The organism is Achromobacter sp. SD115 (assembly GCF_017355315.1).
GTDB lineage: Bacteria > Pseudomonadota > Gammaproteobacteria > Burkholderiales > Burkholderiaceae_B > Achromobacter > Achromobacter xylosoxidans_B.
The window spans coordinates 112,921-170,591 of sequence record NZ_JADIJM010000014.1 but is presented as its reverse complement, the minus strand read 5'-3'; the positions used below and the strand labels follow the sequence as shown (position 1 = coordinate 170,591).

Sequence of the window (57,671 nt, the reverse complement as noted above, 5' to 3'; positions counted from 1 at the left end):
TGCGTTTCCAGATAGGCCGCAGCCGTGCGCAGGAACAGACAGTCCCGCAGCGCGGCCACGAACGAGGGCTCGCCATGCAAGTAGACGCGCAGGCGGTCCACCGCCAAGTTTGAAAAGTTCTGGGGCTCGGCCAGGCAGGCCAGTGTCAGCGACAGCCGGCCCGTCACCCCTGCCGGCAGGCTGGCCGCCGACGGCGCGTTGGCCGTGGCGGCGAACACCGCCTGGCGGATGCTCACCGGCGCCAGGGTCACGTCGTACGCCGTGCGGAAACGGCACGCCACGCCACGCACGGGATGCGATTTCAGTTCCGTGCCGCGCGCCATGCGCACGGGCGCGGTCAGCTGCGAGCCCATGCCGCCCATATCGAACTGCGCCACCGAGCACGACGGGAACGGGCGCAGGTAGTGCGGATACATCACCTCGAACAGCGCTTCCGTGAACTCCGGATAGTCGTCGTCCAGCTTCTTGTTGATGCGCGCGCCCAGCAGGGCGAACGATTCGATCATCCGCTCGACGTGCGGATCCTCGCAGGTCTCGCCGGACAGCCCGAGCCGCGCGGCGATCTTGGGATAGCGCTGCGCAAAATCGCGCGACGAACCGCGCAGAAAACCCAGTTCGCGTTCGTAGTAAGGCAGCAGTTCTTCCATCTTTCCCTTCTTCGCCGGCGGCATGCCGCCAGCGCCCGCGTGCATGGTTTGTTATCAGGCGGCGGCGGCCGCGGCCTTGGCCCGGCCCTTGCTCACCGAGTACTGCAAGGTCGACGGCTGCAGCGTCGCGTCGAACGTCACTGGCTCGTGGGCAGGCCCCACGTCCAGCATCGCGGTAATCGCGAAATACAGCACCGAGGTCGCGCGGCTGTCCACCTGCAGCAACACCCGCACATGCGTCAGGCGCGGCTCATGGCGGGCGATCGCCTGCTCCAGCGACCGGCAGATGAACTCGCGGTCATAGTGGCTGGCCAGGCTCAGGCCGGAAAAATCCGACAGGCCATAGGTCAGGATGGACCGCTGGCAGTTCGGATAGCGCTTGAGCGAGTCTTCGGTGAAGACCATGCGCGTATTGAGCAGGGCCTCGATGTCGCGCGCGACCGTTTCCTTGATTTCTTCCACCGACAGGCGTCGCAGCGCATGCGGTGTCTGCCCGTCCCCGTCGAACAGCTTGTCGAACAGGCTGGGTTCGAATCCCTTCATCGCGGCCTCATTGAGCAAAGGCGCCGGACCGGCCGGGGCCTTTGCCGTTCATGCGGTCAGGTTCAGACCGAGTACGTCTTGTCGTTCTTGGTGAGGCTCCATGCGCCCTGGGCATTGCCGCCCTGGTTGCCGCCCACCTTCTGCTGCGTGTACTTCCACTGCACCGCGGCGTACTTCAGCGAGAACGATTCGTGCGGCAGGCCTTCGCTGACGACTTCCGGCGCCACGCGCGAGATGATCACGTACTTGAGCTTGATTTCCAGGTACTTGACGCGGTTGCCTTCGCCGTCGGCGCGCAGGAAATCGATGGTCACTTCGTCGAAGGTGGTGCCGCCGGACGCGTGCTGATACAGCAGCGGGCTGACCACGTCCAGGTCCTTGGTGAAGACCATCTCGCCGTGCTCGGTACGCTCGGCGGTATGGCCACCGGAGGTGGAGGCGGTAGCCGAACGCGGCTGGATGATCTCATGGCGCCACGATCCGACTTCGATCCAGTCCGGATGGTCCTTGTCCTGCGACTCGCCCTTGAGTGCGGGATTGCCGAATTTGACGTAGATGTCCTTCATTAATAGCCTCTCCAGTTAAAAACGTCGAATCTGACGGTGATCACGATTTCTGGGCCTGGGCGGGAAGTTCCGCAACCAGGCGCAGCGAAATCGAAAGCTCGTCGAGCTGAAAGTGAGGCCGCAAAAACGCCACGGCCCGGAACACGCCGGGACGTCCCGGCACTTCGGCAACCTGCACCGATGCCTCCCGCAAGGGGAACTGCGCCTTCTGTTCCTGGCTCGCGTTGTCGTCCAGCAGCACATACTGCGAGACCCAGCGATTCAGGAAGCTCTCGACAGATTGCGCGGAGGCAAAGCTGCCGATCTTGTCTCGCATCATGGCTTTCAGGTAGTGCGCCACGCGCGATACCGAAAAGATGTATTGCAGTTGCGCCGACAGCACCGCGTTGGCGTTGGCGCTGTCGGTGTTGTATTTCTTGGCCTTCTGCACCGACTGCGCGCCGAAGAACGCGGCGTAGTCCGAGTTCTTGCAGTGCACCAGCGGGATCAGGCCGAGGTCGCTCAGTTCCTTTTCGCGCCGGTCGGTAATGGCGATTTCCGTCGGGCACTTCAGGGCGATCTCGCCGTCGTCGGTCTTGAAGGTGTGGGTGGGCAGGTTCTCGACCAGGCCGCCGCCCTCCACGCCGCGGATCGCCGCGCACCAGCCGAAGTCGGCGAAGGCGGCGGTCAGGCGCGCGCCGAAGGCCCAGGCGGCGTTGCACCACAAGTACTTGGCGTGATCGGTGCCGTCCACTTCCTCGACGAAGTTGAAGCCTTCCACCGAGGTGCCTTCCTTCGGGTCATACGGCAGGCGGCCCAGGAAGCGCGGCATGGTCAGGCCCACGTAACGCGAGTCTTCCGAGTCGCGGAAGCTGCGCCACTTGGTGTATTCCACGGTGTCGAACACCTTGGCCAGGTCGCGCGGGCGGCCCAGGTCGGCAAAGCTGTCCAGGCCCAGCAGCTCGGGCGAGGCCGAGGCGATGAAGGGCGCATGCGAGGCGGCCGCCACGTGCGACATCTGCTCGATGAAGTACATGTCCTCGGGCTGGCGCGTGACTTCGAAGTTGCCCAGCAGCGCGCCGAACGGCGAGCCGCCGAAGGTGCCGAACTCTTCTTCGTAGACCTTCTTGAACATCAGGCTCTGGTCGAAGTCGATGGCGGTCTGGAAGTCGCGCACCAGGTCGCGCTTGGTGACGTTGAGCACCTTGATCTTCAGCATCGGCCCGGTGTTGCTCTCCTGGCACAGGTAATGCAGGCCGCGCCAGGTGCTTTCCAGCTTCTGGAATTCGGCGCCATGCATCACTTCGCTCAGTTGCGCCGAGATCAGGCGGTCCAGTTCGGCCACGCGGGCGTCCAGCATCGCGGACAGGTTGTCCGATACGACCACGGTGCCCTTCATGACTTCGCGGGCCAATTCGCCGATCAGGTCCTTGGCGCGGTCGTGCTCGGCCGTGGACTTGGCCACGCGGCTCTGCTCGACGATCTGGTCCAGCAGGCCCGAGTCGGCCTCGGCGGCGGGCGCGGATACGTTCTGCGCGGCGGCGGAATTACTCATTGCTGCCTCCCTTGCCGTTCTTGCCGGCTTCGCTGGTCAGTTGCTGCAGTTTTTCCGTGCTGCTGAGCACTTCGCCCAGCAGGTCTTCCAGCTTGTCGTTGCCCGCCAGCTTATTGCGCAGGTCGGCCAGCTTGGTGCGGATGTCCAGCAGTTCCTTGAGTGGCTCGATCTGCTGCACCACGGCCTCGGGGCGGAAGTCCTCGACCGAGCGGAACTTGAGGTCCACGCCGAAGGTGCCGCCTTCGTCGGTCAGGCGGTTCTTCACGCGGTAGGCGGCGCGCGGCTCCAGGCCGCGCATCACGTCGTCGAAGTTGTCGACGTCGATGTTGACGAACTTGCGGTCCTTCAGGCGCGGCAGCTCGGCTTCGGACTGCGCGCTGAAATCGCCGACCACGCCCACGACGAAAGGCAGTTCCTTCTGCTCGATCGCGTCGCCCTTCTCGACGTCATAGGTCAGCTGCACGCGCGGCGGACGTACTTTCTGGAGTCTTTTCTGAACGCTTTCTTTCTTAGCCATGGGGGCTCCAAGCGAAGTGCATAGTGAAGAGGCCGTGGGCCCGATCAGGGTTTGAGGAGATTGCCGAAAGGATCCGGCGCGCGGCCGGCCGGGGCCGCGCCGTTGCCCGCCGGCGCCGTGGACGGAGTTGCGGCGGGGTTCGCCGCAGGCTTCGCGACGGGGTTTGCAGCGGGGTTTGCAGCCGATGTTGCGGGCGTTGCGGCCGGCGTCGTCGCCGCCGCATTGGCGGCGGGCTTGGCCTGCTGCCCGGCGGCTGCGCCCTGCGCATCGTTGCGCCGCGGCTGGCGCGGACGCGGGGGCTTGTAGCCTTCGGGGAACAACACGTCCTGGCCCAGGGTTTCACGCATGGCGGCGGCCAGCGCCACCGCATCGGTGCGGGCATTGCCGGCGAGCAGCGCATTGGCGCGCAGATCGGCCAGCGACTGCATCGCCACGCGCAGGCCGCCCACCGCGCGCACGGTCTTGGCCGTGAAGTCCTCGGGGTCGCGGTTCAGCGCTTCATCGGCCGCGACGATGGCCTCGCCGTACTTCTGTTCGTCGAAGCGGATCTTCGCGATGTACGACCACGGCTCTCCGCGCGCGGGATTGAGCAGGGCGATTTCCTGGAACTCGGCAACCGCCTGATCATTGCCCTTGCCCGCCAGGGTCTGCGTGGCGTGCGTCATCGACTGCTTGTACTCGGCGTCGGTCTGCGGCTTGGGGGACGTGGCGCAGCCCGCGAGGAAGGCCAGCATTCCGCTGATGAGGAGAACCCGGGATATGTGCATTTTTTTGGTATGTAGGAGGGTGTAACCAAGGCCGCGTATTTCAACAACCTTTTGTTAGCGCCACACTACAGTGCATTACGTCATGTAACTTGCCACGAAACTTCGCTCATCGCGCCGCGATCTGTATGTTGTCGCAGCCTTCCGGTATAAAGAGCCATGTCAAAACATCTCTATTTTTCTCGGTGCGTGGCAGCAGCGGCCGTCATCGCGGCAAGCCCCGTAATCAGCGGTTGCGCGGCGGTTTCAGCGATCGGAGCGGTGGCGGGAATGACCGGCGGCATGATGGATATGGCGGGTCTGAAAAAAGACCCGAATGCGCCCGTCGATGTGAAATTGGCGATACACGCCGGAGAAAATTTGAATGCGAGTAGCGGCCAGCCCATGGCTGTGGTTACGAAAATATACTATTTGAAGAATGCCGAGGCATTTCAACGCGCACCGCTCACGCAATTGGTTGATACTGACGCCGAAAAGGCGACATTGGGCGACAGCATCATCGCCTCGCGCGAAGTCACCCTGACGCCGGGACAGCGTTACGAGCACCTGGAAAAAGTGCCGAAAAACGCTGCCTACATCGCTGTAGCGGGCTTGTTCTACGCGCCCGCGCCGCAGCGCTGGAAATACGTATTCGAAGTTAAGACCGCCGAGGACAGCGGCATCGTCATGGGCGCCCATGCCTGCGCGATGACCGTGGTCACTGGACAGATCGTGTTGCCGCCGGGCATGCCCGGCTTCGACCCGGCCCGCCTCGGCTCGGTGCAATGCCCGAGCTGAACGCGAGCCGACCGCGCCCATGGCCGCGTCTAGCCGCCGTCAGGGACGCCCTCTCTATATAAGAAGCAAGAGCCAGAAAACGTGAGCCATTCAGCGAAGATATTGTGGGGAGAGGGGCTGTTCCTGCGGCCCCAGCATTTTCAACGCCAAGACGCGTACCACGAGGCCCGCCTCGCGGAAATGAGCCGCGCGCTGCATCCCTATGCGTGGGGCTTGCGCGCGGCGCGCTTCGACGCGGCGGCGCTCGCCAACGGCATGCTGCGCGCCACCGAGCTCTCCGCAATCTTTCCCGACGGCGAGATCTACAGCGCGCCCCACAACGACGACCTGCCGCCCGCGGTCGCGCTGGACGGCCTGGACGGCGCCAGCACGGCGGTGTTCTATCTGGCGCTGCATCCGATGAAGGACGTAGGCGGCAACTATCGCGACACGCGCCAGGAACAGGGTTTCGATGCGCGCTACGCGCATCAGGACAGCCCGGCGCCGGATCTCTACACCAACGCCAGCACGGCCGAGCTCGCCTTCCTGCGCAAGAATGTGCGCCTGCTGTCGGAACACGAGCCGCGCGACGCGCTGCTGACCATCCCCGTGGCGCGCGTGCGCCGCACCGCCAGCGCCGGCTATGAACTGGACACCAGCTTCATCGCCCCCAGCGTCAGTGTGCAGGCATGCAGCGCGTTGTTCGAGCAATTGCGCCGTCTGCTCGACGCACTGCAAGCCAAGGTCAACGCGCTGTATGGCTTTCACCGCGAGCCGAACAAGAACATCATCGAATTCCGCTCGGGCGACGTGGCCTCGTTCTGGCTGCTGCACACCTGCAACGAAGCCTACTCGGCGCTATCGCACCTGTTCCACAATCCGCAATTGCATCCTGAACGCCTGTTCCAGGAAATGCTGCGCTTGGCGGGCGCGCTCATGACCTTCTCCAAGGTGCACACGCTGGCGGACCTGCCGGCCTACCAGCACGATGCGCCGGGCGCGGCCTTCGCGCAACTGGACGAGATCCTGCGCGACCTGCTCGACACCGTCATCTCCACCCGCTACTTCTCCATCGTGCTGGAAGAGCTGCGCCCCTCGTTCCACGTGGGCCGGCTGGACTCCGGCAAGCTCGACGAGACCACCGCCCTCTACCTGTCGGTGTCCGCCGCCACGCCGGCCAGCGAACTGGCCGAGACCGTGCCGCTGCGCTTCAAGGTGGGCGCGCCCGACGACGTGGAAAAGCTGGTGCTTTCCGCCATGCCCGGCGTGCAGCTCGTCTACACGCCGCAGGTGCCGCCCGCCGTGCCCGTCAAGCCGGGCGCGTGCTACTTCACCCTGCAGACGCGCGGCTCGCTGTACGACCGCATGCTGCAGGCGCGCAGCATCGCCATCTATGCCCCCTCGGGCATACCCGACCTGAAACTGGACCTCATCGCCGTCACCCGCTAGAGCCTGCCCATGACCGCCGACGCGCCTTCCCTGATGCCCGGAGCCTCGCTCCCTCCCCGAGCCGCCGATTTTTACGGTTCGCGCCCCGCGAAGTCCTTGCTGGACCTGCTGTACGACGGCTTCCTGATGCTGTTCCTGCTGAAAAGCGGCCAGGAACCCGTCGACGCGGCTTCGTTCTCGGCGCGCGTGCAGCAGTTCCTGGCGGACTTCGAACGCAGCGCCAAGAAGATGGATATCCCCGCCGAGGACGTCTACGCTACCAAGTACGCGTTCTGCGCCGCGGTGGACGAGACCGTGCTGAACTCCGGCTTTTCCATCCGCGACGCCTGGATGCTGCAGCCGCTGCAGCTGACCCTGTTCGGCGAACAGCTCGCTGGCGAAAACTTCTTTGCCCGCCTGGAAGACCTGCGCGCGCAGGGCGCGCCGCGCCTGCAATCGCTGGAAGTGTTCTATATGTGCCTGCTGCTGGGCTTCCAGGGCAAGTACATGATCGAAGGCCAGGAGAAGCTGGGCTATCTCACCGCCCGGCTGGGCGACGAGATCACGCTGCTGCGCGGCAAGCGCTCGGGCTTCGCCCCGCATTGGCCCCTGCCCGACAAGATCGCCCATACGCTCAAGCGCGACGTGCCGCTGTGGAGCATCGGCGCGCTGTTCGCGCTGCTGGGCCTGCTGGCCTATCTGGGCATGAGCCACTTCCTGAACCGCGACATGCAGACCGCCATGGCTCCGTACCATGACATCGTCAAGATCGGGCCGCGCGCCGCGCACCTGACCATCTCGCTCCCCTGACCCGCTACCCTGACAGCCGCAGGCCGACCGCTCCACACCATGACCGACCGTTCCCAAGCGCCCGCCGGATTCAGCAGCCTGGATGTTGCCGCCCTTTCCCAGAACGCCCGCATGCTGCAAGTGCGCACGCCGCTGGACGCGGCGCTCGCCGTAGAGCGCATGAGCCTGCGCGAAGGCGTCTCCGAACTGTTTGCCCTGACGCTGGACTGCCTGGCGTCCTCGGCCGAACTGGACGTACAGGCCCTGCTGGGCCGCGAGATCAGCGTCAGCGTGCTGCTGGCAGATGGCGGCAGGCGCCAATGGCATGCGGTGGTCGAAGGCGTGGACGCGCTGGGCGCCGACGGCGGCCTGGCGCGCTACCGGCTGCACGCCGCGCCCTGGCTGGCGGCCCTGGGCCTGCGCCGCGACAGCTTCCTGTTCCAGGACAAGTCGGTCACCGACATCCTCACCGAGATCTTCGCCGACTATCCGCAGGCGGCCTACTCGTTCGACATCGCCGAGCCGCCCGCGCCGCGCCCGCTGCGCACGCAGTACCGCGAAACCGATCTGGCTTTCGTGCTGCGCCTGCTGGCCGAAGCCGGTTTGAGCTTCCGCTTCGACCATCAGCAGGGTGAGCAGCAGGACGACGCCTCGGGCGGCGCGCGGCACCGGCTGGTGGTGTTCGACACGCGCGCGGCGCGGCCGGCCTGCCCCGACGCCACGCTGCGCTTTCACCGCAGCGACGCCACTGAAACCGAGGACAGCATCACGCGTTTCGGCGGGGCCCGCGCGGTGCAGTCCAACGCCGTCACCCGCCTGGCCTGGGACGACCGCAAGCTGCTTGCGCACGCGGCGCATGCGCAGTCCGACGTCCCGGCCGGCGCGGTGCCTCGCCTTGAAGACTACGACTACGATGGTCACGGCCGCTACGCCGACAGCGACAGCGCGGAACTCGCCGCCGCGCGCAGCCTGCAGGCGCATGAAGCCCGCATGGTGCGCTTTGACGGCGGCGGCACGGCCCGCCAGATGATGCCCGGCCATGACTTCACGCTGACCCAGCACAGCCGCTATGCCGCGGGCTCGGGCCAGACTGTCGATGAAATGGGCGGCAACCGCTACACGCTGCTGCACGTTGAACACGAAGCCGCCAACAATCTGGGCAGCCAGGCCGCACGGGCGCTGGGCGAATCCGACCTGGAGCACGGCTCGTACCGCAACAGCTTCAGCGCCCTGCCCGCGGCCGCGCCGCTTGCGCCCGACTGGCGCGCCAAGCCCACGGCCCCCGAGGGTCTGACAGCCATGGTGGTGGCCGCGCAGGACGCGCCCATTTCCTCGGGCCGCGACCTGCGCATCAAGGTGCAATTTCCCTGGCAGCGCGGCGCGCGTCCGCTGCCGGGCGGCCTGGCGCATCGCAGCCATGGCGACGACACTGGCAACGCGCCGGGCGATGACAGTTCCGGCACCTGGCTGCGCGTCGCCGGCGCGCAGGCCGGCCCCAATTGGGGCGCGCACCATCTGCCGCGCAAAGGCACCGAGGTCCTGGTCGAATTCCTGGACGGCGACATCGACCAGCCCGTGGCTTCGGCGCAGCTGTACAACGACGCCGACCTGCCGCCCTGGTCCGCCGGCGAGGACGCCGCGGCCAACCATCCTGGCACGCTCAGCGGCTGGCACAGCAAGGGCCTGGACGACGCGGGCCACAGCCAGTGGCTGTTCGACGACACGACCCGGCAGATGCGCACGCGCCTGTCCAGTTCCATCGGCGCCACGCAGCTGGGCCTGGGCTATCTGGTCGACCAGGCGGCGGAAGAATCGAACCGCGGCGCATGGCGCGGCACCGGCTTCGAGCTGCGCTCGGATGCCTGGACCGTGGTGCGCTCCGGGCAGGGCATGCTGGTGTCCGCCAGCGCGCGCGAAGACGCGCGGTCCACCCAGGCCGACGCACAGGAAGCGCTAACGCGCCTGCGCGGCGCGCAACATGCGGCGCAACGCCTGGATGCCGCGGGGACGAAGCGCCAGGCGCGCGCGCTCGCGGCCACCAGCCAATATGACGCGCTGACCCGCGCCATCGACCCCAAGGGCGATGGCCGCTATCCGGGCAGCGTTGGGGGCCAGCAGGCGGTCAAGGCCGGCGGCGGCGAACGCAGCGGCACCGAGGCGGTCGAGCGCATCGACGGCGCCCGCATGCTGATCGACGCGCCGTCCTCCCTCAACCTTGCCACGCCCGCCTCGGCCATCCTGCACGCCGGCGAAAACCTGCACGTCACCGCGCTGGCCGACGGCCACGTGGCCGCGCGCCAGACCTTCGCCACGGCTTCCGGCCGCTCCACCAGCCTGTTCGTGCAGGACGGCGGCATCCGCGCCGTCGCCGCCGAATCGCCGGTTTCGATCCACGCGCATACCGACATGCTGGAGATGCTGGCCGGCCAGGACATCACAGTCACATCCACCTCCGACAGCATAGAGATCCTCGCCAACAAGAGCATCACTTTGCAGGCGGCGGGCGCCAGCATCGTCATGAATGGCGGCGACATCCTGTTCAAGGGACCGGGCATGTTCTCGGTCAAGGGCGCGTCGCACAATCTGATCGGGCCAGCCAGCGATGCGGCCGCGCTACCCGCGCTGCCGTCCACGCAGGTGGGCGACCCGATGCTGGTCACGGCCGAGCTGGTGCACCGCCCCAAAGCCAAGCTGCAGGCGCAAGCCAGCTCCGGCCAGGCGCTGAATGCGGCCGGCGCGACTGGCGCGGTGGCCGCCACCGCTCCTGCCGCCGCAGCCCCCACGGCGGCCGCGGCTGCCGGATCGCAAGGCTCCGTGCTTGGCAGCGCGGGCGCCGCGCTTGCGAGCGGCGCGACTGCCGTATCCAAGGGCCTGACCGCCGCAGCCGAAGGCGCGTCGGGCATGCTGAACCAGGCCAAAACCCTGGCCGGCGAAGCGCTCAAGCCCGTGCAGGAATTGGGCGCGATGGCCGGCAAGACCCTCAAGGCCGCGAGCGATGCCGGCTCGGACCTGATGTCCGGCGCCATGACCAAGGCCGGCGACGTGGCCAAGACCGCCATGCAGAATGTGGCGCCCTCGTACGCGAACGGCGCCGCGGCCTCGGCGGCAGGCAGCGCCACGCAATCCCTGGCCAGCATGGCGACGCCATCGCTGATGGATGGCGGCCTATCCACCATGACGCAGGGCGCAGGCGACGCGCTGGCCGGCGCAGTCTCCATGCCCCAGGCGCTGACCGACGCGGCAGGCGCCGTGTCCAAGGCTGGCGGCATGGCGTCGCAGGCGTCGGACCTGGCCTCGCAGGCGTCCAGCCTCGCCACGCCGGCCGCGGGCGCCGGTCCGTCCGCCTCGGGCGTGCTGTCGGGCGCTTCCGGCGCCGCCACGGCAATGGGCAACGCCACCGCCGCCTCCGCGCTGGGCGCCGCCTCCAACCTGACGGCGACCGGCAGCGGCGGCGTGGGATCCGCCATCGGCCCGGTCATGACCCAGGCCATGGGCGCCATGGGCGGCCGTCCCGCCGCGCTGAGCACGGCAGTGAACTCGCTGCTGACCATGCCCGACGTTAACCAGGGCAATCTGCCGGCGGTGGCGGGCGCGATCCTCAGCACGCCGGGCCTGACCGACTCCGCGATTCCGTCCGTGGTCGGCGCCATCCTGCAATCGCCCACGATATCCAGCGCCACGCTGCCCAAGGTGGCGGAGGCGATCATGAACATCCCCGCGGTGGCCAACTCGCCCTATCCGGCGATGGCCAAGCGGGTCATGGAAATGGCCGGCGTCAGCTTGCCCGGCCCCGTCGCCAAGCCTGCGGGCGCGCCCGGCGGCCAGGATGCAGGCGGCGCCGCCCCGGCCGGGACGCCGGATGCCGGCGCGCCCACGCCGTCCGCCTACCGGGCCAGGAGCGGCGCCAAGCTCCAGTACGTCAACCTGCGGGAAGAGGACGAGGTCTGGAACGACGGCCAGGCGCTCGACAGCCTGGACCGCCAGACCAACAAGCCCAGGATCCGCGTGCGCTTCAACAAGGGCGGCCAGCATCGCTTCAGCGTCAAGGTCAGCCCGCGGCCGGGCAATGCGGTGTACTCCGCGCGCGAGCAAAGCCGCCAGCCGCTGTATCGCGAGCCCAACCAGCGCTCCTACAGCTACGTGACCGACGCCGACGGCACCAAGGTGGTCGACAACATCACCCTGCCCGCCGCCGGCCTGAACACCTATACCTTCGAGGTGGTGAACGACAAGAATCAGATCATCTCCACGGAACAGGTCGAAACCGCCCGCCGCCTGTATATCCAGGAGATCATGCTGCCCGGCCCCGAGACGCTGGCGCGCCGCCACGGCTTCCAGCCGACCGCCACGGAATACGCGCGGCACGGCGTGGACGTCGTGCAATTGCCGCCCGTCAGCACGCGCGGCGACGCCAACATGGACGTATTCACGGACGACGGTTATGAACGCCTGCGCCGGCTGGCCGCCTCCGTCTACCCAGGGTCGCAGGGCCCGGACCACGAGCCCTATACGCTGGTCGTCTGCCACATCGACCGGCTGGCCTCGATGCTGCCCGTCCAGCCCATTTACGTGCAAGCCTCGGCCGGTCCCGGCGCGGGCGACAAGCAGGTGCAGTTCGTCGGCGCCGACGGCAACCTCAGCTTCCTGTGGTATCACATCGAGCCTGGCGTGGACTGGTACGTCGAATGCCTGTTCGAGTACACCGACCCCGCGGCCGGCATCAGGCAGGTCCCCATACCCAAGGACCGCCTGACCCCGGTGCCTTACGACCCGGCGAATCCCAAGGCCTGCCACGCCCTCAACATCCGCATGGCGGGCCTGGTTCCCGTGCCGACCTCGGGCAAGATCATCCTGAAGGTCCGCTTGATGGAAAGCTCCGCGGGCGGCGTGGCATTCCCTGGCACCAACCTCCTTGGCGTGGCGGCGATGAGCCCCTGGGAGCCCAACACGCTGGATTATCTGCAGCAGACGCTGGTGCACGAGATCGGCCACCTGATCGGCATGACGCCCAGCGGGCCCGAGTGGGCTCGGGCCCACCCGGACGAAGCCGAAATGGACTCGTCCAAGCTCGACAAGGGTCCGTATTTCTATTCCCAGTTCGGCAACCACTGCCACTTCGGCCTGCCCGCCAGCCAGGCCGATCCCAGCCACACCGGCTCCTGCGTCATGTTCGGCGGCGACTGCGTCAGCATCCGCTTCTGCGCCAGCTGCGCCCAGGCCGTACGCAAGACGGACATGTCCAATGGCTGGCCCTCGTTCTGACGCGCGGCGCCGCCTGGCGCCCGCGCTGGCCCTGCTGCTCGCGGCCGCGCTGGCCGTGGCCGCGCCTGTCGCCGCCACCGCCGCGCGCCCCACCCCTCATACCCAGAAGACCACGATGAATACCGACTGGATCGATCCGCCCTCGTTCGCCACCGCGCCCATCGGCACGGTGAACGACCACGCCTGCATCCCGCCCAACCATGGCAGCGACGACCAGCTCAACATCGCCGCGCCCGCGCGCGTGCGGCCGCAGGCCTCCGGCGCGCTGGTCATCCCGGTCTGCGCGCAAGGCATCATTCCCGTATCGCAGAACCAGAAGCTGCCGCGTTTCGTCGCCGTCAACACGCAGACCAAGGCGGTCTATGAAGGCGTGGCCTACGAATACAAGCCGCGCAAGCGTCCCGGCATGGAAGTGGACGAGATCCCCAGCTCGCGTCCGCCCAAGGGCCTTCCCATCAGCCCCGGCATCAGCGTGGGCACGCAGTTCAGCACAGATCTGGCGGCACAGGTGCAGCTGCCGAAGGACCCGGCGGTCTACGAGGTGTATATCGAATCGAACGGCGTGCGCTCGAACACGGTGAAGGTCGAGGTGCAGGCGGCGAAGTAAGCGGCCTGTTTGCGGCGGCTGCCTCAGCCGCCAGATTGGCGGCGCGGGCGGTTCCAGATCGCACCGCCCCATATCCAGCCCGCAAGGGCCAGCGCCAGCATCCCGATCATGAATTCCACCCGGTGCTGCTGCGGCACGGGATTCAGGTGGGACAGGGTCAGGAATGGCTCCACGGACAGTAGTTCGGTAGCCGCAAGCGAACTGAAAAACATCGCCAGCACCAGTCCCGTAAAGCGCGGACGCGTGCCGCGCGTCTCCTTGTCACCCGTGATGAACCACAGCAGGCGGATCAGCTGTATCGCCGTCGCGGCGAACGGCACGAAGACAGCCAATGCCAGGGCGCCCAACGCAAGAAGATCGTAGATCGAGATCATGCGTCCAGGCCGTCAGTTGCTAAGCGGCTTTAGGCCGGAACATGCCCAGCACGCGGTCCCTGATGGAGCGCCCGTAAGCCCAGCACCAGACCGCGAGCGCCAGCATGGCGACCGTGAAGTAGGCCCGGGCCTCCAACGGCACAGGATTCAGCGCCGAAATCGTCACAAAGGGTTCGTAGCCCACGAAGTCGCTGGCGGCCAGCGAGCTGAAGATCAGAGCCAATACCGGCCCCGTGAAATGCGGCCGCTCGCCGCGCGTGGCTTTGTCGGCCCAGAAGGACCAATGGATGTAACGGCTCAGCTGGATGGTCACGGCGAACAACGGAATGACGACGGCCAGCAGCAGGACGAAAAGGGCAACGAGGACTTGGGGCGGAAGCATGACGGGATTTTAGCCGCTGTGGCGAAGGGCGCGGCGCCCGACACGCGCGCGCAACGCCAGCCCGAACATCGCCATTCCCATCGACAGGGACAGCAAGCGCAAGGCTTCCAGCGCCTTGTCGAAATACTCCGGCTTATCGAACTGGGCGGCGACGCCATAGCCGAAGATGGCGTACGCAATGCAGGCCAGCAGAAACACCGCCATCAGCGCGATCGTGACGTCACGCACCGCGCGCCAGGCCCTGGCCGAAAGCCCCGGCAGATTGGACTCCAGGCACAGCAGGATTCCAGCGCCCCACCAGAGCGGAACTATCTGGAATATCCCCCAGGCCAGCAACTCGCCGTCCTGCAGGACATTGGCGGGATATACCTCATTCATGTCCGCTCTCCCGCTTCGATATTCTCCGATGGACCAGCAGGACGATCAGGGCGGTAAGAAGAGACGGGCTCATGTACGGCATCAGCCCAAGCAGCGGGAACTCGTAGCCGCTGTCATGGTTGGTCGCCAGCCAATAGAACATGCCCAGCAGGGCCAGCGCAAAAACCCAGACGGCCAGCATTCCAGCCGATATCCCGCGTCTGAAGGACCGCGTCCCCAGCCTGCCAAAATGCTGGGGCCAACGGCAGATGATCAGCGCCAGGATGCCCGCCGCCGGCACCAGGTAGGCCGTCGACTGGGCCATCAACATGCCAGACTCGGCAATCGCAGCAAGGACCGCGCGCAAATTCTTCTCCCTGGGCTAGAACCGATGCTCTCAGCGCAATCTGTGGCGCAGTGTCGGGCCGATCAGCGACAGGATCAGCGATGGTCCCAGATGATAGGGCAATCCGAGCGGCAGTGGGGACTGGAGCACGGCGTCATGAGTTCTGCCTGGATCGACGATGAATCCACAGCACAACTCCTGCCAATGCCAGGACGATCGACACCCACATCGTGGACAAGGTGCGTAGAGTAAGGTTCGTAAACCCGTGATCGTCGAAATAAACAGCCACCGCCGAACCGTATATTGCGTAGACAACTACGTACACCAGAAACAGCGCCATCAGCGCCACGATCACATTCCGCAAAAGACGCCAGGTCGTCGAACGCAACAATGGCAAGTCGGACTCGATACACAATAGCAAGCCGATGACCCATACCACGGGCAGCAACGATATCGTTTCCGTGGCGAAGGTCTCTCCCGCTTTTAGCAGCGTAAGCGGAACGTCAATCATCCTCTTCGCCTCTCGCGCGAGTCTTGTATCGGACGATCAATCCGATCAGAGACAAGACCAGCGACGGCGCCATATAGGCCAAAAAAGCGATCAGGACAAAACCATGCTCCCGGGAATAGTTCCGTGAAACATAGAAGAGCAGAAAGAACCCCACGATTGCCAACAGCCATACGGCCGCCATGACTATCGCGAGGCCTGTACGCGAGGCCGACGATCCCAACACGCCGAAGCGACGCGGCCAGACATGAACCGCAATCCCCACGACGCAGACTAGCGGGAGCACGTACACCAGGGCGTACGCGGTCTGAAACGCCATATCGGCAGCCCAGATCAAGAATTCACGCACGACTTGTCTCCTAGGGCGTCAACTGGCGGCACCCATTGCCGCACTGCGAACAAGAACCTCATCATGCGGCCTGTTCTTCTCTCTTGTTTTCAAGAACATCTTCCTTCGGCTTATTCGTCTGCTCCGCAATGACGCTATCCAGGACGCGTCCCGGCGGCTTCGGCGTATCGCCTTCGCCAGCTCCCCACGCCAAGGGCATTTCAACGAAAAACCCCTTAACTTTGGAACGCAAATAGGCAATTGCCTGTTCGATCTTATGCTCTGAATTCGCCATGTACGTCGGCTGCAAATCAGGCAACTTGGTGAAATCGTATTTCCCAGAGGGCGGACCGTCGACCAGAATATAACCATCACGCAGCTTGCCGTCCGGCCCGACATTGCCGATTGGAACGCCATTCACCTCGTACTTCTTGACCTGTGTGTAGATCGGAGGAAAGGCTTTCCGTCCATCCAGGAGCTTGCGGAAACTGTTGCGGGGCGTATGCCGGAAAACCGTGCTGTATGCCTCGCGGTTATCGTGCGCGAGCTTCTGCAAAGCCTGGATGCTGGAGGGATCCAAAGGTCTCTCCAGGCTGATTCCTTGCGGTACCCCGGCCGCTTTCTGGACGCCCGTCGAGCCGCTCTCGACCATCATGCCAAAGTGTTTGCGCCAGAGCTTCATGCGCAGGTCTCGGGCGAATTTCCGCGTCACGACTCTCACGCCAGCGCCAACGTCGGTCATCGCAGCCCCGTCGTCGTCCACTACCACGGCGGCCAGTTCGGTATCGCCGTTCCCGTTCAGGCTGCGATCGTTGATGTTCGCGCTGCCGATGATGGCGACTGCATCGTCGACGATAGTCAACTTGCTGTGTACGTAGACCATCTCCGTAACAACACCCAGACGCGTCGCACCGTAATTCCGCAGATTCAACACCGTCAGGTACTTGCGCCATTCGTCCGCCATGCCCCAATTGGCAAGCGCGACAGCGATGTCCGCGTTCGTCTGGGCTGGCTGCGCCACCTTCCTGGTCTTGCTGTGCCTGGCGTACAGTGTGGCGTTGATTCGATGCACCAGGCTGTTGCGCGCGCGCTTGACGCCCTGCAGCGCCCACCAAGTCTGGGAGAGGGTCGCCGGCTCTTCCAACAGTCCTTCCGGATGCTCTGGCAGTACCAGCCACACATGGAAGGGCCGGTCCGCATAGATGGCTGCCCCTATCGCATTGGCCAGTTCCGGAATGATGGGATTCTTCCCCGGCGAAGTTTTCTTGCCGAGCTGATCCACCCCGCAATCGGAAATGAAGAACTGATTCTCGATGTAGATGTAGGCCTGCGCCGACCGGATGCAGTTGACCATCGCGTCCCGGATGCTGGTCTGATGGTTGGCCGCCCACTTCGCCCGAGCGGCCTGAACTATCTTGCGGCGCTTCGGGTTGGGAGTCTTCCAGTCGTCGTTGACGTACTTGTAATTGTCACCCCAGAGTTTCAGTTCATCCTGCAACTGTTGCGACGAGGCCGAACGGCATATCTGCACCGTGGCATTGCCGCTGCCGCGCGTCTGCGGATCAAGCAAATGCTGAGACCCTTTCGCCCGGTCGAACCAACTCGCATCCATGCTTGGATCGAACACATTGGTACCCGCGCGCGCGAAGCTGTTCCAACGCAACACGAAGTTGAGGAATACGTCGAAGGCCGCTGGTCCCTCGACTTTCATGGCCACGTCTTCCCATGGTTCCCGCGGCTGCCGCAAGGGATCGAGCAGAGTTCCGCCCAACGGAGGCTCAAATCCCGGCAGTCCCCCTGAGGCCCGGGTGAGGTCCAGCTCTGACTGGGTCGGCTTCCTGGCTGCCACAAGCTGCGCGTTGTACGCGTCGTTCAGCACGTGTATCTTCGGATCGATGACGACATCGAAGGACGGCGTTTCCCAGCGGCCGTAGGCCAGATCGATTCCGCCCAGAAATGCCTTTTTTCCGTCCACCAGCACGAACTTCTGGTGATGGGAAAAAAAAGTGTTTGTTGCAGGAACCCGCCCCGTATTGGCATATTGCAGCATGACACGGATAGAACCCTTGCCCTTGGGCAAGCCATGCAGCATGTCCTGTGTCGTGTCATCGTGCGTATCTAGAGCCATACTGATCGAATCGTAAAGCAGGATACGAACGTGCACGCCGCGCTCGATCGCGGCCGCCAGCAACGAAGACAAACGCCCCGGATGGCCTTCCTCGCCGCGCCGCTCCAGCTCCACGTCGTAGTCCATCTGCCAGTCCGCGATCATGATGAAGCTTTGCGCCCCGCGGATCGCGGCCGCCACGGCCGCCATGTAGTCCCGGCCGGTGATGTAGGACTCGCAGCGGTTGCCATACCGCGGCATGGCGAAGGGCTGGTTCAGGTCGAAGTACTGGCCCGATACCGTCGTCATCGTGTCCGGGACGATCTGCGCGGTGTACTGGTCTATGTCGAGTTTATCCATGGCCTTTTTCTTGAACGCAAGCCGGCGGGCGGCTGCCTTATGCCTTCGTCTTGGGTTTGAGCGTCTCCATGCCCTGCGCCGACCCGTCGGCCAAGGCATGCTCGGACAGCCAGTCGGCGTGCGCCGTGTCCAGTTCCGAACCCTTGCGCGCAAAATTCAGGGCATCGAGGATCCGCTCCGACGTCGCCTGTTCCGAGGTCGTCGTCCAGCGCGCCGGCGTCATGGCTTGCGCGGTCAGGCCGCTGATCAGCCACACACGGCCGGGATTCGCCATCACTTCGCTGTGGACCGCGTACTGCTGCGCTTCCGACAGGTCGAGCTCGCCGCTGGCGGGCGTCTTCCCTTCGCCCAAGACCTCGGACCACTCCGAGGAATCGAACACCTGGGGATTGATGCGTCCACCCTGCTGAACCACGTTCAGTTCCGCAGGCACCTTCACGATGCGCCAAGTCTCGCCTTCCGGCGCGATGCCGTGCGCCCCCGGCATGTCCTGCAGGCGCAGCGCCAGCTTCATCGGTGCGGGCGCGCTCTGCACGAACACGGGTAGGGAATAAGACATCTGGTCTGGGCCCGCAAACTGCTTGTTCCCCGTCTTCACATCGATCCGTCCCGGCGCGGTCACGGTGATGTTGCCGCCTTCCAGCACGATGCTGGCGCCGGCCGCGGTGGCGATGCGGATGCGTTTGGGCGCGGCGTATTCGACAGAGGTCTGGGCGCTGCCGATGGTGATGTCCTTCTGCGCCTGCACGCGCAGGATGTCGTGCTGGGCCTGAACGTGGACGTCGCCGGTGGCGGAGATCAGGTCCAGGCCGGAATCCGCGCCGCCCTGCTGCAGGCCGGCGACGATGCCCAGGCCCTGCCCGGTATGCACGCGCAGCGCGCCCATCACGGCCAGGTTCTGGTCCCTGCCGGCAGACCAGTGCACGGTCTCGCCGGCGGCGAATTGCATGTGTTCGCCGGCGACCTGCGCCAGGCCGGCGCGCGCGGCCATCAGCACGACCGGATCGGTGAGGTGCGGCACCTTGCCGTCGGCCGCCTGGGTGTGCTTGGCCGAGGCGTCGCCGCGCGCGCCGTCCAGGCTGTCGCCCGCGACGGTGCCGGACACGGCGCGATGCATGGCCGCGAGCGGCGCCTTGCCGTCGTCCAGCACGCTGGCTTCCGCTCCCTTGGAGCCTAACGCGCTCGCCAGCCGCAGGCCCTGGTGCGCGCCGACCACGCCGTCCAGCGAACGCGCCATCTGGTCGGCCTGGCTGGCCAGCGCCTGCAAGCCCGCGGCTTCGCCTGCGGGGCCGGCGGCAGCGCCGGTGCCGGCATAGGTGCTGAGCAGCACGCCCGCGCCGCCGCGCACGGCGCCGTAAGCGTCCGTGCGCAACTCGGCGCCCAGGCCGCGCAGGCCGCCCCGGTAGTTGCCAGCCTGATGGATCAGGTGGCCCAGGTTCAGTTCACTGGCTTCCTGGCTGCTCTTGATCTGCAAACGCAGTTGTCCGTCGCTGTCGTCGAACACGATCTGGTTGTAGCCCGAGCCGCCGAACTCCTTGCTCTTGAAGCCGCTGAGCGCGGCGGCGTTGCGGTGGTTTTCGTCGCCGCCGGCCGCGCCATGCCAGGCGGGCGCATTGCCTCCCGCAAGGTTGGCCTGGGCGCTGGGCGCGGTATCGCGCGCGGCGGCATAAACCTGCGTGTCGACCTGGCCGCCGTCGCGGCCGCCCGGCGTGGCGGGCGTGCCGCCCTCGCCGCGGCCGTTGTACAACGCGCCCACCACGACGGGCTGGTCCACGTCGTCGTCCAGGAAGCGCACCAACACCTCCTGGCCGATGCGCGGCACGAAGCTCATGCCCATGCCCGCGCCCGACTGGCGCTGCGCCACACGGGCCCAGCGGCTCTTGGCCAGCTCCTCCGCGCCGTCGGCCTGCCAATGGAAACGGATGCGCACGTCCCCGCGCTTGTTGCGCAGGATCTCGTCCTGCTCCCGCGGTTGCGCCGCGCCGTCCGCGTCCGTGACGATGGCCGTGTGCACACCATGGACCGAAGGCGCGCCGCTCAGGCGCGCGCCGCGCGTCTGCGGCAGCGCCGGCCGCCAGGGACGGTCGCAACGCACCGCCTGGAAGCGGTTGGCGTAGCCGACCTCGCGTGCTTTCGCCAGCACGTCAGCGTCGGGCCGCGCCGGGTCGGCGCCCGCGCGCGCTGCGCCTGGCGCGTCGGGCGCCTCGGCATCCAGCGCCAGATGCGCGTCCAACCCGCCCAGACGCTGTGCCAGCGAGGCGCGGGTCTCGGGCGGCAGATTGTTGATGCCGACGTGCTCGACCCGGTCCAGCGCGAAGGCAGGCTCGAAGCCCGCTTCGCCGGCGGGCCCCAGCGGGGACATGTTCTGCAAGGTGAAGCGCGTGCCCGAACGGAAGGTGCGCACGCCGCCCAGGCCGACAAAGGTCTCTGCGCCGGCCTGCACGGCTTCCATCGCCAAAGTCGCCTGGCGCCGCGCTTCGGCCTCATCGGCAAAGCTGCCGTGGCCGGCTACCTCGTACCATTCCAGGCCGGCATCCTCGCCGCCATCGGTGGGACGCGCCAAGGCCTCGGCCGCCACCGCGCGCTTGCCGCCGCCGTGCCAGCCCAGGACAGTGACGCGGTCCGGGCCGCGCCGCCACTGGCGCGCCAGGGCCTGCACGGTGTCGCGCGATTCGGTCGCGGCGGCGCGATGAAAGCGCACGCCGCCGCCCGCGGACTCGGCGTCCTCGGCCAAGCCACGGCTGTCGGCGAAGATCAGCGCCACATGCCGCGCAGGGACTTCGGGATCCTCGACCACCGTCCAGCCCAGTCCCGCTTCGGCCAGCAGGCGGCTGATGAAGGCGTAATCGGTTTCGCGGTACTGCGTGGTGTAGGGACGCGGCGCCAGCCCTGCGAGCGCTTCGGACGCGTCCGGCGCCACGCGATGCACATAGCCTTCGTACGCGCCCAGCACGTGGCCGATGATGTCCAGTATCGGGCGCGCTTCGAACACGCGGCTGTTGCGCTGCTGCGTGGCCAGCCACAGCCAGGGCGCGACCGTCAGGCGGTAGCGCGCCAGGCCCGCGTCGCCCGACAGCAGTTCGGCTTCGCGGATCAGGCCGCTGCGACCCGTCCGGCTGCCGTCGGCGCGCGTGGTCCACAAGGTCACGGGGCGTCCGATCATGTCGCGCAAGTCCAGGCCGGCGTTGTCGGCCAGCGCGACCACGCGCGTCTGAGCGATGCCCGACAGTGCCTCGCGCGCGATCCAACCCTCGACCTGCAGCGAGGCGAGCGCGCCCTCGCCTTCCAGGCTGTAGAGGCGGGCGTCGGAACTGAACAGGCCGGGCGTTGCAGTCGGATCCATTGCAGGAAAAAACCTTCTCTGAAGACTCAGGGTTCGACCTGGGCTTGCGGATTGGGGCATTCGGGCGCGGTGCCCCAATAGCCCGAACACACGCGCAAGCGGCATTGCTCGCTTTCCAGGAAGCCCAGCTTGCGGCATTGCTCCAGGCGCGCCGCCAGCGGCGAGCCCGGCAGTTCGCGGACGAAGACGCCGTCGTTCTTGTAGACCTTGGTCCCGGGCGGCGAGGCGGGCGGCAGGCCATAGGACATCAATGCCGCCAGCAGCGCGGCGTCGGAATCGTTGCGCGGCGTCTTGGCGCGCTGCGGCGCGGCCTGGGACGGCGCCTTGGGCGAAGCTTGCGGCGTGTTCGTGCGCGCGCCGCCATTGGCGGCATGCTCCGCGCGTTGCACCGTTGGCCCAGCCGTCTTGGGTGCGGCGGCCTGCGCCTGCACCGCGGCGCGAGGTGGCGGCGCGGCGGTGACGGCCAGCGCCGACAGGGGGTTCTCGGGCACGCGGTCCTCATCGGCATTGGGACGTCCCAATTGCGCCAGGGGATGGTCTTCGATGATGGCCGCGGATGAAGGCTGCGTGCCGGGATCGGCGGCGGCCACGCGCGCAGTCGGCGCGGGCGCAGCGGCGGCGGGCGGCGCCGGTTCCACGGCCGGCGGCGTGGATTCAGCGACCACAGGCAGCGGCGGCGTATCGAACACGCTGTACAGCACTGCGCCCGCGGCGCCCGTCAGCAACAGCAGCAGCAAGGCCAGCGGCAAGCGGGAACGGCGCTTGGGCGCCAGGTGTTTGACCTCCGCATCCGGCGCGCGGCCCTCGAGCGCGGCGAGGATGCGCGAGGCCGCGCGTTCATCCGGTGACGGTGAGCGTCCTGCGAGCAAGCTGGGAACAGAGGTCGGTGATCGCGATCTTTTTTCGTCTTCTGCCATGCGAAGTCCCGTGTCTGCAGGGATGGTCTGCACCCCTGTAACCAAGGGGTTCGAGAATACCTGATGACTTCTTCCGCATCACCGTTTCTTGTTACGAGTTCTAAGCCACGGACGCGTTTTGCAACGCCCAAGCGCTTGCCTGAATCTCAAATAGAACAAAAGATTACGCCTTCGTAACTGAGGGACCTCCTTGCTGCTCCTGCTGCCTCTCTACTTTCTACTCGCCATAGGCGTCTCCGCGTTGTTCGTCTTCCCCTCTCTGCGGGAGGCCACGGCACGGGGAGCGCGCGCGCTCGCGCAGGGAATACGCCAGGGTCTGACACGCGGCGCGGGCCACGCCGGCGGGGCCGTGGGTGGCTCGGCGCAGGCGCTGCGCACGGGCGTCGGAAAGGCCGGCGGCGCGTTTTCGGCCTATCGCTGGCACATCGCCGCGGGCCTGCTGGTCGTGCTGCTTCCGTCACTTTTTGCTTTCGTCATGCGACACAATCACACATTTGTTTACGAGGATCGGACCGCTGGTCCGGACCCTCGCATACAGGCGTTGTTGACCGGCGAAAGACTGGTCCCGCCGCCCCCTCTTCCGCCTGAAGTCTTCACTACGCGCGAAGTGGAATTGGTGCGTCCCAACCTGGGCGGCGCCAGCCGCGACTGGAACCTGCTGGACGCCGATTACCGCCAGCGCCTGCTGGCCGCATACCGCGTGATGCGCGAAGAACACGGCTACGAGATGGTGCTGATCGAAGGCTATCGCAGCCCGGACCGTCAGGCGGAACTCGCGAAGATGGGCTCGCACGTGACCAATGCCGGCGCCTATCAGAGCTATCACCAGTTCGGCTTGGCCGCGGACAGCGCCTTCCTGCGCGACGGCAAGGTGGTCGTATCCGAAAAGGACCCCTGGGCCATGCGCGGCTACGAACTTTTCGGCGAAACCGCCGAACGCGTCGGCCTGACCTGGGGCGGCCGCTGGAAGATGATGGACTTCGGCCATACCGAGCTGCGCCGACCCGGCGTCATGCGGCGCAACGGCGGAGCCGCGCAATGATCAACTCCGCAAACGTCAAATCGCATCGATGACCCGCATACTCAAAACCGGGCTGCTGCTGGCCCTAGTCTTCGGCGTGGTCTGGCTCGCCGTCATCATCTGGTGGCAGGAGTCGCGCACGCTGCCCACGGGCGTGGACATCGGCCTCTATCTGTTCGCGCTGCCGCTGGCGCTGATCGCCGCGGCCTGGGGCGGCGCGCGCATCATGCGTGCGCGCCGCGAAGCGCGAGCCGCGCCGGCGCAACCCGCGCAGGACGGCGCCGCGCAAGCTGCCGAGCCCGCGCCCGAGGCCGCGCGCCTGCGCGTGCTGGCCAGCGCGGCCAGTGCTGCGGTGGGCAGCGAGCCCGCCGCGATCCACGCGGCGCTGGCTGCGCAGCAGCGTCCGGACCTGGATCCCTCTTTCAAGAACACGCAGGGCTTTCCGGTCTTCAGTGCGCGCGCGCCGCAACTCGATACCGATGCGCTGCGCGCGACAGCGCGCGAAGCCGGCGCCCCGGCCGCCGCGCTCGAAGAAGAGCGCTTGCGCGCAACCGCCCTGCTGGCGGAGGTAGTGGAGACGCTATCGCAGGAGGCGCGCGGCATCGTGCTGAATCAGGGCGAGCCGCAACGCGACGAAGCCTGGCCGCTGCTGCAGCTGGAATTGCTGCTGCCGGCCGAATGGCCCGACGCCGTGCGCGACCATGCCGCGGACCAGGCGCGCGCGGCCGCGGCCTGGCCGGCCAGCCGCATCGTCCAGCGCCTGCACGCCGCGCCAGACGCGCTCGCCTGCGACAGCCTGTTGCGCCAGCTGGCGCAGGAACCGCTGACCGCGCGCAGCGCCGTGCTGCGGCTGGTCGCCGTCGCCGACTCCTACATCGACGCCACGCGCGTGGAGCGCTGGGACGCCGCCGGCCGGCTCATGTCCAACTCCAATCCCCAAGGCCAGGTCCCCGGCGAAGCCGCGGCGGGCCTGTTGCTAGACCTGTCCGCCCAGGCGACCGGCGGCGAGCCCGCGCGTAGCGACTTCGCACTATCCCTGATCTTGTCGGCACAGGCACAGCGTGCTGTCGCCGCCGACGCGCGCGGCGCGCTGCATGAACCCCGCCTGACCGAATTGGCCACGCAGTTCCTGGCCGAACAAGGCAAGCCCGCCGACGGCGTGGCCGCGCTGATCAGCGATGCCGACCATCGCGGCAGCCGCCCGCTGGAGACCGCTGGCCTGGCCGCTGCGCTGTTTCCCGCGCTGGATCCGAACCAGGACTGCCTGGCCGTGGGCTCCGGCTGCGGCCACACCGGCGCGGCCGCGCATCTGCTGACCGTGGCCATCGCGGGCGCCGCCTGCGCCCAGGCCGGCGCGCCCGTGCTCGCTCTCATGACCCAAGACCCGGCGCTGCGGACGCTGGTGCTGGTGTCGCCCTCCGACCCCCTCCCCGCCTGACCCACAAGAACATAGCTCAAACCATGCGCAGCCCCTCCGATCTTCTATCCGGCACCTCCCGCGCCATCAGCGAAGGCCGCCATTGGTCTTCGCGCGCGCTGGCCAATCCGCGCACCTTCATGGCGCTGGGACTGCTGGCCCTGGTGGTATTCCTGTTCCTGTTCGCCGACACGGTAGAGATCGGCCTGGCCTGGGCCGGCATCGCCCTGGGCGTATGCGTGCTGCTGTGGCTGTGCGCCTATCTGTGGCGCCGGCGGCGCACCCGCAAGGCCAACAAGAACCTGGGCGACATGCTGGAGCAGCAGGTGCAGACCGGCGCGGCTGCCAACCGCAACGACGTGGAAGCGCTGCGCACGCGGCTGACGCAGGCGGTGCGCACCATCAAGACCTCGAAGATCGGCCAGACCTCTGGCAACGAAGCCCTGTACGAACTGCCCTGGTACATCGTCATCGGCAACCCAGCCGCGGGCAAGAGCAGCGCCGTGATCAATTCCGGCCTGCAGTTCCCCTTCGCCGACAAGAACGGCGCGGCGGTGCGCGGCGTGGGCGGCACGCGCAACTGCGACTGGTTCTTCACCACCGAAGGCATCCTGCTGGACACCGCCGGCCGCTACTCGGTGCACGAAGAAGACCGCAATGAATGGATGGGCTTCCTCGACCTGCTCAAGCGGCACCGTCCCAAGGCCCCCATCAACGGCATCATCGTCGCCGCCAGCATCGACGAGCTGACGGGCGCCGGACCCGAGTTCGCGATCAACCTGGCCAAGAACCTGCGCCAACGCGTGCAGGAACTGACCGACCGCCTGGAAGTGTTCGCGCCGGTCTACATCATCTTCACCAAGGCCGACCTGATCTCGGGCTTCAGCGAGTTCTTCTCCGACAGCGACCAAAGCGAGCGTGACCGCGTGTGGGGCGCGACCCTGCCCTATGGCGCCGAGGAAAACCGCGACGTGCTGGCGCTGTTCGACAGCCGTTTCGACGAGCTGTACGAGGGCCTGAAGGAAATGGGCACGGCGCAGATCTCGCTGCGCAACAGCCGCGACCTGCCGCCGGGCCTGCTGACGTTTCCGCTGGAATTCGCCGGCATCAAGCCGGCGCTGCGGACCTTCCTGTCGACGCTGTTCGAGACCAATCCGTTCCAATACAAGCCGGTGTTCCGGGGTTTCTACTTCACCAGCGCGCTGCAGGAAGGCGTCACGCAAAGCACTTCGACCGAGCGGCTGGCCGAACGCTTCGAGCTGCGTCCCGCCACGCGCGCGCAGACGCGCAGCGTGACCTCCAACAACGGCTTCTTCCTGCGCGACCTGTTCTCCAGCGTGATCTTCGCCGACAAGAAGCTGGTGCGCCAGCACGCCAGTCCCGCCAAGACGCGCATGCGCTACCTGGCCTTCTTCGGCCTGGTGCTGGCGCTGGGGTTGGTGCTGGGCGGTTGGAGCTGGTCCTACCTGGGCAACCGGCAACTGGCGCAGAACGTGCAGGCAGACCTGGACAAGGTGGTGCGCCTGCAAAGCGAGCGCACCGACCTGCAAAGCCGGCTGGAAGCGATGGAGATCCTGCAGGATCGCATCGAGCAGCTGGACCGCTATTCCTCCAGCCGGCCGTGGTCGCTGGGGCTGGGCCTGTACCAGGGCGACGTGCTGAAAGAACGCCTGCTGGCCGAGTACTACAACGGCGCGCGCCAGTTCATGCTGGCGCCGGTGAAGACCAGCCTGGAGGACTTCCTGGCCAAGGTCGACACGTCCGCTACCGCGGCCAGTGGCGGCGCGCCCCAGCCGGCGCCGCAGCAGGCCCGCGCCGCCCACGCGGCGGGCGGCGACACCCTGTTCCAGGACGCCTCGCCCACCAACGCCGACGACGCCTACAACGCGCTCAAGACCTACCTGATGATGGCGAATCATCAGCATGTGGACCCCACGCACCTGTCCGACCAGATAACCCGCTTCTGGCGCGGCTGGCTGGAGACCAACCGCGGCGCCATGCCGCGCGACCAGTTGATCCGCAGCGCCGAGCGCCTGATCTCGTTCTATGTCGGCCGGGCGCAGGACGAAGGCTGGCCGCAGATCGACACCAATCTGGCATTGGTCGAAAAGACCCGCGGCAGCCTGCGCGCCGTGATGCAGGGCATGCCGGCGCGCGAACGCGCCTATGCCACCCTCAAGGCGCGCGCCGCGACACGCTTCCAGGCCATGACGGTGGCGCGCATCGTCGGCGAGAACGACGCGGGCGTGGTCGCAGGCAGCTATGCGATCCCCGGCACATTCACGCGCGAAGCCTGGGAGCAGTACATCCAGCCCGCCATCGGCGAGGCCGCCAAGAAGGAAGTGCAGACCAGCGACTGGGTGCTGGGCGTGAACGCCCGCGACGACCTGACGCTGGAAGGCAGCCCCGAGCAGATCCAGAAAAGCCTGGCGACGATGTACAAGACCGAGTACGCCGAGGAGTGGCAGAAATTCCTGCGCGGCGTGACGATCAAGCCCTTCACCAGCTTCGAGCAATCAGTGGGCGCGATGAACCGCCTGGGCGATCCTCAGACCTCGCCCATCGCCAAACTCATCAACACCACCTATGAACAGACCTCCTGGGACAATCCCTCGCTGATCAACGCCGGGCTGCAGCAGGCGCAGAGCGGCGTCGTGGGCTGGTTCAAGCGCGTCATCCTGCGCCAGACGCCGCCGTCCGCCGCGCCCGCCACCGCCGCCAACGGCGAAGCGATTCCGATGGGCCCCGTGGGACGCGAGTTCTCCGACGTGGCGCGCCTGGTGGTCACGCGCGACAACCAGTCGCTGCTGGGCAACTACATGGGCGCGCTATCGAAGATCCGCACCCGCTTCAACCTGCTGAACAACCAGGGCGATCCCGGCCCCGGCGCGCTGACGCTGATGCGCCAGACGCTGGAAGGCAAGGACTCGGAGCTGGCCGACGCGCTGAAGCTGGTGGACGAACAGATGCTGGCCGGCATGTCGGCGACGCAGCGCGAGACGCTGCGTCCGCTGCTGGTGCGCCCGCTGATCCAGGCCTATGCCGTGACCATGCAGCCGGCGGAATCCGAGCTGAACAAGGTCTGGAACGCACAGATCTATCGCCCGTTCAACCAGACGCTGGCGGAGAAATATCCCTTCGCCAGCCGCGCCAGCGTCGAGGCCAGCAGCGATGAAATCGGCCAGGTGTTCGGTCCACAGGGCAGCATCGCCAAGTACGTCAACGACACGCTGGGCCCGCTGACCGTGCGCCGCGGCGACATCCTGACGGCGCGCACCTGGGGCGACATGGGCGTGAGCCTGCAGCCCACCTTCACCGCCAACTTCGCACAGTGGGTGGCTCCGCTCTCCGGCGGCGCGGCCGGCAGCGGCGCAGCCAGCCAGCCGCAGACGCTGTTCCAGATCCAGCCCAAGCCTGCGGCCGGCGTGACCGAATACACCATAGAGATCGACGGACAGCAGCTGCGCTACCGCAACACCCCGCCGCAATGGGTCAATTTCGTGTGGCCCAACGCCCAGGGCGCCCCCGGCGCGCGCATCACCGCCACCACCTTCGATGGCAGCGTGGTCGAGATCGTCAACGAGCCCGGCCGCTTCGGCCTGGAGCGCCTGATCGCCACCGCCCAGCGCACCGCCAACGCCGACGGCAGCTTCAACATGAGCTGGGGCAAATCCAACGTGACGGTGCCGGTGAAGCTGCGCATCATCAGCAACGCCCAGGCGCCCGGCGCCGGCGGCAGCGAGCCCGGCGGCAGCCAGGGCCTGCGCAACCTGCGCCTGCCCTCGTCCGTGGTCGGCGCCTCTCCCGAATCCTCCGCCCAGACGCAACCCGGAGCGCCGCAATGAGCAACCCGCAGTCCCCCTTGTTCCGCACGGCCTACTTCGGCAAGATTCCCAGCCGCGGCGATTTCGTGAAGAACACTTCGCATCCGCAGTTGATGGCCACGCTGGACGCCTGGGTCGCCAACACCATGGAGATGCTGGCGCAGGAACCGCACTGGAAGGCGCTGTACGACGAGGCCGAGCCCATGCCGTTCGCCATCCTGGGGTCGCGCGGCAAGCTGGCCATCGCGGGCCACCTGCAGCCCAGCCAGGACCTGTCGGGCCGCCGCTATCCCTTCCTGTCCGCCACCTCGGTGGAAGTGCAGAAGCCGCTGGCCTTTATCGCCCGCAGCCCCATCGCCTTCAGCCGCATGTGGAACCGCATGAGCGGCGCCGCCGCGCTGCTGATGCAGGACGGCGATCCCGCCTCCGCTCTGCAGACGCTCAACGAACTGGAAGGCGAGATCCGCACGGCGGCCGACGACGGCTTCGACGCCTTCGTCGACCTGCAGACCGTGGAACGGCTGGAAGCGATGCTGCGCGGCAACGGCCACGCCGCGCGCGTGCATGACATCATCCTGGCGCTGGGCATCCTGCTGGGGCCGGTGATGTCCAGCGGCTCCTCGCAGCTGGACAAGGGCTTGTCGTTGCCGCTGCCGGACGATCCGCTCTACATCAATCTGGTGGCCGCCTACTGGATGACGCTGATCTCGCCCTTCTTGTCGCGCGCGGACTTCGAAATCACCATCTTCATCGGCCGCATCGCCGGCAAGCACCGGCTGGCCGTGGATTTCCGCGGCGCCTCGCCGCAGACGCTGGCCAGCCTGCTGTCCACGCCGCAGGCTTATGCCGAACAGCACATCGTGCTGGAGGACGCGCCCTGGGTCCGCAACCACGTGTCGGCCAGCCACGGCCTGGCCAAGCTGTCCAGCTACCTGGACCAGCCGCGCCTGTCCTTGCGCCTGGCGCTGGACACCTTTCTCGAAGTCTTTACCGGAGCCTGACCATGCGCTACTCATTTTTGCTCATGGCGGCGCTGTATGCCTGCACGGCCGCGGCCCAGGACGCGGCCACGGTGGTGCCCGCCAACGTCATCCCCCAGCCTGGCCAGGTCGTAGCCAGCGGCGCCGTGCCGGACGAGGCCACCAAGGCCGATGTGCTGGCGCGGCTGCAGCAGGTGTACGGCGTGGGCAACGTCATCGACCAGATCGACGTGGGCGGCGTGGTCGCGCCGCCCAACTGGTCCGAGCATGTCGGCAAGCTTATCGGCCAGCCGCTCAAGCAGATCAACCGCGGCCAGCTGGAAATCGACGGCACCCAGATCCGCCTGCGCGGCGAAGTGCAGAACGAAGCCTCGCGCCAGCAGATCGCCAGCGCCTTCGCGACCTCGCTCAACCCCACCTACAAGATCGTCAACGGGCTGCGCGTGTCCGCCAGCAAGGACGAGCAGGGGCTACTGGACCAGGTCCTGACCAACCGCGTGGTGGAATTCGAGACCGGCAGCGCCACGCTCACCACGCGCGGCCGCGAACTGCTGGACAAGGTGGCGGACGTGGTGCCCAGGCTGCACAGCGACAAGGTGCAGATCATCGGCCATACCGACAGTTCCGGCAGCCGCAGCACCAATCTGGCGTTGAGCCAGGCGCGCGCCGACGCGGTCAAAACCTATCTGGTGGACAAGGGCCTGCCGCCCGCGCGCTTCGAGACGCTGGGAGCCGGGCCTGACCAGCCGCTCGCCACCAACGCCACCGCGGAAGGCCGCGCCAAGAACCGCCGCATCGAGTTCCGCGCCAGTCGCTAGAAGCCTGGCGCCAGGCCGGCCCGCAAGGGCCGGCTCACGCGACGAGCAAGGATGCCGCTCAGCCGTTGTGGTCGGGCGGCTTGGGCACGCCCAGCAGCTCTTCCAGGCCGGACAGCGCGTCGCCGTTCTTGAGCACCGTGCGCAGCCACAGGTGCAGCGACATCTCGCCCCAGCTGGCGGCCTTGTCGGCCAGATAGGCCACGGGGCTGTGGGGTTCGGTGCGGCGGAAGAACTCCGCCACTTCGCGCAGTTGCGCCAGCGCCTGGTCGCGCGTTTGCAGCGGGCCGCGCGCAGGCGCGGACGCGGGCGCGGCGGGTACGGGATCAGCTGTGGACAAGGTCGGCTCCATCCGGGCGGTTGCGGGCGCGGCAGGGGGAGCGGCCGGCGCCGCGGTATCCGCGCGCACCAGCAGCCCGGCATCGCGCGCGAAGCGGTGGGTCAGTTCGGTCACATCGCGCAGCGCGTCGCGCACCGGCGAAAAGGCCGGGCCCTCGTCGCCCAGGCGCTCCGCCAGGGTCTGCTCCAGCGTGTCCACTGCCGCGAAGCAGCTTTGCAGATTGCCTTCCAGTTCGGAGTAAAAAGCCGGCGGCGTATCGCGACGCGCGGCGTCGAACTGGTCCAACGTGAGCTTGCCCCGGGTGATCTCGGCGGCGTTCTGCGGCGCGCGCTTGACCGCGTTGGCCAGTTGCGAGGCGCTGTCCCACAAGGCCGCGCCATAGCGCCCGCCTTCGGACTGCGTCAGCGGCAGTTCGCGGATCAGCTGTTGCGAGCGCGCCAGCAGCCAGGCCAGATTGCCCACGCGCTGCTGCACATCGCCCTCGTCCGGCACGGGATGCAGGCCGTCCCAGTAGTGGCGGCACAGGCCGTCCACCAGCAGATAGCCGTCGCGCAGGCCGGCAAAGCCGCGCGTCTTGGCCCAGGCTTCGGCCAGCCAGGCGGCCACGCGCACGTCCTTGCTCTGTTCGCGCAGCACTGTGGTGCAGATGCGGATGACTTCCGGCCAGTCGGCCTCTTTGATGGCTATGACCCAATCGCCCTGGTCCAGGTTCGGATCATCGTGGCGGCGGGCTTCGCGTATGGCGTCGAACTCGGCGGAAAACACCAGGTCGGCGCCGCAAGGCGCCTCGCCCGCAATGGGCTGCAGCAGTGTGTCGATATCGCTCATATTGGTCTTGTCGGATGGCAGGATCGCGGCCGCCGGCCCCTGGGGCGGGCTACGCGAAGAGGACCGATCCTCCCATATCTGTAACGGCGTTGCGTTTGAAGATGACACGTCCTATTACAAAACGCATCACGGACCGTGGATATCATGCGGGTTCCCCAGGACAAGGAACCGCGATGAACAAGTCATTCCACATGATGCCCGACGGCCGCTTCATCAACGGCAAGCCGCGCCGCTGCCCGGACGGCAGCTACGTCGGCGACGGCGGCCCCATCACCCGCGCGCCGGACGGCACTTACGTCGCCGGCAAACCGCAGCGTGCGCCCGACGGCCGCTACCTGGGCGGCGACGGTCCGGTCCGCATGGCGCCCGACGGCACGTTCGTCATCGGCACGCCGCGGCAGGCTCCGGACGGCACCTATCTGTAAGCACACATAACCAAACCAACAGGGCAACAGGCAGCCATGGCGCAGCTATCGGTAATACGCAAGGGCGATCGCACCTCGCATGGCGGCGTGGTCGTCACGGGCGACGAAACAGTCATGATCTTCGGCCAGCCCATGGCCCGGCTGGGCGACCGCGTCACCTGCCCCAAGTGCGGTGGCAGCCACACCATCGTCGAGGGCGCGGCCGCCGTCAGTTCCGACCGGCGCACCGCGCTGGAAGGCATGAAGACCTCCTGCGGCGCGACGCTGATCGCCAGCCAGCAGTTCTACCGTCTGGAGCAGGGTTAAGCCGCAGGCCGCGCGAACGCGCGTCGCAGTCCCAGGCGCAACACCAGCACCGCGAACGCGATGGGCAGCACCATGTGCAGCTGCGCCACGAACAATTCCATGGTGGCCTCGCCCGGCGCCCAGGTATTGCCGAACACCTGCGGCGCCGGCGGCGCCAGATATAGCGCGACCAGCGCGGCGGCCAGCGTCGCCGCGCCCCGCCATGCGGCCGAGGCGCGCACCCGCGCCATGCGCTCGGCCAGCGCCAGCGCCAGCACGCCGGCCAAGCCCGCCAAGGCGGAATCGACGTAGAACTCGAACGGCCCGTACAGAAAGGGCGCTTCCGGAATCATCCAACCGTAGGCGTCGGTCTTCAGCACCGACGTCAGGCAAGCGCCAAAGAGCGCTGCGGCGGCGGACAGCAGCAGGAAATCAACGACACGCAGTAGCAGTTTCGGCATGATGGGACAGGAATGCGCCGCGTATGGCGGCGGACGCGGACGCAAGCATGCCACAGGAGTGTGCCCGCCACATCCGCCCCCCCAACCCGATTGCACAGAAACCGGCAACACCCTCCGTTCTCTGAGAGAATGGCCGCCTGTCTCACAGACCCCATCGATCAGACCACCAGCAGCACCCATGACGCTTCCGCCCTCCAGGCTGTACCCCTTGCTGTTGTCAGGCGCGCTCGCATTGGCGCAGACCGTCTTTCCCGCACAAGCCGCTGGCAGCGCGTCCCCCAGGAAATCCGCGACCCACAGCACGCCCTCTGCACCGCCCGAGGGCATGCCCCAGTATGGCAAGGGCGGCCATGGGCGCTATCTGATCCTGAGGCTGGACAATAGCCGCGGCAACGCGATCGCCCCCAATACGCCCTACCGTCTGTTCCTGACCGCAAAGGGCCGGTCCATCGAGGGCACGCCCAGCCAGGACGGTATCGTGCACGGCGTCACCGACGCGCGGGGCCGCAGCGCCTGGATCTGGACCCGCGAGAAGCATGGTGCCGCGGACTACACGCTGATCCGGCGCATCGGCGACGGCGCCTGGGGCACCGTCTTCCAGCTGCAAACCAGCGGGGAAAAAGACCCGCTTGGAGGCTGGCCCTACCTCACCACCATGCAAGTGCGCTGGGGTGAACAGTGGGTGGACCTGGGCTACAGCACCGCCCAAGGCAATACGGCGTACTTCAGCCACGACCGTCCAGCCGCCACCTTGTCGATATCGGTCGACGCCAGCGTGGCGGAGAACCGGCAGTGCTTTGACGCATTGGACGCCATCAACCGCAGGTTCAGCCAGAACGATGCCACGGGCGCGCTGCAATTGGTGCACGCCACGGAATGCGGCGCGCAGCCGCGGCAGCAGCTGGACATGGCCAATCTGCTGCTGATGGCCGGCCGGGCCGATCTGGCGCGGCAGTGGCTGGACCTCGCCCGCGCCGAGTCCTTGTCTGTCTCCTCCACCCCTGTGGATCACGATGAGCTTCAAGAACGCTACAAGCTTGAGCGTTTGCTGGGCCTGCCCCAGCTGGCACTGGAGGACGCCCTGGAACTGCAGCGCCGGCAAGCGCAGAAACCCCAGGCGGACGAACCCGACTGGGCCAACAGCATCGCCTACTACCTGGCGGATTTTCCCGAACACCTGGCCGAAGCCGAAGCCCAGGCGCGCAGATCGATCGAGACCCTCGGACCCGGACCGTACAACCAGGGAACCCTGGGCTGGATCCTGACCCTGCGGGGCGACGTCGACGGCGGGCTGGCACTCATGAAGCGGTCCTACCGCGAGATTCCGCGCAATGAGGAAATCGTGGCCGACTACGGCCTGGCGCTGTGGCGCCACGGCCAGCCCGAACTGGCCGCGCGGCTCTGGGACCAGGCTCGGGCGCAATGCGTCTGGGGCCAGCGCATGCACGACGCGCTGCGCGAGGCCGGCCAGCCGCATCCCTACTTCCAGGCGGCGAATTCCAGCGCGGTAGCGGTCTACCAGCAGCGTTGCTCGGCGCCGCAGACCAAGCGCAAGACCCGGCACGGCGAGCAGCGCAGCGCTGCCGCCGAAGCGTAAAATAGGCCCGGTAGACAAGCCGCGCACCGCACGCTCGCAATAGCGGGCTCGCGCAGGAGACCATCATGAAATCCGCCCTGATCCGCCTGCTTACCCTCACGGCCACGGCCCTGGTCCTGGCCGGCTGCGCGCCAGGCAATGGCGGCCCGCCCTATCCGGGCGCGGTCAATCCCTACAGCGAAGGCGGATTCCACGACGCCGGCCCCAACTATCCCGACACAGGCCGCTGAAAACCGCCCGCGTCAGGCTTCTTGCAACGCCCCCGACTTGAGCAGGGGCGCCAGGATGCCAGCGGTGTAGACCCGCGCCAGATTCACCAGGAAATCGGTGAAGTCCGCCTTCGCGGCGTGGTCGGCCTGATCCGAGATCACGCGCAACACCGCGAAGGGCACACCGAATTCGTAGCAGACCTGCGCCATCGCCCCGCCCTCCATTTCCAGGCAGAGCGCATCGGGCAGGCGCTGGCGCAGCTGGTGCGCATAGTCATTGCTGTTGACGAAGACGTCGCCGGTGGCGATGAGTCCATGGTGCACCCGCGGCGGCTGCGCGGCCTGTCCCGCGGGCAAACCCGCTAGGCCGCGCGCGAACTGTCCTGCGCTTTCCAGCAGCCGCGCGCTCAGAACCGCGTCCGCGTCGAAGCGTACCCGGCCCAGCAAGGGAATCTCATGCTGTCCGAACAGAGGACGCGCATCCATGTCGTGCTGCATCAGCGCGCTGGCCACAACCACATCGCCCACCGCCACATCCTGGTGCAGGCCACCCGCCAGTCCCGTGAAGATCACTCGCGAGGCATTGAACTCCTGAATCACGATCGACGCGGTCGCGGCCGCGGCCACCTTGCCGATCCGGCTCAACGCAATCACGCAAGGCGTGCCCCACAAGGTGCCGACGTGGAAGTCGCGCATGGCGACTCGGCGGATCGTAGCGCCCGGATCCATCGCCGCGAGCAGGTCGGCGATTTCTTCGTGCAAGGCGCCAAGTATGGCTAAACGTCCCATGTACATCGTCTCTGATCATGCGCGGCCCGTGGCCGCTCAGCCCGCAACATACATCAAGCGTGGCGCCGCCGCCAACGCATGCCCGGGTTCGCGCGCAACAGGTACGGATTGCGACTTTCGATGTAGTGCGGGTTGCCTGCTGTGCTTGCGCCGCCCCGCAACGCCAGCCGGCGCGTTGGATGGCTACCGATTAGCTAGTCAAAAGTACGGTGTACATCCGATCAGCAGGGAAACCACCCGCCTGGATCGCTCCGCGCCGCGTGCTAGCTTACGTCGCGCAGGACGCGGGCCATGCAGCAAGCAGATTCATCGCAGGACTCAATCTGTGGAGAACCATCATGGTGAAGAATCTAGCCGTATTCTTCGACGGGACCTGGAACGAACCCAACGACCGCACCAACGTCTACGAACTCTACAAAGCGGCGCCCGAGACCTCCACGCAGGAAACGTTCTATATCGAAGGCGTGGGCACGCAAGGCCAGGGCTTGTGGGCCGCCATCGACAAGTTCGCGGGCGGCGCCTTTGGCGCGGGGCTATCGGCCAACATCCGCGCGGGCTACCGCTGGCTTTGCCAGCGTCATGAAGCGCGCGATCACATCTTCCTCTTCGGATTCAGCCGCGGCGCCTATTCCGCCCGCAGCCTGGCCGGCATGGTGCGTAAATGCGGCCTGCTGAACGATCCTTCCGACAACAACGTGGCCGAAGCCTATGCGCTTTACCGCGACGACTGCATCCCCACTTCGCTGGAGGCCTCGTCGTTCCGCGTGAACTTCTCGCGCGAGACCGACGTGCATTTCGTCGGCGTCTGGGACACGGTCGGCAGCCTGGGCATACCGGTGGGCGGCATTCCCTTTCCCGGTTTTTCGAAGTTCTACAACTTCCACGACACCGAACTGAGCAACCACGTCCATCACGCCTATCACGCCATCGCCACCAACGAATTCCGCGAACCGTACTCGCCAACCCTGTGGACGCGCCTGGCCAATTCCGAGCCGCGGCCGCCGGAAAGGCCGGTCGAACAACGCTGGTTCATCGGCGCCCATTCCGACGTCGGCGGCGGCTACCGGGACGGCAGCCTGCAAACGCTGCCGGCCTCATGGCTGCAAGAGAAGGCCCGCCAGGCCGGCCTGGAAGCCGGGTTGGCGCAACGCATCGCCACCGACTATGAACAATGCCAGCCGCACGACTCCTATCGCGAGTTCACCGACAAGGTGCTGATCCATGTGAAAAAGCGCCCCAGGTTGTGGGACGGCGCGACCGTGCTCAACCTGACGGTGGACGACCGGCTGCTGAAGCGGTTCGGGCGCAGCCTGGAGTTCCTGAAGGAGTATCCGGACTTCAAGGACGCGCTCGAAAAGTTGCCCGTCGCGCCACCGTGACCTGCCCGCCGCCCAAGGCGGCGCAGGCGATGAAAGCACTCGCAATAGAGTGATGCAATGCGCTCGAAAATGAGACTTTGCGACTTAATACGATACAAACTTCGGCCCGTCGGACTATGGCGGGAAAACCATGCTGTCCGTGGCCCATTTCAAGTAACCTCCGGCCACCAGTCATTGTTCCGAGCCGATGTTTACGCATGTTCCGCAATGTCTTTGCTCTCAAATCCCTTGAAAGGTATTTCCTGACACTGGCTGCAGGCGTGGCGCTGCCGGTCTCCATGCTGACCGTGATCGTGGTGCAGCAAAACTGGCGTTCCCTGGCCGCCACCGACGATGCCATGCAAGGCTTCATCGTGGTCCGCACGACCCTCATGACGATGGAAGCGGTCTCCGCTGAACGCGGCCCCATGAACTCGGCGCTGGGCTCCGACCTGCCGGTCCCCGAACACATCCTGCACGCGCTGGACCAAGCGCGTCAGCGCACCAATGCACAGATCGCCGACCTGCTTGCCCTGTACCGCGCGCCGCTCAATCCCAACGGCGCCCGCGAATTCACCAACATCCAGCGCATCCGCGAATCCCTGCTGAACGCCCGCGCCAGCGCCGACGCGGCGATCGCCGCGCCCCGCGCCAACGTCTCCGGCTACAACCTGTGGACGGTGGTCGGAGACATGGTGGCGCTGGTGCCCGAGCTGCGTGCCGCCATGTCCGACGGCATCGGCCTGGTTGCCAGAAACCAGGGCGAAGACTTCGACCTGCTGTCCTTGGCGCTGCTCGCCGGCGAACTGCGCGAGCAGGCCGGACTGCTGGGATCCACCTTCGCACCGGCCCTGAGCAAACGCCGCACGCTCACCGCCAGCGACCAGCTCAGGATCGAACGCGTGATCGGCCGCGTCGACGAACTGCGCGCGCTGATCGAGGCCAACATCGCCAGCATGCCGCGGCACGCCGCCTCGCCCGCCTACCGCGAATTGCAGCAGCAGTACTTCGGCGAAGGCATGAACTACATCGACAGCGTGCGCGCCATTGCCGAGCGGGCCCCTGAGGATACGCTCGTGTCCATGTACGAGCTGGGTGCGAATTACGTGCCGCAGATGAAGTCCATTGTCCGGTTCCGCGATCTCATGCTCAACGACGTTGAGCGGCGCATCGGCGAAAACCGCCAGGCCGCGATCCGCGTCCTGCTGACCACCTTGGCGGCCGCGGCGATGCTCACCGCCGCCCTGATACTCGGGCTGGCCATGTTCCGCAAGCGCGTCATCCGGCCCTTTGTCCGTGCCACCAACATCATCGGCGCCATCGCCAAAGGCGGCGAAGTGCCGGCCATCCCCGCGAACCAGTACCGCGGCGAAGTGAACAGCATGTTCAAGGCCTTGGATGTGCTCAACGACAATGCTGCCGCCGTGCGCAAGCTGGAGCTGGAACGCGACCGCCTGATCCAAGACCTCGCCATCATGGCCGAAACGGATTTCCTCACCGGCCTGCTGAACCGCCGCGCTTTCGAAAAGCGCCTGGAAGCCGCGCTGGACGACATGCGCCACGACGATGGCGACGGCCTGGCCTTCATCCTGTTCGACCTCGACCACTTCAAATCCATCAACGACACGCACGGCCACGCCACGGGCGACGAGGCGCTCAAGACCGTGGCGGAACTATGCCGCAGCACCTTCCGGCAATCCGACGTGGTTGCGCGCGTGGGCGGCGAAGAGTTCGCGGCGCTGTGCCGCAGCCGCCGTCCCGAACCCGTCCGGGACGTGGCCGAACGCATGCGCCTGAACATCGCGCGCACGCAGATCAGCGCCGGCGCCACAGCCCGCTTCAGCATGACCGCCAGCTTCGGCGTCGCCCATGCTCGCAGCGGCGACACGGCGGCTCTGGAGAACCTGTCCCGCCGCGCCGACGAACTGCTGTACAAGGCCAAGCTGAACGGGCGTAATTGCGTGCTGCTGGAGAACGCGGCTTGACGCTGAGCGCGTCTCAGGCCGCCAGCGTTTCCCGCGCCCGCTCCCGGTAGCGCTCCCACAACACGCCTTGCTGCGCGCGCGCCCGTTCGACGTTCTGCTCCTTGACGTGGCCATAGCCGCGGATCGTATCCGGTAGCGCGGCCAGTTCCAGCGCCGTGGCGCGATTGGCCGCGTCCAGCGTGCGTGAGAACTCCTCGGCCAGCGCCAGGTAGTCGGCGGCCAGTTGGCGTTCCATGCGGCGTTCGGCGGTCTGGCCGAATACGTCCAGCCAGGTGCCGCGCAGCCGCTTCATCGGCGCCAGCGCGCGGAACGCCAGCGCCATCCATGGGCCATATGTGCGCTTCTGCAGCCGCCCCCGCGGGTCGCGCCGCGCGAGCGCCGGCGGCGCCAGGTGATAGCGCAGGCGATAGGCGCGGCCCGGCTCGCCTTCGAATTGCTCGCGCAGCCGGGCCTTGAAGGCCGGGTCCACGTACAGGCGCGCCACCTCGTATTCGTCCTTGTAGGTCATGAGCTTGGCGAGATTGCGCGCGACCGCCTGTGTCACCTCGAAGCGTTGCGGGTCCGGCAGCAAGGCCTCGCGCGCGCGCACCGCCGCCACCGCTGCCAGGAAGCGCGCGGCGTAGGCCTCATCCTGGTAGGCGCGCACGTGTTGCGCCAGCCGCTGGATCTGGCCGTCCAGCGACTCCGGCAGCGCGACCACCTGCGCCCGCGGCGCCGGCCTGAGCGCATCGGCGCCGCGGTGCGCGGCCTGCCGGCCCAATTCGAAGGCCGCCAGGTTCTTGTCGACCGAGACGCCGTTCAGCTCGATCGCGCGCCGCAGGCTGTCCAGTGACAGCGGCAGCCCTCCCTGCTGCCAGGCATAGCCCAGCAGCAGAGGATTGGCGTAGAGGGTGTCGCCAAGCAAGGCCTCGGCCAGCGGCCCGGCCTCGATGAAATCGCAGTTTCCGCCCGTACTGCGCGCCAGCGCGGCTTCGGCCTGCGCGCCAGGAAAGCGCCAGCTGGGCTGCGACAGGAAGGCGGCGGTAGGCGCGGCGCTGCTGTTCACCACGGCGCGGCCATGGTCCGGCCGCAAGCGCGACAGTACTTCCGGCGACGCCGACACCAGCGCGTCGCAGCCGATGACCAGATCGGCCTCGCCCAACGCCACGCGCGTGGCGTGCAGGTCCGCGGGACGATGGGCCAGTTGCACGTGGCTGAGCACGGCGCCGCCCTTCTGCGCCAGCCCGGCCATGTCCAGCACCGTCACGCCTTTGCCTTCGAGATGCGCGGCGGCACCCAGCAGCGCGCCTATGGTCACGACGCCGGTACCGCCCACGCCCGCGATCACCACGCGATAGGCCCCTAGCGGGGGGATTTCCGCCAAGGCGGGTTGCGGCGGTGCGGGCAGTGTCGGGGACGTCTTGCCCGCGCCCGGCTTGCGCAGGGTCGCGCCTTCCGCGGTGACGAAGCTGGGACAGAAGCCCTCGACGCAGGAGAAGTCCTTGTTGCAGGACGATTGGTTGATGCGGCGCTTGGTGCCCAGCGGCGTTTCCAGCGGCTCCACGGACAGGCAGTTGGATTGCACCGAACAATCGCCGCAGCCTTCGCAGACCGCGTCATTGATGAAGGCGCGGCGCGGCGGGTCGGGATAGTCGCCGCGCTTGCGGCGGCGGCGTTTCTCGGTGGCGCAGGTCTGGTCGTAGATCAGTACCGTCGTGCCTTCGATGTCGCGCAACGCGCGCTGCACCTCGTCGAGCGCCTTGCGGTGGTGCACGTCCACGCCCTGTGGCAACGTGGCGGCACCGGCATATTTTTCCGGTTCGTCGCTCACCACCACGGTCTTGACCACGCCTTCCGCCTGCATCTGCGCGGCGATCTGCGGCACGGTCAGCACGCCATCCACCGGCTGGCCGCCTGTCATCGCGACCGCGTCGTTGTAGAGGATCTTGTAGGTGATGCTGGCGCGCGCGGCCACCGCGGCGCGTATCGCCAGCAGCCCCGAATGAAAATAAGTGCCGTCGCCCAGGTTGGCGAAAATGTGGCGCTCGGACGTGAAGTCCTTCTGGCCCAGCCAGGCAACGCCCTCACCGCCCATCTGGCTGAAGGTGTCGGTCTTGCGGTCCATCCACATCGCCATGTAATGGCAGCCGATGCCGGCCACCGCGCGCGAGCCTTCCGGCACGCGGGTGGACGTGTTGTGCGGACAGCCCGAACAGAACCAGGGCTTGCGCTCTTCCACCAGAGTGGGCCGGGCGGCTTCGCGCTCCTTGGCGTCAATGACTGCCAACCGCGCCGCAATGCGCGCCCGCAGCGCGTCCGACAGGTCGGCCTTTTCCAGACGCGCGGCGATGGCGCGGGCGATCAGCGCCGGCGACAGTTCGTGGCGCGCCGGCAGCAGCCAGCCGCCGCGCGGCGTGGACCACTCGCCGCCGCCGTTGTCGCGCTCGTCGAACTTGCCGTAGACACGCGGCCGCACGTCGTCGCGCCAGTTGTAAAGCTCTTCCTTCAGCGCGTATTCCAGTATCTGGCGCTTTTCCTCCACCACCAGGATCTCTTTCAGGCCAGTGGCAAACTCGCGCGCGTCCTGCGCATCCAGCGGCCAGATGCAGCCCACCTTCAGCACGCGGATGCCGGCCTCGCGACAGGCGGCCTCGTCCAGGCCCAGGTCGTTGAGCGCCTGGCGCACGTCCAGATAGGCCTTGCCGGCGGTCATGATGCCGAAGTGCGCCTGGGGCGAATCCAGCACCACGCGGTTGAGCTTGTTGGCGCGCACATAGGCCAGCGCCGCATACCACTTGTGGTCCAGCAGGCGCGCCTCCTGCGCCAGCGGCGTGTCGGGCCAGCGGATGTTCAGGCCGCCTTCGGGCAGGGCGTCGTCTGGCAGCACGATCCGCACGCGATCCGGATCCACTTCCACCGAGGCGCTGGACTCCACCACGTCGGTCACGCATTTCATGGCCACCCACAGCCCGGTGTAGCGGCTCATGGCCCAGCCGTGCAGGCCGTAATCCAGGTATTCCTGCACATTGGACGGATACAGCACCGGTATGCCGCTGGCGATCAGCACGTGCTCGGACTGGTGCGCCACCGACGAGGACTTGGCGGCATGGTCGTCGCCCGCCAGCATCAACACGCCGCCATGCTTCGAACTGCCGGCGGAATTGGCGTGCTTGAGCACGTCCACCGACCGGTCCACGCCTGGTCCCTTGCCGTACCACATGCCGAACACGCCATCGCGCGCCGCGCCCGGGAACAGGTTCAACTGCTGCGAGCCCCACACTGCCGTGGCGGCCAGGTCCTCGTTCACGCCGGGCTGGAACACCACGTCGTTGGCCTGCAGGTGGCGCTTGGCCTTCCACAACGCCTGGTCCAGGCCTCCCAGCGGCGAGCCGCGATAGCCCGAGATGTAGCCGCCGGTATTCAGGCCGGCCTGCTGGTCGCGCTGCTTCTGCAACAACGGCAGCCGCACCAGGGCCTGGGTGCCGCTCAGGTAGATGCGCCCTTGGGTGCGGGTGTACTTATCGTCCAGCGTCAGGCCATGGGTATCGGCCGCGCCTGCGGGTTGTGGGGCGTTCACGCTTGTCTCCTGCGTTGCGGTTCTTAGTGTTTTGCCGCAGTGTAGGAAGCAGGCTGGCTATCGTATATTCATATATTCAGGTATCAGGTATTCGATAAACACATGGCTAATGACGTCACCCTGCGCCAGCTGCGGTACTTTGCCGCGGCCGCCCGGACCGGCCGGTTTTCCATGGCCGCCGCCGACGAGCATGTCTCGCAGTCCGCCGTCACCAACGCCGTTCTGGCGCTGGAGGCGCGGTTGGGCGTGCGGCTGTTCGACCGCCATCCCCACGGCGTCACGCTGACGCCCGAAGGGCATAACTTCCATCAGCGCGCGCGCGAAGTGCTCGACTCCCTGGACGACGCCTTGCGTGAACCCGGCTTCCAGCGCTACGCATTGCGCGGCGCGGTGCGCATCGCGGCGTCCTACACGGTGCTGGGCTACTTCCTGCCCGACCTGCTGGCGCGCTTCCGGCGGCGCTATCCCGACGTAGAGCTGGACCTGGTCGACCTGGACCGGCCCGAGATCGAAGCCGCCGTAGCCAGCGGCGAGGTCGAGCTGGGCGTGGCGCTGCTGTCCAACGTCGAGAAGCGCGAGCGCTTCGGACACCAAGTGCTGGTGCGCTCGCGGCGCCAGTTATGGACCGCGTCCGGTCACCCCTTGGCGCAAGCCTCGGCGCCGTCGCTGGCCGACATTGCCGGCTATCCCTACATCCTGCTGGAGATGGACGAAGGCGAACGCTCCGCGCTGGCCTATTGGCGCGCCCACGGCCTGCAGCCCGACATTGCGTTCCGCACCCGCTCGATGGAGGCGCTGCGCGGGCTGGTCGCACACGGCTTTGGCGTCACCATGCTGTCGGACATGGTCTACCGCCCCTGGTCGCTGGAAGGCCGCAAGATCGAGGCCGTGCCCATCACCGACGCCGTCCCGCCCATGGAGGCCGGGCTTCTATGGCATCCGCAAGCGCGGCTGGCCAAGCCCGCCGAGGCGTTCCGCCAGTTCATGATCTACGCCTGCGGCGTCTGAGGCCCCGCTACACCAGGATCGCGCCCTTGCGGCGCGTGAACTGCACCAATGAACGCAAGGCCAGCGCGTGCATGGCCGCCACCGACGGCAGCAGCGTCTCTTCCTTGCGGGTCAGCACGCCAACGATGCGCTCCACCGTGGGTTCGGCCAGCGGCACGAAGGCCAGGCCAGTCGCGGCGGCCGGCCGCGCCAGCACCGGCAGCACGGTCACGCCCAGGCCGCTGACCACGCTGGCCAGCAGCGATGCCCGGTTCGACACCACCATGAAGGGATCCTCGATGGCCCCGCCCAACTGCTGGTTCCTCAGCGTGTCGAAGGTGGCGTTGCCTATCAGGCGCTCGCCCGCCAGCGCCGCCCAGGGCACGGGGCCGCGCCGCCGCGCCAGCGGATGGCTCTTGCGGCACACCAGGCCGAAGGCGTCGCGCGCCACCGGCGCGAAAGCCACCTCGGCAGTGCGCGGCACCTGTCCCGCCACCCCTACCTGTACTTCGCCGCTCAGCACCAGCCGGTGCACGTCCTGCGAGGATTCGTCGATGGCGCGGATGCGGATCGCGGGGTGGCTGCGCGCATAGCGCTCCAACAGGCGCGGCAACCATTCGTCGGCCAGCGACGGCATCACCGCCAGCGACACCGGCCCCTGGCTGCCCAGGCCGAACTGGCGCGCCGCGTCCAGCACCCGATCGTGGGTGGACAGCAATTCGCGAAACAGCGGTGCCACCGCGATACCCAGGGGCGTGAGCTGGGCGCGCCTGCCGGGTTCGAACAGCGGCGCGCCCAACTGCTGCTCCAGGTCCTGCATGGCCGCCGACACCGCCGCCTGCGAACGGAAAGTGCCTTCGGCCGCCAAGCGAAAGCTGCCGTGGTCGGCCGCCAGCAGGAACTGGCGCAGATGTTGGATCTTCAAGGGCGCAGACATGGATTCAAGGGATCTGAAAATTCGGATTTTCCGAAATTAACTTGAGTTAATTTGGATTGTCAAAACTCTGCTCCGCCGCGAACAATGGCCACGTCTTTCATTCCTACAGGCATTGGAGCAGCGGTTATGTCTTTGCAAGTGCGCAAGGTAGTCAGCTATGTGGAAAAAACCCTGATTGAAGGCGGCCGCGCGGCCGAGCGCCCGCTGGTGATGGTCATCGCCGCGGCCGTGATCCGCAATCCCTGGGCCGGCCAGCCATTCCAGGAAGACCTGCGGCCCAAGATCCTGGAAGCGGCGCCGCCCCTGGGCGAGTTGCTGGTCGCGGAAATCCTGCGCCAGGCCGGCTCTGCCGACCAGGTGGAAGCCTATGGCAAGGCCGCGGTGGTGGGCACGGCCGGCGAAGTGGAACACGCGTCGGCGCTGATCCACACCTTGCGCTTCGGCAACGCCTATCGCGGCGCGGTCGGCGGCACCAGCTATCTGAGCTTCACCAATATGCGCGGCGGCCCCGGCTGCGTGATCACCGTGCCGCTGATGCACAAGCTCGACGAAGGCCTGCGTTCGCACTACCTGACGGTGCAGACCACCATCAACGACGCGCCCGCGCCTGACGAGATCGTGATCGCCCTGGGCGCGGCCACCTCCGGGCGTCCGCATCACCGCATCGGCAACCGCTACTCCGACCTGCAGGAACTGGAGCGCGAGGCCCAGGCCAAATGAGCGCGCATTCTCGGCGTACTGGACGCGGCGAGCCGCTGGTGCTGCTGCATGGCGTCGGACTGGACCACACGCTGTGGGACGACCTGGCGCCGCTGCTCGAACCTGATTTCGAGGTGCTGCGCTATGACATGCTGGGTCACGGCCACGCCCCCGCCATCGACGCCAGCGTGACGGTGCAGGATTTCATCGCGCAGCTGGACGCGGAACTGGATCGCGCCGGCTGGCAAAGCGCCAATCTCCTCGGTTACTCCATGGGCGGCCTGATCGCGGGTGCCTACGCCGCCGCCCGCCCGCAGCGCGTCACGCGGCTGGCCCTGCTGAGCACGGTGTTCCGGCGCAGCGCGGACGAAACGCGCGCGGTGCTGGCGCGGCTGGACGCGGCGGCGACGCAGGATCCCGCAGCCGCCGCCCAGGTCTCGCTGCAACGCTGGTTCACGCCCGCGTTCCAGGCCGCGCGTCCAGAACGCGTGACCTGCATCGGCCAGCGCCTGCTGGACAACGACCGCGCCAGCTTCCTGGCTGCATACCGCGTGTTCGCGCAGGGCGACCCGATATTGGCGCAGGCCGCGCCTGGGATCGCCTGCCCCGCCCTGGTGCTGACGGGCGAGCTGGACGTCGGCTCGACCCCGCGCATGACGCTGGAACTGGCCGAGGCCCTGCCGCACGCCCGCGCGCAGGTGGTGCCGGGCCAGCGGCACATGCTGCCGGTGGAGGAGCCCGCCATCGTGGCGACGGCGCTGCGTGGATTTTTTCTGGCGGAGGCCGGCGCACCGTCCTTGATTTAGAGACGGCCGGCCGTCAGCCCGCGTAGAGTGGATACGGAGACAAACAACATGAATCGCAGAACCATCCTGAAGAACATGGCGGCCCTGGCTCTCACGCCGCTGGCTGCCGCGGTTGGCAGCGCCGCCAGCGCGCGTGAAGCCCCCTTGCGCGTCATCGTGCCCTTCCCGCCGGGCGGCGGCACCGACGTGCTGGGCCGGGTGATCGCGGCCACGCTGGAAGGCGCGCTCGACCGGCCCGTGGTAGTCGAAAACAAGCCTGGCGCCAGCGGCATGCTGGGCGCCGACTACACCGCCAACGGCGCCAAGGACGGCAGCGTGCTGCTGTTCGCCGGATTGGTGCCTTCGGTGCGTTACTACGCCCGGCCGCCCGAGGACGTGCTCAAGCAGCTGGCGCCCGTCTGCCCCATCGCGCGTTCGCCCTACATGGTGGCGGTCAACGCCGACCTGCCCGCCAAGACGCTGGGCGAACTCGTCGCCCAGGCCAAGCGCGAACCCAAGGGGCTGACCTTCGGCTCCCCTGGCAACGCCACGCCGCAGCACCTGGCGACCGAACTGCTGCAGGCCGCCTGCGGCATGGACATGCTGCACGTGCCCTACCGCGGCACAGGCCCGATGATGACGGACCTGCTGGGCGGACAGATCCAGGTGGTGGTCGCCACCGTCGCCGCCGTTGAACCATATCTGCAAGGCGGACGCCTGCGCGTGCTGGCCGTGACCAGCGCGGAGCGCCTGCCCAAGTATCCGGACATTCCGACGGTGGCTGAAAGCGGCTATCCCGGTTTCTCCGCGCAGATCCAGTTCGGCACCTATTGCGCCGCCGGCACGCCGGAGGCCGCCATCGCCGCGCTGAACCAGGGCATCAACCGCGCGTTGCAGACCGAGACCGTGCGCGCCAAACTGGGCGAACAGGGCTTCCAGCCCACCGGCGGCACGCCTGCGCAGTTGCAACAGGCGTTGCTGGCCGAAATACGCGACGTGGCGGGGCTGGTGCAGGCCGGCAAGGTCAAGGTAGACCTGTAGCGTCCCCTTTCGTCCCGATGCTGGATAACCAGCATTTACAGGCGTGTCGTCCTCTGTGCATGCTGGCCGTTGATCCGGCGCAGATCGGGCGCAACATGGAGACGACATGCCTAGTCAGGAATCCCTGCACTCCGCCCATATCCGCGAGATCGAACAGGTCGGCCAGGGCCGGCCCACGCAGCGCGACGCGCACGTGGTCAGCAGCTGGCTGCGCTGCCTGGACCAGTACCGGCTGGATCCCGCCCAGGCCTGCGAAGCCTATATCGTGCCGGACGGCAGGCTGCGCGAACACCGCCAGCAGTCCGAAGCGCTGATCGCCATTGCGCGATCCGGCCTGGACCATCTGTTCCGCCAGGTCGCCGGCCAGAACTACGTGCTACTGCTGGCCGACCGCCAGGGCGTCACCGTCGAGTTCCTGGGCGATGCGCAGCAGACCGCCAGCCTGCGCAAGGCCGGGCTTTATCTGGGGTCGGAATGGTCTGAACAACGCGCCGGCACCTGCGCCGTGGGCGCCTGCCTGGAAAGCGGCGAAGCCCTCACCATCCACCAGACCGACCACTTCGACAACACCCACACGCCGCTGTCCTGCACCGCCGCGCCGATCTACAGCGCCGACGGCGAGCTGGCGGCCGTGCTGGATATTTCGCTGCTCAGCTCCCCCATCCTGAAAGCCAGCCAGAACCTCGCGCTGCATCTGGTCACCGGCACCACGCGCCGCATCGAAATGGCCAACCTGATGGCGCGCACCAGCAATGAATGGGTGCTGCGCTTCGCGCGCTCGCCTGAATTCCTGGACGTGGATCCGGAGGCCGCGATCTCGCTGGACGGCTCCGGCCGCATCCTGGGCATGACGCATACCGGCGCCAAGCTGCTGGCGCGCGCCGCCGGCCTGGACTGGCGCAATCCCGCCAGCCTGATCGGCCAACCCGTCACCCGTTTCTTCGATGTGCAGCTGGACGACCTGCCGCGCTACACCCGCGCCCATGCGCCGCAACAGCGCCTGATCGTGGCCCGCGACGGCAATGCGCTGTTCGCGCACGCCATCGAACCCAACCGGCCTGCGCGCGGCGCCAGCGTGGCGGTGCACGGCGCGCCGTCCGCGCTGCGCGGCCTGGACGGCGGCGACGCCCGCATGGCGGCCATGCTGACGCGCGCCGCCAAGCTGGCCCGGCAGGGCCTGCCGCTTCTGCTGCAAGGCGAAACCGGCGTCGGCAAGGAGTACCTGGCCCGCGCCATCCACGACGGCAGCCAGCGCGCCGGGCGCTTCGTCGCCGTGAACTGCGCGGCAATCCCGGAATCACTCATTGAAAGCGAGTTGTTCGGCTATCTGCCGGGAGCCTACACCGGCGCGGCGGCCAAGGGCCGCAAGGGCTTGATCGAGGAATCCGACGGCGGCACGCTGTTCCTGGACGAAATCGGCGACATGCCGCTGGCGCTGCAAAGCCGCCTCTTGCGCGTGCTGGCCGAATCCGAGGTCACGCCCATCGGCGCCAACGCGCCGCGCGCCGTGCGCCTCTGCCTGGTGTCGGCCTCACACCGCGACCTGACCGCGCTGGTGCGCGAGGGGCGCTTCCGCGAAGACCTCTATTACCGCATCAATGCCGCAACGCTGACCGTGCCGCCGCTGCGCGAACGCGCCGACCTGGAATGGCTGATTGCCCGCTTGCTGGCGCGCCACCAGGATGAATCCGGCGCCCCCGTGCTGGCGCCCGCCGCGCTGATGGCGCTGAAGGCGCATGCCTGGCCCGGCAACATCCGCGAACTCGCCAACGCCATCGCGGTCGCCGCCGCGCTGTGCGAGAACGGCGTGATCGAGCCCGCCGACCTGCCCGACGCGCCGGCGCCGGCAACAACCGCTGCCAACCCGGCAGAGGCCACCTTGCGCGCCATGCTGGCCAGCTGCGGCGGCAACGTCTCGGAAGCCGCGCGGCGCCTGGGCGTGGACCGTTCCACCGTGCATCGCCAGATGCGGCGCCACGGCCTGGCCTCGCGCTCCTGAGGCGCCACACCCCAACGCCACAGGTGTGGCGCGGCGCCACGGCCTGCCGCCCCGCTCTCCTGGGCGGCAAGGGTGGCACGCCGATTGCTTGATCGTTATCGACGCCCACCGGCCGGCACAGGCCGGGGCCGCCAGCGGACCATGCCCCGGTCCGCCACGACAACGACGCCCGCCACGGGCAAGGAGACTAGACATGCAGACCGATCAAGCCGGCGCCGCCCTGGACGCCGTGCTCGCGCGCCTGAACGCGGCGCTGGGCAACAAGGACATCGATGGCGTCGCCGCGCTGTTCCAGGACGACTGCTACTGGCGCGACCTGGTGCTGTTCACCTGGAACCTGCGCACGCTCGAAGGACACGAGCAGATACGCGACATGCTGCGACACCAGCTGGCGCAGGTGGAACCGGTGCGCTTCAGCCTGGACCCGAAAGAGGCGGTGTCGCAAGAGGCCGGCCTGTTGCAAGGCTGGATCGAGATCGAGACCAACCGCGCCCGCGGCTACGGCCACATCCGCGTACAGGACGGCAAGATCTGGACCCTGCTGACCACCATGTCAGAACTCAAGGGACACGAGGAGCCCAGCGGCCTGCGGCGGCCCAAGGGCGCCGAACACGGCAGCAGCCGCAGCCGCCAGACCTGGCTGGAAAAACGCGAACAGGAAGCCGCCGAACTCGGCTACCAGGCCCAGCCCTATGTGCTCATCATCGGCGGCGGCCAGGGCGGCATCGCACTGGGCGCGCGCCTGCGCCAGCTGGACGTGCCGACCATCATCATCGAAAAGAACGAACGCGCCGGCGACAGTTGGAGAAAGCGCTACAAGTCCCTGTGCCTGCACGATCCGGTCTGGTACGACCACCTGCCTTACATCCCCTTCCCCGAAAACTGGCCGGTCTTCGCGCCCAAGGACAAGATCGGCGACTGGCTGGAGATGTACACCCGGATCATGGAGCTGAACTACTGGACCTCCACCGTCTGCCAATCGGCGCGCTACGACGAGCAGAAACAGGAATGGGAGGTCACGGTGCTGCGCGAGGGCAAGCCCGTAACGCTGCGGCCCAAGCAGCTGGTGCTGGCCACCGGCATGTCCGGCAAGCCCAATATCCCCAGCTTCCCCGGCCAGGACGAATTCCAGGGTGAGCAGCAGCATTCCTCGCAGCACCCCGGCCCCGACGCCTACCGCGGCAAGAACGTGGTCGTGATCGGCGCCAACAACTCCGCCCACGACATCTGCGCGGCGCTGTGGGAAGGCGGCGCCAACGTCACCATGGTGCAGCGCTCGTCCAGCCACATCGTGCGTTCCGAGACGCTGATGGACATCGGCCTGGGCGGCCTGTATTCCGAACAGGCGCTGGCCAACGGCATGACCACGCGCAAGGCCGACCTGACCTTCGCCTCGCTGCCCTACAAGATCATGGCGCAGTTCCAGATCCCGCTCTACGAGCAGATGCGCGAGCGCGACGCCGGGTTCTACGCCAAGCTGGACGAGGCCGGCTTCATGCTGGACTGGGGCGACGATGGATCGGGCTTGTTCATGAAGTACCTGCGGCGCGGCTCCGGCTACTACATCGACGTGGGCGCCTGCGACCTGATCATCGACGGCAGCATCAAGCTGCAATCGCGTACCGATGTCAGCCACCTGACCCGCGACGCCGTGGTGCTGAAATCCGGCGTCAAGCTGCCCGCGGACCTGGTGGTCTACGCCACCGGCTACGGTTCGATGAACGGCTGGGCCGCGGACCTGATCAGCCGCGACGTCGCCGACAAGGTCGGCAAGTGCTGGGGCCTGGGTTCGGACACCACCAAGGATCCCGGCCCCTGGGAAGGCGAACAGCGCAATATGTGGAAGCCCACCCAGCAGCAGGCCTTGTGGTTCCACGGCGGCAACCTGCACCAGTCGCGGCATTACTCGCAGTACCTGTCGCTGCAGCTGAAAGCTCGGCAGGCGGGCGTGCCGGTGCAGGTCTATGGATTGCAGGAGGTGCATCACAAGCGCTAGGCGCCCCTTCCGTCCGGTTGCCGCCCCCGGCAACCGGGCTTGCGCCCAGGTGGGCATCAGGGTAAATTGTTGACAATCCAGCGCCATACGGCGTTTTTTTCTGACCGTTTTCTCTAAAACCGGAAAGATTGTCAACACAATGAGCAAGGTGCTGACCCTGCCAGGCGCCGCCCCCGGCGACCACGAGACGCTTGCGGAACACATCTTCCGCAAGATCCAGTCCGCCATCGTCAAAGGTGAAATCGCCCCCGGCAGCAAGATTTCCGAGCCCGAGCTGGCCCGCATCCATGGCGTCAGCCGCGGCCCGCTGCGCGAAGCCCTGCACCGGCTGGAAGGCCAGAAGCTGCTGGTGCGCGTGCCGCACGCCGGCGCCCGCGTCGTGTCGCTGTCGCAGCAGGAACTGTCCGAACTCTACGAAATCCGCGAATCGCTGGAAGGCATGGCCTGCCGCCTGGCCGCCGAACGCATGCCGCCCTCCGAAATCGCCGAGCTGCGCGCCGTGCTGGAAGCGCACGAGCGCGACGAGGCCTTCCAGGCCGGACTGGGTTATTACCAGCAGGAAGGCGACTACGATTTCCACTACCGTATCGTCAAGGGCAGCGGCAACCAGATGCTGTTCCGCATGCTCTGCGACGAGCTCTACCAACTGGCGCGCATGTACCGCATCCAGTATTCGACAACGCCCAACCGCCCACGGCAGGCTTACGCCGAACACCACCGCATTCTGGACGCCATCGCCGACGGCGATGGCGAGTTGGCTGAAATCCTGATGCGCCGCCACATCCGCGCATCCCGTATCAACATCGAACAGCAGATCGCGCAGGGCAACCTGCAGCGCACCGAGGCATGAACCAAAACTACCGCAAGCCCCTGCCCGGCACCCGCCTGGACTACTTCGACACCCGCGCCGCCGTCGAGGCGATTTCGCCCGGGGCCTATGACCGCCTGCCCTACACCTCGCGCGTGCTGGCGGAAAACCTGGTGCGCCGCTGCGATCCGGCCATGCTGACGGACTCGCTGAAGCAGCTGATCGAGCGCCGCCGCGACCTGGACTTCCCCTGGTTCCCGGCGCGCGTAGTCTGTCACGACATCCTGGGCCAGACCGCGCTGGTGGACCTGGCCGGCCTGCGCGACGCCATTGCCGACAAGGGCGGCGACCCCGCCAAGGTCAACCCGGTGGTGCCGGTGCAACTGATCGTCGACCACTCGCTGGCCGTGGAATACGGCGGCAACGATCCCGACGCCTTCGCCAAGAACCGCGCCGTGGAAGACCGCCGCAACGAAGACCGCTTCCATTTCATCGACTGGACCAAGCAGGCCTTCCGCAACATCGAGGTCGTGCCCCCGGGCAACGGCATCATGCACCAGATCAATCTGGAGCGCATGTCGCCCGTCATCTACACGCAGGACGGCGTGGCCTTCCCCGATACCTTGGTCGGCACCGACAGCCATACGCCGCACGTGGACGCGCTGGGCGTGATCGCCATTGGCGTGGGCGGCCTGGAAGCCGAAAACGTCATGCTGGGCCGCGCCTCGTGGATGCGCCTGCCCGACATCATTGGCGTGGAGCTGACCGGCCGCGCCCAGCCCGGCATCACCGCCACCGACATCGTGCTGACCCTGACCGAATTCCTGCGCAAGGAGAAGGTCGTGGGCGCCTACCTGGAGTTCTACGGCGCGGGCGCCGCCAGCCTCACGCTGGGCGACCGAGCCACCATCTCGAACATGGCGCCCGAGTATGGCGCCACGGCCGCGATGTTCTCGATCGACCAGCAGACCATCGACTACCTGCGCCTGACCGGCCGCGAGGACGAGCAGATCGCCCTGGTCGAGAACTACGCCAAGACTGCGGGCCTGTGGTCCGACAGCCTGAAGAATGCCGAGTACGAACGCGTGCTGCGCTTCGACCTGTCCAGCGTGGTACGCACGCTGGCCGGCCCGTCCAATCCGCATCGCCGCCTGCCGGTCAGCGACCTGGCCGAACGCGGCATCTCCGGCGTGGTGGAAAACGAACCGGGCCTGATGCCCGACGGCGCCGTGATCATCGCCGCCATCACCAGCTGTACCAACACCAGCAATCCGCGCAACGTCATTGCCGCCGGCCTGCTGGCGCGCAACGCCAACCGCGCCGGCCTGGCCCGCAAGCCCTGGGTCAAGAGCTCGCTCGCGCCGGGATCCAAGGCCGTGTCGCTGTACCTGGACGAAGCCGGCCTGACCGCTGACCTGGAAAAGCTGGGCTTCGGCGTCGTCGCCTTCGCCTGTACCACTTGCAACGGCATGTCGGGCGCGCTGGACCCCGTGATCCAGCAGGAAATCATCGACCGCGACCTCTACGCCACCGCCGTGCTGTCCGGCAACCGCAACTTCGACGGCCGCATTCACCCCTATGCCAAACAGGCCTTCCTGGCCTCCCCGCCGCTGGTGGTGGCCTATGCCATCGCCGGCACCATCCGCTTCGATATCGAACGCGACGTGCTGGGCACGGATGCCAGCGGCCGCGAGATCCGCCTGAAGGACATCTGGCCCAGCGACGAAGAGATCGACGCCGTGGTCAAGGCCGCGGTCAAGCCCGAGCAGTTCCGCAAGGTCTACGCCCCCATGTTCGGCATCCAGGACGACCGCAAGGCCGGCGTCAGCCCGCTGTACGCGTGGCGCGCACAGAGCACCTACATCCGCCGCCCGCCCTACTGGGAAGGCGCGCTGGCCGGCGAGCGCACGCTGCGCGGCATGCTGCCGCTGGCGGTCCTGGGCGACAACATCACCACCGACCACCTGTCGCCGTCCAACGCCATCCTGCTGGACAGCGCCGCCGGCGAATACCTCGACAAGATGGGCTTGCCCGAAGAGGACTTCAACTCCTACGCCACCCACCGCGGCGACCACCTCACCGCGCAGCGCGCCACCTTCGCCAACCCCAAGCTCTTCAACGAAATGGTGAAGAACGAAGACGGTACGGTGAAACAGGGCTCGCTGGCCCGTGTGGAGCCCGAGGGCAAGGTCATGCGCATGTGGGAAGCCATCGAAACCTACATGGACCGCAAGCAGCCTCTGATCATCGTGGCCGGCGCCGACTACGGCCAGGGCTCGTCGCGCGACTGGGCCGCCAAGGGCGTGCGCCTGGCCGGCGTGGAAGCCATCGTGGCTGAAGGCTTCGAACGCATCCACCGCACCAACCTGATCGGCATGGGCGTGCTGCCGCTGGAATTCAAGCCGGGCGTGAACCGCAAGACGCTGGGCCTGGACGGCACCGAAAGCTATGACGTCATCGGCGAGCGCAAGCCGCGCGCCGACCTGACGCTGGTGATCCACCGCCGCAACGGCGAAACCGTCCAGGTCGCGGTGACCTGCCGCCTGGACACCGCCGAGGAAGTCTCGATCTACGAAGCCGGCGGCGTGCTGCAACGCTTCGCCCAGGACTTCCTGGAAGCCTCCGGCGCCGACAGGAAGGCCGGCTGATCCGTCATCGGCCAGGCGGGCGCCGCAACGCCCGCCGCCTCACACCCATCATCAGGACCGCTCCATGACCCATGCTCCCCAGACCAAGATAGCCGCCACCTACATGCGCGGCGGCACCAGCAAAGGCGTGTTCTTCAAGCTCGACGACCTGCCCGAGTCCGCGCGCGCGCCCGGCGCCGCGCGCGACGCGCTGCTGATGCGCGTCATCGGCAGCCCCGATCCCTACGGCAAGCAGATCGACGGCATGGGCGCCGCCACCTCCAGCACCAGCAAAACCGTCATCGTCGGCAAGAGCACGCGCCCGGAGCATGACGTGGACTACCTGTTCGGCCAGGTCTCGATCGACCAGCCCTTCGTGGACTGGAGCGGCAACTGCGGCAACCTGTCGGCCGCCGTGGGGCCGTTCGCCATCACCAACGGCCTGGTCGACCCGGCCCGCGTACCGCAGGACGGCATCGCCGTCGTTCGCATCTGGCAGGCCAACATCCAGAAGACCATCGTCGCCCACGTGCCCATGGCCGGCGGCGCCGTACAGGAAACCGGCGACTTCGAACTGGACGGCGTGACCTTCCCCGCCGCCGAACTGCAACTGGAATTCATGGACCCGGCCGAGGAAGGCGATGGCGGCTCCATGTTCCCGACAGGAAACCTGGTGGACGACCTGGAAGTGCCCGGCATCGGCACCTTCAAGGCCACCATGATCAACTCCGGCATCCCCACCATCTTCCTGGACGCCGAAGCCCTGGGCTACCGCGGCACGGAACTGCAGGACGACATCAACGGCGACGCCGCCGCGTTGGCCCGCTTCGAGACCATCCGCGCCCACGGCGCGCTGCGCATGGGCCTGATCAAGAAGCTCGAAGAAGCCGCCAGCCGCCAGCACACGCCCAAGGTCGCCTTCGTGGCGCCCCCCAAGGAATATGTGTCCTCCAGCGGCAAGCAGATCGGCGCGGGCGACATCGACGTGCTGGTGCGCGCGCTCTCCATGGGCAAGCTGCACCACGCCATGATGGGCACCGCGTCCGTCGCCATCGCCACCGCCGCGGCCGTGCCCGGCACGCTGGTCAATCAGGCCGCGGGCGGCGGCGAACGCGACAACGTCTGCTTCGGCCATCCGTCCGGCACCTTGCGCGTCGGCGCCGAAGCCCAGCTTGTGGACGGCGAATGGAAGGTCACCAAGGCCATCATGAGCCGCAGCGCCCGCGTGCTGATGGAAGGCCGCGTGCACGTGCCGCGCGAGGGCTTCTGATCCAGCCTGCCGTCCGCGGCATGAAGAACGGGGCTTTCAAGCCCCGTTTTTTTTGCCCGGCGCAAGCGCCTCAGCCCTTCGCTCCCGCAGCCTCCAGCAGACGCACAACCTCGGTCTGCCCGCGCTCGCGAGCATGGCGCAGCGGCGTCACGCCCTTGCCGTCGGCCAGGTTGACGTCGGCGCCGGCTTCGATCAAAAGCTTGACGATCGCCTGGTGGCGCGCGCCGCCATCGCCCAGGATCACGGCTTCCAGCAAACCGGTCCAGCCCAGATTGTTCACATGGTCCGCGTCCACGCCCGCGCGCAGCAGCATGTCCACCACCTCGACGTGACCGCGTTCGCACGCGGGAATGAGGGCTGTGCCGCCGTAGCGATTGGTGCTTTTCAGGTCTGCCCCGTGCGCCAGCGTCAGCGCCAGGATCTCGCGCAAGCCGCGGGCGCCGGCCAGCAGATAGGCGCTGTCGCGGATCGAGTTCTGCGCGTTGACGTTGGCGCCGGCTTCGATCAAGGCGCGGGCGGCATCGACATGGTTGCCCTGGGTCGCGCGCAGCAGCGGCGTATTGCCGTCCGCATCTCGCGTCTCCACGGCGGCGCCCTGCCCCAGCAGCTGCTTGACGCGGGCGGCGTCGCCATTGCCCGCCGCGGTCAGCAGCGCGGAGTCCGGACCCGCAGCCGTGGCCGCGCCTCCCACGCTCAACAGGAATGCCGCCAGCCAGATGCGGCCGGCACGAAAGATAGGCATGAGTACTTCCTCCAGATCAACAGCCTTGGAGCCGGCCGGATCGGCTGATGGCCCCACGAAACGCCTAGTATGGCGTCCGGGCCAAGTATTATGAAATTAATTGGCTTGATAGATTCGAGTGGACATTCCAATGCTAGATCCTGTCCTGCTGCGCAGTTTCCTCACCGTCGTGGACACGGGTAACTTCACCCGCGCCAGCGAACTCCTGCACCTGACGCAATCCACGGTCAGCCAGCACGTCATCCGGCTGGAAGAGAACCTGGGCTGCCGCCTGCTGGACCGCACGCAACGCCATGTCCTGCCCACCGAGGAAGGCGAGCGCCTGTTGGGCTATGCGCGCAGCATCCTGCGCCTGGCCGACGAAGCGCGCGAAAGCGTGGCCGCCGCGCAGGCCAGCGCGGTGCTGCGCCTGGGCGCGCCCGAAGACTTCATGGGTGCGACGCTGATGCCCACCCTCGCCGCCGTTGAAGCGGCCTATCCGCGGCTGCGCGTGGAAATCGAAGGCGGACTCAGCCACGAGCTGCTGCGGCGCTACCGCGATGGAGAATTGGACCTGTTGCTGGTCAAGCAATGGGAAGTCGATGCCGATTGCGACGCGCACTGGCCCGAGCCCCTGTGCTGGATCACCGCCCTCGGTTCGCCGCCTCCCGCCCCCGATACCGCCGTGCCACTGGTGGCGTTTCCGTCTGGCGCGCTGTACCGGCAGGAAATGACCGCCATGCTGGAGACCAGCGGCAAGCCCTGGCACGTGCGCTTCTCCAGCCCCAGCCTGCCCAGCCTCAGCGCGGCGGTCGCAGCGGGATTGGGGATCAGTCTGCTGCCTTGCGCCTGCGCCACGGACGAACACCGGCTGCTCACGCCCGAGGAAGGATTTCCCGCGCCTCGCGGCCTGCAACTGTCGCTCTACGCGCGTGGCCGGCTCAGTGACGCCGGCCACGCGCTGCGGCGCGCGCTCAAGGACTTCTGCGAGGAACGCGCCGCACTGGTCACGCCGCCGGCCTGACGTTGGCATAGGCCTGCGCAGCCTCGCCCACGGGTTCGCCCTTGCGGAACAGGAAGCGCTGCGCCGGCACGGCAGCGACCGCGGCCGCGCCGTTGGGAGCGGGCAGCGCCACGAAGCTTGCCTCGTTGCCCACCTGCAGGCCGTAGCCTTGCAGGCCCAGCACCGCCGCCGCGGCGTGCGACGCCATATGCAAGGCCGTCAGCAACTCACCGTCCGTATAAAAGCCCGAGCGGTAGCCGATCAGCATCGCACGTTGCAGCATGTCGCCATTGCCATAGGGCCACCAGCTATCCTGGATGTTGTCGTTGCCCGTGAAGACGCTCACGCCGGCCGCGCGCAGCGCCAGTACGGGCGGGAAGGCCCGGTCGCCCGGCGCATTCGTCATGATCGCCACGCCGGCGTCGGCCAGCTTGCGCGCCACGTCCTCCAGCTCCCGCTGGCCGACGTCACCC

The 57,671-nt window shown here is 67.3% G+C and carries 48 protein-coding genes (2 of these 48 only partly in view); 26 read left to right on the top strand and 22 right to left on the bottom strand.

What is annotated here, in order from left to right; translation table 11 throughout:
- The 6 genes from tssF to IPU70_RS20185 all read right to left on the bottom strand — a co-directional run.
- Nucleotides 1-647: the beginning of a type VI secretion system baseplate subunit TssF gene (gene tssF / locus IPU70_RS20210; protein WP_207469711.1), read on the bottom strand. Its footprint begins 1,192 nt before the window's first position; only the first 647 of its 1,839 coding nucleotides appear in the window; its start codon is at nt 645-647; its stop codon lies off the left edge, out of view.
- Nucleotides 648-701: 54 nt separating this feature from the next.
- Complete coding sequence (gene tssE, locus IPU70_RS20205) at nt 702-1,190, bottom strand: type VI secretion system baseplate subunit TssE (protein ID WP_013396288.1); 489 nt, start codon at nt 1,188-1,190, stop codon at nt 702-704.
- A gap of 62 nt (nt 1,191-1,252) precedes the next feature.
- The gene (locus tag IPU70_RS20200) at nt 1,253-1,756 is read right to left on the bottom strand and encodes a type VI secretion system tube protein Hcp (protein WP_006395404.1); all 504 of its coding nucleotides are present in this window, start codon (nt 1,754-1,756) and stop codon (nt 1,253-1,255) included.
- Nucleotides 1,757-1,796: 40 nt separating this feature from the next.
- Entirely contained in the window at nt 1,797-3,290 is a 1,494-nt protein-coding gene (tssC, locus tag IPU70_RS20195) for a type VI secretion system contractile sheath large subunit (RefSeq protein WP_013396289.1), read from the bottom strand.
- Nucleotides 3,283-3,807, bottom strand: a complete 525-nt coding sequence (tssB, locus tag IPU70_RS20190) for a type VI secretion system contractile sheath small subunit (protein WP_013396290.1) — start codon at nt 3,805-3,807, stop codon at nt 3,283-3,285. The genes tssC and tssB overlap by 8 nt, the downstream gene beginning before the upstream one ends.
- A 44-nt stretch (nt 3,808-3,851) precedes the next feature.
- Nucleotides 3,852-4,541: a hypothetical protein gene (locus tag IPU70_RS20185; RefSeq protein ID WP_207469706.1), complete on the bottom strand. Its 690-nt coding sequence runs from the start codon at nt 4,539-4,541 to the stop codon at nt 3,852-3,854.
- A gap of 189 nt (nt 4,542-4,730) precedes the next feature.
- On the opposite strand from IPU70_RS20185, the gene tssJ reads away from it, so the two are divergent.
- The 5 genes from tssJ to IPU70_RS20160 all read left to right on the top strand — a co-directional run bounded on the left by tssJ (nt 4,731) and on the right by IPU70_RS20160 (nt 13,413).
- Nucleotides 4,731-5,348: a type VI secretion system lipoprotein TssJ gene (gene tssJ, locus IPU70_RS20180; protein ID WP_207469704.1), complete on the top strand. Its 618-nt coding sequence runs from the start codon at nt 4,731-4,733 to the stop codon at nt 5,346-5,348.
- A gap of 81 nt (nt 5,349-5,429) precedes the next feature.
- A complete protein-coding gene (gene tssK, locus IPU70_RS20175; RefSeq protein ID WP_207469697.1) occupies nt 5,430-6,776 on the top strand; it encodes a type VI secretion system baseplate subunit TssK in 1,347 nt (448 codons plus the stop codon).
- Between the two features lie 9 nt (nt 6,777-6,785).
- Nucleotides 6,786-7,565 (top strand): type IVB secretion system protein IcmH/DotU, encoded by a 780-nt coding sequence (gene icmH, locus IPU70_RS20170; RefSeq protein ID WP_013396294.1) that lies wholly within the window; start codon nt 6,786-6,788, stop codon nt 7,563-7,565.
- A 39-nt stretch (nt 7,566-7,604) separates the two neighbouring features.
- Complete coding sequence (tssI, locus tag IPU70_RS20165; protein WP_207469694.1) at nt 7,605-12,806, top strand: type VI secretion system tip protein TssI/VgrG; 5,202 nt, start codon at nt 7,605-7,607, stop codon at nt 12,804-12,806.
- On the top strand, nt 12,787-13,413 hold the full coding sequence (locus tag IPU70_RS20160; protein ID WP_207469685.1) for a hypothetical protein: 627 nt from the start codon (nt 12,787-12,789) through the stop codon (nt 13,411-13,413). Before tssI ends, IPU70_RS20160 begins: the two co-directional genes overlap by 20 nt.
- A 23-nt stretch (nt 13,414-13,436) precedes the next feature.
- On the opposite strand, the gene IPU70_RS20155 is transcribed toward IPU70_RS20160, so the two are convergent.
- The 9 genes from IPU70_RS20155 to IPU70_RS20115 form a co-directional block, all read right to left on the bottom strand.
- Entirely contained in the window at nt 13,437-13,787 is a 351-nt protein-coding gene (locus IPU70_RS20155) for a hypothetical protein (RefSeq protein WP_207469683.1), read from the bottom strand.
- 19 nt (nt 13,788-13,806) lie between these two features.
- Nucleotides 13,807-14,169 carry a hypothetical protein gene (locus IPU70_RS20150; protein WP_207469681.1) on the bottom strand — a complete coding sequence of 121 codons (363 nt, stop codon included), beginning with the start codon at nt 14,167-14,169 and terminating at the stop codon, nt 13,807-13,809.
- 9 nt (nt 14,170-14,178) lie between these two features.
- A complete protein-coding gene (locus IPU70_RS20145) occupies nt 14,179-14,547 on the bottom strand; it encodes a hypothetical protein (protein ID WP_207469679.1) in 369 nt (122 codons plus the stop codon).
- A complete protein-coding gene (locus IPU70_RS20140) occupies nt 14,540-14,857 on the bottom strand; it encodes a hypothetical protein (RefSeq protein ID WP_207469677.1) in 318 nt (105 codons plus the stop codon). The genes IPU70_RS20145 and IPU70_RS20140 overlap by 8 nt, the downstream gene beginning before the upstream one ends.
- A gap of 169 nt (nt 14,858-15,026) precedes the next feature.
- Entirely contained in the window at nt 15,027-15,383 is a 357-nt protein-coding gene (locus IPU70_RS20135; protein ID WP_207469675.1) for a hypothetical protein, read from the bottom strand.
- A complete protein-coding gene (locus IPU70_RS20130) occupies nt 15,376-15,729 on the bottom strand; it encodes a hypothetical protein (RefSeq protein ID WP_207469667.1) in 354 nt (117 codons plus the stop codon). The genes IPU70_RS20135 and IPU70_RS20130 overlap by 8 nt, the downstream gene beginning before the upstream one ends.
- 61 nt (nt 15,730-15,790) lie before the next feature.
- Nucleotides 15,791-18,175: a phospholipase D-like domain-containing protein gene (locus tag IPU70_RS20125; protein ID WP_207469665.1), complete on the bottom strand. Its 2,385-nt coding sequence runs from the start codon at nt 18,173-18,175 to the stop codon at nt 15,791-15,793.
- Between the two features lie 37 nt (nt 18,176-18,212).
- A complete protein-coding gene (locus IPU70_RS20120) occupies nt 18,213-21,518 on the bottom strand; it encodes a type VI secretion system Vgr family protein (RefSeq protein WP_207469663.1) in 3,306 nt (1,101 codons plus the stop codon).
- Between the two features lie 26 nt (nt 21,519-21,544).
- The gene (locus tag IPU70_RS20115; RefSeq protein ID WP_207469661.1) at nt 21,545-22,387 is read right to left on the bottom strand and encodes a hypothetical protein; all 843 of its coding nucleotides are present in this window, start codon (nt 22,385-22,387) and stop codon (nt 21,545-21,547) included.
- Between the two features lie 238 nt (nt 22,388-22,625).
- Here IPU70_RS20115 and IPU70_RS20110 point away from each other — a divergent pair, with 238 nt between their 5' ends.
- The 5 genes from IPU70_RS20110 to IPU70_RS20090 all read left to right on the top strand — a co-directional run bounded on the left by IPU70_RS20110 (nt 22,626) and on the right by IPU70_RS20090 (nt 30,495).
- The gene (locus IPU70_RS20110) at nt 22,626-23,477 is read left to right on the top strand and encodes a M15 family metallopeptidase (protein ID WP_207469660.1); all 852 of its coding nucleotides are present in this window, start codon (nt 22,626-22,628) and stop codon (nt 23,475-23,477) included.
- Nucleotides 23,478-23,505: 28 nt separating this feature from the next.
- The gene (locus IPU70_RS20105; RefSeq protein WP_207469659.1) at nt 23,506-24,894 is read left to right on the top strand and encodes a hypothetical protein; all 1,389 of its coding nucleotides are present in this window, start codon (nt 23,506-23,508) and stop codon (nt 24,892-24,894) included.
- Between the two features lie 119 nt (nt 24,895-25,013).
- On the top strand, nt 25,014-28,718 hold the full coding sequence (tssM, locus tag IPU70_RS20100) for a type VI secretion system membrane subunit TssM (protein WP_242702611.1): 3,705 nt from the start codon (nt 25,014-25,016) through the stop codon (nt 28,716-28,718).
- Entirely contained in the window at nt 28,715-29,698 is a 984-nt protein-coding gene (gene tagF / locus IPU70_RS20095) for a type VI secretion system-associated protein TagF (protein ID WP_207469656.1), read from the top strand. The genes tssM and tagF overlap by 4 nt, the downstream gene beginning before the upstream one ends.
- A 2-nt stretch (nt 29,699-29,700) precedes the next feature.
- Entirely contained in the window at nt 29,701-30,495 is a 795-nt protein-coding gene (locus tag IPU70_RS20090) for an OmpA family protein (protein WP_207469654.1), read from the top strand.
- 58 nt (nt 30,496-30,553) lie between these two features.
- Here IPU70_RS20090 and tssA read toward each other — a convergent pair whose 3' ends face one another.
- A complete protein-coding gene (gene tssA, locus IPU70_RS20085) occupies nt 30,554-31,660 on the bottom strand; it encodes a type VI secretion system protein TssA (protein ID WP_207469653.1) in 1,107 nt (368 codons plus the stop codon).
- 173 nt (nt 31,661-31,833) lie between these two features.
- On the opposite strand from tssA, the gene IPU70_RS20080 reads away from it, so the two are divergent.
- Together IPU70_RS20080 and IPU70_RS20075 are read left to right on the top strand one after the other, a co-directional pair.
- Nucleotides 31,834-32,085 (top strand): hypothetical protein, encoded by a 252-nt coding sequence (locus IPU70_RS20080; protein ID WP_013396313.1) that lies wholly within the window; start codon nt 31,834-31,836, stop codon nt 32,083-32,085.
- Nucleotides 32,086-32,121: 36 nt separating this feature from the next.
- Complete coding sequence (locus IPU70_RS20075; protein WP_013396314.1) at nt 32,122-32,391, top strand: PAAR domain-containing protein; 270 nt, start codon at nt 32,122-32,124, stop codon at nt 32,389-32,391.
- Here IPU70_RS20075 and IPU70_RS20070 read toward each other — a convergent pair.
- The gene (locus IPU70_RS20070) at nt 32,388-32,831 is read right to left on the bottom strand and encodes a hypothetical protein (protein ID WP_207469651.1); all 444 of its coding nucleotides are present in this window, start codon (nt 32,829-32,831) and stop codon (nt 32,388-32,390) included. The two genes, IPU70_RS20075 and IPU70_RS20070, sit on opposite strands and share 4 nt — an antisense overlap.
- A 178-nt stretch (nt 32,832-33,009) precedes the next feature.
- On the opposite strand from IPU70_RS20070, the gene IPU70_RS20065 reads away from it, so the two are divergent.
- Nucleotides 33,010-34,428 (top strand): tetratricopeptide repeat protein, encoded by a 1,419-nt coding sequence (locus IPU70_RS20065; protein ID WP_242702603.1) that lies wholly within the window; start codon nt 33,010-33,012, stop codon nt 34,426-34,428.
- 65 nt (nt 34,429-34,493) lie between these two features.
- Nucleotides 34,494-34,658 (top strand): hypothetical protein, encoded by a 165-nt coding sequence (locus IPU70_RS20060; protein WP_207469650.1) that lies wholly within the window; start codon nt 34,494-34,496, stop codon nt 34,656-34,658.
- A 12-nt stretch (nt 34,659-34,670) separates the two neighbouring features.
- Here IPU70_RS20060 and IPU70_RS20055 read toward each other — a convergent pair whose 3' ends face one another.
- Nucleotides 34,671-35,426, bottom strand: coding sequence for a 5'-methylthioadenosine/adenosylhomocysteine nucleosidase (locus IPU70_RS20055; RefSeq protein WP_207469649.1), 756 nt, complete (start codon nt 35,424-35,426; stop codon nt 34,671-34,673).
- 338 nt (nt 35,427-35,764) lie between these two features.
- Between IPU70_RS20055 and IPU70_RS20050 the strand changes: the two genes are divergently transcribed.
- Both IPU70_RS20050 and IPU70_RS20045 read left to right on the top strand, forming a co-directional pair.
- Nucleotides 35,765-36,805 (top strand): DUF2235 domain-containing protein, encoded by a 1,041-nt coding sequence (locus IPU70_RS20050; RefSeq protein ID WP_207469648.1) that lies wholly within the window; start codon nt 35,765-35,767, stop codon nt 36,803-36,805.
- A 197-nt stretch (nt 36,806-37,002) separates the two neighbouring features.
- Entirely contained in the window at nt 37,003-38,769 is a 1,767-nt protein-coding gene (locus tag IPU70_RS20045) for a diguanylate cyclase (RefSeq protein WP_207469647.1), read from the top strand.
- Between the two features lie 13 nt (nt 38,770-38,782).
- Here IPU70_RS20045 and IPU70_RS20040 read toward each other — a convergent pair whose 3' ends face one another.
- Complete coding sequence (locus tag IPU70_RS20040; RefSeq protein WP_207469646.1) at nt 38,783-42,325, bottom strand: indolepyruvate ferredoxin oxidoreductase family protein; 3,543 nt, start codon at nt 42,323-42,325, stop codon at nt 38,783-38,785.
- 102 nt (nt 42,326-42,427) lie between these two features.
- On the opposite strand from IPU70_RS20040, the gene IPU70_RS20035 reads away from it, so the two are divergent.
- Complete coding sequence (locus tag IPU70_RS20035; protein ID WP_207469644.1) at nt 42,428-43,333, top strand: LysR substrate-binding domain-containing protein; 906 nt, start codon at nt 42,428-42,430, stop codon at nt 43,331-43,333.
- A gap of 7 nt (nt 43,334-43,340) precedes the next feature.
- Here the strand turns inward: IPU70_RS20035 and IPU70_RS20030 are convergent, their stop codons facing one another.
- Nucleotides 43,341-44,237 carry a LysR family transcriptional regulator gene (locus tag IPU70_RS20030; RefSeq protein ID WP_242702602.1) on the bottom strand — a complete coding sequence of 299 codons (897 nt, stop codon included), beginning with the start codon at nt 44,235-44,237 and terminating at the stop codon, nt 43,341-43,343.
- Nucleotides 44,238-44,375: 138 nt separating this feature from the next.
- Here IPU70_RS20030 and IPU70_RS20025 point away from each other — a divergent pair, with 138 nt between their 5' ends.
- The 8 genes from IPU70_RS20025 (at nt 44,376) to prpF (ending at nt 55,474) form a co-directional block, all read left to right on the top strand.
- Entirely contained in the window at nt 44,376-44,969 is a 594-nt protein-coding gene (locus tag IPU70_RS20025; RefSeq protein WP_054452076.1) for an amino acid synthesis family protein, read from the top strand.
- Entirely contained in the window at nt 44,966-45,754 is a 789-nt protein-coding gene (locus tag IPU70_RS20020; RefSeq protein WP_207469640.1) for an alpha/beta fold hydrolase, read from the top strand. Before IPU70_RS20025 ends, IPU70_RS20020 begins: the two co-directional genes overlap by 4 nt.
- 48 nt (nt 45,755-45,802) lie before the next feature.
- Nucleotides 45,803-46,774 carry a tripartite tricarboxylate transporter substrate binding protein gene (locus IPU70_RS20015; protein ID WP_207469637.1) on the top strand — a complete coding sequence of 324 codons (972 nt, stop codon included), beginning with the start codon at nt 45,803-45,805 and terminating at the stop codon, nt 46,772-46,774.
- Nucleotides 46,775-46,880: 106 nt separating this feature from the next.
- Nucleotides 46,881-48,773, top strand: a complete 1,893-nt coding sequence (locus IPU70_RS20010) for a sigma-54-dependent Fis family transcriptional regulator (RefSeq protein ID WP_207469635.1) — start codon at nt 46,881-46,883, stop codon at nt 48,771-48,773.
- Between the two features lie 193 nt (nt 48,774-48,966).
- Nucleotides 48,967-50,769 (top strand): NAD(P)/FAD-dependent oxidoreductase, encoded by a 1,803-nt coding sequence (locus tag IPU70_RS20005; RefSeq protein WP_207469634.1) that lies wholly within the window; start codon nt 48,967-48,969, stop codon nt 50,767-50,769.
- A 139-nt stretch (nt 50,770-50,908) separates the two neighbouring features.
- Entirely contained in the window at nt 50,909-51,619 is a 711-nt protein-coding gene (locus tag IPU70_RS20000; protein ID WP_013396329.1) for a GntR family transcriptional regulator, read from the top strand.
- Nucleotides 51,616-54,225, top strand: a complete 2,610-nt coding sequence (gene acnD, locus IPU70_RS19995; RefSeq protein WP_207469631.1) for a Fe/S-dependent 2-methylisocitrate dehydratase AcnD — start codon at nt 51,616-51,618, stop codon at nt 54,223-54,225. The genes IPU70_RS20000 and acnD overlap by 4 nt, the downstream gene beginning before the upstream one ends.
- A 64-nt stretch (nt 54,226-54,289) precedes the next feature.
- On the top strand, nt 54,290-55,474 hold the full coding sequence (prpF, locus tag IPU70_RS19990) for a 2-methylaconitate cis-trans isomerase PrpF (RefSeq protein ID WP_207469629.1): 1,185 nt from the start codon (nt 54,290-54,292) through the stop codon (nt 55,472-55,474).
- Nucleotides 55,475-55,544: 70 nt separating this feature from the next.
- Here prpF and IPU70_RS19985 read toward each other — a convergent pair whose 3' ends face one another.
- Nucleotides 55,545-56,216, bottom strand: coding sequence for an ankyrin repeat domain-containing protein (locus IPU70_RS19985; protein WP_207469627.1), 672 nt, complete (start codon nt 56,214-56,216; stop codon nt 55,545-55,547).
- Nucleotides 56,217-56,346: 130 nt separating this feature from the next.
- Between IPU70_RS19985 and IPU70_RS19980 the strand changes: the two genes are divergently transcribed.
- Nucleotides 56,347-57,219 (top strand): LysR family transcriptional regulator, encoded by an 873-nt coding sequence (locus IPU70_RS19980; protein ID WP_207469626.1) that lies wholly within the window; start codon nt 56,347-56,349, stop codon nt 57,217-57,219.
- Here IPU70_RS19980 and IPU70_RS19975 read toward each other — a convergent pair.
- On the bottom strand, nt 57,203-57,671 hold the 3' portion of the coding sequence (locus IPU70_RS19975; RefSeq protein ID WP_207469624.1) for an amidohydrolase family protein. The gene runs 734 nt beyond the window's last position; only the last 469 of its 1,203 coding nucleotides appear in the window; the start codon falls outside the window, past its right edge — the gene reads right to left on this strand; the stop codon is at nt 57,203-57,205. The genes IPU70_RS19980 and IPU70_RS19975 overlap by 17 nt on opposite strands.

Bases quoted from the DNA above. Each gene is read 5' to 3' on its own strand.
- tssE (WP_013396288.1), bottom strand. From the start codon at position 1,190: ATGAAGGGATTCGAACCCAGCCTGTTCGACAAGCTGTTCGACGGGGAC.
- IPU70_RS20200 (WP_006395404.1), bottom strand. From the start codon at position 1,756: ATGAAGGACATCTACGTCAAATTCGGCAATCCCGCACTCAAGGGCGAG.
- tssC (WP_013396289.1), bottom strand. From the start codon at position 3,290: ATGAGTAATTCCGCCGCCGCGCAGAACGTATCCGCGCCCGCCGCCGAG.
- tssB (WP_013396290.1), bottom strand. From the start codon at position 3,807: ATGGCTAAGAAAGAAAGCGTTCAGAAAAGACTCCAGAAAGTACGTCCG.
- IPU70_RS20185 (WP_207469706.1), bottom strand. From the start codon at position 4,541: ATGCTGGCCTTCCTCGCGGGCTGCGCCACGTCCCCCAAGCCGCAGACC.
- tssJ (WP_207469704.1), top strand. From the start codon at position 4,731: ATGTCAAAACATCTCTATTTTTCTCGGTGCGTGGCAGCAGCGGCCGTC.
- icmH (WP_013396294.1), top strand. From the start codon at position 6,786: ATGACCGCCGACGCGCCTTCCCTGATGCCCGGAGCCTCGCTCCCTCCC.
- tssI (WP_207469694.1), top strand. From the start codon at position 7,605: ATGACCGACCGTTCCCAAGCGCCCGCCGGATTCAGCAGCCTGGATGTT.
- IPU70_RS20160 (WP_207469685.1), top strand. From the start codon at position 12,787: ATGGCTGGCCCTCGTTCTGACGCGCGGCGCCGCCTGGCGCCCGCGCTG.
- IPU70_RS20155 (WP_207469683.1), bottom strand. From the start codon at position 13,787: ATGATCTCGATCTACGATCTTCTTGCGTTGGGCGCCCTGGCATTGGCT.
- IPU70_RS20150 (WP_207469681.1), bottom strand. From the start codon at position 14,169: ATGCTTCCGCCCCAAGTCCTCGTTGCCCTTTTCGTCCTGCTGCTGGCC.
- IPU70_RS20145 (WP_207469679.1), bottom strand. From the start codon at position 14,547: ATGAATGAGGTATATCCCGCCAATGTCCTGCAGGACGGCGAGTTGCTG.
- IPU70_RS20140 (WP_207469677.1), bottom strand. From the start codon at position 14,857: ATGTTGATGGCCCAGTCGACGGCCTACCTGGTGCCGGCGGCGGGCATC.
- IPU70_RS20135 (WP_207469675.1), bottom strand. From the start codon at position 15,383: ATGATTGACGTTCCGCTTACGCTGCTAAAAGCGGGAGAGACCTTCGCC.
- IPU70_RS20125 (WP_207469665.1), bottom strand. From the start codon at position 18,175: ATGGATAAACTCGACATAGACCAGTACACCGCGCAGATCGTCCCGGAC.
- IPU70_RS20120 (WP_207469663.1), bottom strand. From the start codon at position 21,518: ATGGATCCGACTGCAACGCCCGGCCTGTTCAGTTCCGACGCCCGCCTC.
- IPU70_RS20105 (WP_207469659.1), top strand. From the start codon at position 23,506: ATGACCCGCATACTCAAAACCGGGCTGCTGCTGGCCCTAGTCTTCGGC.
- tssM (WP_242702611.1), top strand. From the start codon at position 25,014: ATGGCGCTGGGACTGCTGGCCCTGGTGGTATTCCTGTTCCTGTTCGCC.
- tagF (WP_207469656.1), top strand. From the start codon at position 28,715: ATGAGCAACCCGCAGTCCCCCTTGTTCCGCACGGCCTACTTCGGCAAG.
- IPU70_RS20090 (WP_207469654.1), top strand. From the start codon at position 29,701: ATGCGCTACTCATTTTTGCTCATGGCGGCGCTGTATGCCTGCACGGCC.
- tssA (WP_207469653.1), bottom strand. From the start codon at position 31,660: ATGAGCGATATCGACACACTGCTGCAGCCCATTGCGGGCGAGGCGCCT.
- IPU70_RS20080 (WP_013396313.1), top strand. From the start codon at position 31,834: ATGAACAAGTCATTCCACATGATGCCCGACGGCCGCTTCATCAACGGC.
- IPU70_RS20075 (WP_013396314.1), top strand. From the start codon at position 32,122: ATGGCGCAGCTATCGGTAATACGCAAGGGCGATCGCACCTCGCATGGC.
- IPU70_RS20070 (WP_207469651.1), bottom strand. From the start codon at position 32,831: ATGCCGAAACTGCTACTGCGTGTCGTTGATTTCCTGCTGCTGTCCGCC.
- IPU70_RS20065 (WP_242702603.1), top strand. From the start codon at position 33,010: ATGACGCTTCCGCCCTCCAGGCTGTACCCCTTGCTGTTGTCAGGCGCG.
- IPU70_RS20060 (WP_207469650.1), top strand. From the start codon at position 34,494: ATGAAATCCGCCCTGATCCGCCTGCTTACCCTCACGGCCACGGCCCTG.
- IPU70_RS20055 (WP_207469649.1), bottom strand. From the start codon at position 35,426: ATGGGACGTTTAGCCATACTTGGCGCCTTGCACGAAGAAATCGCCGAC.
- IPU70_RS20050 (WP_207469648.1), top strand. From the start codon at position 35,765: ATGGTGAAGAATCTAGCCGTATTCTTCGACGGGACCTGGAACGAACCC.
- IPU70_RS20045 (WP_207469647.1), top strand. From the start codon at position 37,003: ATGTTCCGCAATGTCTTTGCTCTCAAATCCCTTGAAAGGTATTTCCTG.
- IPU70_RS20035 (WP_207469644.1), top strand. From the start codon at position 42,428: ATGGCTAATGACGTCACCCTGCGCCAGCTGCGGTACTTTGCCGCGGCC.
- IPU70_RS20025 (WP_054452076.1), top strand. From the start codon at position 44,376: ATGTCTTTGCAAGTGCGCAAGGTAGTCAGCTATGTGGAAAAAACCCTG.
- IPU70_RS20020 (WP_207469640.1), top strand. From the start codon at position 44,966: ATGAGCGCGCATTCTCGGCGTACTGGACGCGGCGAGCCGCTGGTGCTG.
- IPU70_RS20015 (WP_207469637.1), top strand. From the start codon at position 45,803: ATGAATCGCAGAACCATCCTGAAGAACATGGCGGCCCTGGCTCTCACG.
- IPU70_RS20010 (WP_207469635.1), top strand. From the start codon at position 46,881: ATGCCTAGTCAGGAATCCCTGCACTCCGCCCATATCCGCGAGATCGAA.
- IPU70_RS20005 (WP_207469634.1), top strand. From the start codon at position 48,967: ATGCAGACCGATCAAGCCGGCGCCGCCCTGGACGCCGTGCTCGCGCGC.
- IPU70_RS20000 (WP_013396329.1), top strand. From the start codon at position 50,909: ATGAGCAAGGTGCTGACCCTGCCAGGCGCCGCCCCCGGCGACCACGAG.
- acnD (WP_207469631.1), top strand. From the start codon at position 51,616: ATGAACCAAAACTACCGCAAGCCCCTGCCCGGCACCCGCCTGGACTAC.
- prpF (WP_207469629.1), top strand. From the start codon at position 54,290: ATGACCCATGCTCCCCAGACCAAGATAGCCGCCACCTACATGCGCGGC.
- IPU70_RS19985 (WP_207469627.1), bottom strand. From the start codon at position 56,216: ATGCCTATCTTTCGTGCCGGCCGCATCTGGCTGGCGGCATTCCTGTTG.
- IPU70_RS19980 (WP_207469626.1), top strand. From the start codon at position 56,347: ATGCTAGATCCTGTCCTGCTGCGCAGTTTCCTCACCGTCGTGGACACG.